At 35.5% G+C, this 57671-nt stretch carries 46 protein-coding genes, 1 pseudogene and 1 CRISPR repeat array (1 of these 48 running past the window's edge); of the genes and pseudogenes, 32 read left to right on the top strand and 15 right to left on the bottom strand.

Annotated elements, in window-relative coordinates; genetic code table 11:
- Together J3T98_RS07285 and J3T98_RS07280 are read right to left on the bottom strand one after the other, a co-directional pair.
- Positions 1-295, bottom strand: the start of a protein-coding gene (locus J3T98_RS07285; RefSeq protein ID WP_267362503.1) for a hypothetical protein. 854 nt of this gene lie to the left of the window's left edge; only the first 295 of its 1149 coding nucleotides appear in the window; its start codon is at positions 293-295; its stop codon lies off the left edge, out of view.
- A 1046-nt stretch (positions 296-1341) separates the two neighbouring features.
- Positions 1342-2652, bottom strand: a complete 1311-nt coding sequence (locus J3T98_RS07280) for a hypothetical protein (protein WP_267362502.1) — start codon at positions 2650-2652, stop codon at positions 1342-1344.
- A gap of 756 nt (positions 2653-3408) precedes the next feature.
- Here J3T98_RS07280 and J3T98_RS07275 point away from each other — a divergent pair.
- Complete coding sequence (locus J3T98_RS07275) at positions 3409-5709, top strand: zinc/cadmium/mercury/lead-transporting ATPase (RefSeq protein ID WP_267362501.1); 2301 nt, start codon at positions 3409-3411, stop codon at positions 5707-5709.
- Positions 5710-5944: 235 nt separating this feature from the next.
- Positions 5945-6461: a CRISPR direct-repeat array (repeat unit 29 nt; unit sequence CGGTTTATCCCTATGCATATAGGGAACAC).
- A gap of 252 nt (positions 6462-6713) precedes the next feature.
- Here the strand turns inward: J3T98_RS07275 and birA are convergent.
- Genes birA through murB form a run of 3 tightly spaced genes read right to left on the bottom strand, consistent with a single transcriptional unit; the run spans position 6714 to position 9847 of the window.
- A complete protein-coding gene (gene birA / locus J3T98_RS07270) occupies positions 6714-7667 on the bottom strand; it encodes a bifunctional biotin--[acetyl-CoA-carboxylase] ligase/biotin operon repressor BirA (protein ID WP_267362500.1) in 954 nt (317 codons plus the stop codon).
- A gap of 7 nt (positions 7668-7674) precedes the next feature.
- Entirely contained in the window at positions 7675-8787 is a 1113-nt protein-coding gene (locus J3T98_RS07265; protein ID WP_065563160.1) for an MFS transporter, read from the bottom strand.
- A 49-nt stretch (positions 8788-8836) separates the two neighbouring features.
- Positions 8837-9847, bottom strand: coding sequence for a UDP-N-acetylmuramate dehydrogenase (gene murB / locus J3T98_RS07260; RefSeq protein WP_267362499.1), 1011 nt, complete (start codon positions 9845-9847; stop codon positions 8837-8839).
- Positions 9848-10329: 482 nt separating this feature from the next.
- Between murB and J3T98_RS07255 the strand changes: the two genes are divergently transcribed.
- The 10 genes from J3T98_RS07255 to J3T98_RS07210 all read left to right on the top strand — a co-directional run bounded on the left by J3T98_RS07255 (position 10330) and on the right by J3T98_RS07210 (position 23241).
- Positions 10330-11559 carry a phosphopentomutase gene (locus J3T98_RS07255; RefSeq protein WP_267362498.1) on the top strand — a complete coding sequence of 410 codons (1230 nt, stop codon included), beginning with the start codon at positions 10330-10332 and terminating at the stop codon, positions 11557-11559.
- Between the two features lie 43 nt (positions 11560-11602).
- The gene (deoD, locus tag J3T98_RS07250; protein ID WP_267357288.1) at positions 11603-12319 is read left to right on the top strand and encodes a purine-nucleoside phosphorylase; all 717 of its coding nucleotides are present in this window, start codon (positions 11603-11605) and stop codon (positions 12317-12319) included.
- A gap of 189 nt (positions 12320-12508) precedes the next feature.
- Entirely contained in the window at positions 12509-13747 is a 1239-nt protein-coding gene (locus tag J3T98_RS07245) for a nucleoside permease (protein ID WP_267357286.1), read from the top strand.
- A 254-nt stretch (positions 13748-14001) separates the two neighbouring features.
- The gene (gene add / locus J3T98_RS07240) at positions 14002-15165 is read left to right on the top strand and encodes an adenosine deaminase (protein ID WP_267362496.1); all 1164 of its coding nucleotides are present in this window, start codon (positions 14002-14004) and stop codon (positions 15163-15165) included.
- 26 nt (positions 15166-15191) lie between these two features.
- Positions 15192-17153, top strand: coding sequence for a bifunctional 2',3'-cyclic-nucleotide 2'-phosphodiesterase/3'-nucleotidase (locus tag J3T98_RS07235; RefSeq protein ID WP_065563166.1), 1962 nt, complete (start codon positions 15192-15194; stop codon positions 17151-17153).
- Between the two features lie 25 nt (positions 17154-17178).
- Positions 17179-17580 carry a cytidine deaminase gene (locus J3T98_RS07230; protein ID WP_176713943.1) on the top strand — a complete coding sequence of 134 codons (402 nt, stop codon included), beginning with the start codon at positions 17179-17181 and terminating at the stop codon, positions 17578-17580.
- Positions 17581-17736: 156 nt separating this feature from the next.
- On the top strand, positions 17737-19038 hold the full coding sequence (locus J3T98_RS07225; protein ID WP_065563168.1) for a pyrimidine-nucleoside phosphorylase: 1302 nt from the start codon (positions 17737-17739) through the stop codon (positions 19036-19038).
- 25 nt (positions 19039-19063) lie between these two features.
- The gene (gene ushA / locus J3T98_RS07220) at positions 19064-20737 is read left to right on the top strand and encodes a bifunctional UDP-sugar hydrolase/5'-nucleotidase UshA (RefSeq protein WP_267362495.1); all 1674 of its coding nucleotides are present in this window, start codon (positions 19064-19066) and stop codon (positions 20735-20737) included.
- 112 nt (positions 20738-20849) lie between these two features.
- Positions 20850-22397, top strand: a complete 1548-nt coding sequence (locus tag J3T98_RS07215) for a YjjI family glycine radical enzyme (RefSeq protein ID WP_416380032.1) — start codon at positions 20850-20852, stop codon at positions 22395-22397.
- On the top strand, positions 22372-23241 hold the full coding sequence (locus J3T98_RS07210; RefSeq protein ID WP_267362494.1) for a YjjW family glycine radical enzyme activase: 870 nt from the start codon (positions 22372-22374) through the stop codon (positions 23239-23241). The genes J3T98_RS07215 and J3T98_RS07210 overlap by 26 nt, the downstream gene beginning before the upstream one ends.
- Positions 23242-23458: 217 nt before the next feature.
- On the opposite strand, the gene J3T98_RS07205 is transcribed toward J3T98_RS07210, so the two are convergent.
- Entirely contained in the window at positions 23459-24910 is a 1452-nt protein-coding gene (locus J3T98_RS07205) for a hypothetical protein (RefSeq protein WP_267362493.1), read from the bottom strand.
- A gap of 755 nt (positions 24911-25665) precedes the next feature.
- Positions 25666-27834, bottom strand: a pseudogene (locus J3T98_RS07200) (Tex family protein); the annotation flags it as partial.
- 44 nt (positions 27835-27878) lie between these two features.
- On the opposite strand from J3T98_RS07200, the gene greB reads away from it, so the two are divergent.
- The 3 genes from greB (at position 27879) to J3T98_RS07185 (ending at position 31618) form a co-directional block, all read left to right on the top strand.
- Positions 27879-28361 carry a transcription elongation factor GreB gene (gene greB / locus J3T98_RS07195; RefSeq protein ID WP_065733801.1) on the top strand — a complete coding sequence of 161 codons (483 nt, stop codon included), beginning with the start codon at positions 27879-27881 and terminating at the stop codon, positions 28359-28361.
- A 428-nt stretch (positions 28362-28789) separates the two neighbouring features.
- The gene (locus tag J3T98_RS07190) at positions 28790-29881 is read left to right on the top strand and encodes a YcbX family protein (RefSeq protein WP_267362491.1); all 1092 of its coding nucleotides are present in this window, start codon (positions 28790-28792) and stop codon (positions 29879-29881) included.
- Positions 29882-29956: 75 nt separating this feature from the next.
- On the top strand, positions 29957-31618 hold the full coding sequence (locus J3T98_RS07185) for a tetratricopeptide repeat protein (protein WP_267362489.1): 1662 nt from the start codon (positions 29957-29959) through the stop codon (positions 31616-31618).
- Between the two features lie 63 nt (positions 31619-31681).
- On the opposite strand, the gene J3T98_RS07180 is transcribed toward J3T98_RS07185, so the two are convergent.
- Positions 31682-32263 (bottom strand): cell division protein ZapC, encoded by a 582-nt coding sequence (locus J3T98_RS07180; protein WP_218058463.1) that lies wholly within the window; start codon positions 32261-32263, stop codon positions 31682-31684.
- A gap of 295 nt (positions 32264-32558) precedes the next feature.
- Entirely contained in the window at positions 32559-34037 is a 1479-nt protein-coding gene (gene ilvC / locus J3T98_RS07175) for a ketol-acid reductoisomerase (RefSeq protein WP_267338967.1), read from the bottom strand.
- Positions 34038-34207: 170 nt separating this feature from the next.
- Here ilvC and J3T98_RS07170 point away from each other — a divergent pair, with 170 nt between their 5' ends.
- The 7 genes from J3T98_RS07170 (at position 34208) to ruvC (ending at position 39687) form a co-directional block, all read left to right on the top strand.
- On the top strand, positions 34208-34435 hold the full coding sequence (locus J3T98_RS07170) for a YhdT family protein (RefSeq protein WP_065563416.1): 228 nt from the start codon (positions 34208-34210) through the stop codon (positions 34433-34435).
- Positions 34436-34445: 10 nt separating this feature from the next.
- Positions 34446-35897 carry a sodium/pantothenate symporter gene (gene panF / locus J3T98_RS07165; RefSeq protein ID WP_267362488.1) on the top strand — a complete coding sequence of 484 codons (1452 nt, stop codon included), beginning with the start codon at positions 34446-34448 and terminating at the stop codon, positions 35895-35897.
- Positions 35872-36738, top strand: a complete 867-nt coding sequence (prmA, locus tag J3T98_RS07160) for a 50S ribosomal protein L11 methyltransferase (RefSeq protein WP_267330665.1) — start codon at positions 35872-35874, stop codon at positions 36736-36738. The genes panF and prmA overlap by 26 nt, the downstream gene beginning before the upstream one ends.
- A 36-nt stretch (positions 36739-36774) precedes the next feature.
- Positions 36775-37773 carry a tRNA dihydrouridine synthase DusB gene (gene dusB / locus J3T98_RS07155; protein WP_065563413.1) on the top strand — a complete coding sequence of 333 codons (999 nt, stop codon included), beginning with the start codon at positions 36775-36777 and terminating at the stop codon, positions 37771-37773.
- 16 nt (positions 37774-37789) lie between these two features.
- Positions 37790-38086, top strand: a complete 297-nt coding sequence (gene fis / locus J3T98_RS07150; protein WP_034883623.1) for a DNA-binding transcriptional regulator Fis — start codon at positions 37790-37792, stop codon at positions 38084-38086.
- A 369-nt stretch (positions 38087-38455) separates the two neighbouring features.
- On the top strand, positions 38456-39199 hold the full coding sequence (locus tag J3T98_RS07145; RefSeq protein ID WP_065563412.1) for a YebC/PmpR family DNA-binding transcriptional regulator: 744 nt from the start codon (positions 38456-38458) through the stop codon (positions 39197-39199).
- Positions 39199-39687: a crossover junction endodeoxyribonuclease RuvC gene (ruvC, locus tag J3T98_RS07140; protein ID WP_065563411.1), complete on the top strand. Its 489-nt coding sequence runs from the start codon at positions 39199-39201 to the stop codon at positions 39685-39687. The genes J3T98_RS07145 and ruvC overlap by 1 nt, the downstream gene beginning before the upstream one ends.
- A gap of 173 nt (positions 39688-39860) precedes the next feature.
- Here ruvC and J3T98_RS07135 read toward each other — a convergent pair whose 3' ends face one another.
- Together J3T98_RS07135 and J3T98_RS07130 are read right to left on the bottom strand one after the other, a co-directional pair.
- Positions 39861-43073, bottom strand: a complete 3213-nt coding sequence (locus J3T98_RS07135; RefSeq protein ID WP_267362487.1) for an efflux RND transporter permease subunit — start codon at positions 43071-43073, stop codon at positions 39861-39863.
- Between the two features lie 13 nt (positions 43074-43086).
- Complete coding sequence (locus J3T98_RS07130; RefSeq protein WP_267362486.1) at positions 43087-44277, bottom strand: efflux RND transporter periplasmic adaptor subunit; 1191 nt, start codon at positions 44275-44277, stop codon at positions 43087-43089.
- Between the two features lie 376 nt (positions 44278-44653).
- Between J3T98_RS07130 and zipA the strand changes: the two genes are divergently transcribed.
- The 4 genes from zipA (at position 44654) to J3T98_RS07110 (ending at position 48581) form a co-directional block, all read left to right on the top strand.
- Entirely contained in the window at positions 44654-45565 is a 912-nt protein-coding gene (gene zipA / locus J3T98_RS07125; protein WP_416380630.1) for a cell division protein ZipA, read from the top strand.
- 168 nt (positions 45566-45733) lie between these two features.
- The gene (gene ligA / locus J3T98_RS07120) at positions 45734-47800 is read left to right on the top strand and encodes an NAD-dependent DNA ligase LigA (protein ID WP_267362484.1); all 2067 of its coding nucleotides are present in this window, start codon (positions 45734-45736) and stop codon (positions 47798-47800) included.
- Between the two features lie 67 nt (positions 47801-47867).
- Positions 47868-48383 carry an S-ribosylhomocysteine lyase gene (gene luxS / locus J3T98_RS07115; protein ID WP_065563407.1) on the top strand — a complete coding sequence of 172 codons (516 nt, stop codon included), beginning with the start codon at positions 47868-47870 and terminating at the stop codon, positions 48381-48383.
- A 9-nt stretch (positions 48384-48392) separates the two neighbouring features.
- A complete protein-coding gene (locus tag J3T98_RS07110) occupies positions 48393-48581 on the top strand; it encodes a 2-hydroxymuconate tautomerase (RefSeq protein WP_091347325.1) in 189 nt (62 codons plus the stop codon).
- A gap of 74 nt (positions 48582-48655) precedes the next feature.
- On the opposite strand, the gene ribA is transcribed toward J3T98_RS07110, so the two are convergent.
- Entirely contained in the window at positions 48656-49255 is a 600-nt protein-coding gene (ribA, locus tag J3T98_RS07105; protein ID WP_220225787.1) for a GTP cyclohydrolase II, read from the bottom strand.
- A 102-nt stretch (positions 49256-49357) separates the two neighbouring features.
- Between ribA and J3T98_RS07100 the strand changes: the two genes are divergently transcribed.
- From J3T98_RS07100 to J3T98_RS07075, 6 genes are all read left to right on the top strand, one after another.
- A complete protein-coding gene (locus J3T98_RS07100; RefSeq protein WP_267362483.1) occupies positions 49358-50071 on the top strand; it encodes a phosphatase PAP2 family protein in 714 nt (237 codons plus the stop codon).
- A gap of 74 nt (positions 50072-50145) precedes the next feature.
- The gene (locus J3T98_RS07095) at positions 50146-50442 is read left to right on the top strand and encodes a LapA family protein (RefSeq protein ID WP_065563404.1); all 297 of its coding nucleotides are present in this window, start codon (positions 50146-50148) and stop codon (positions 50440-50442) included.
- Between the two features lie 6 nt (positions 50443-50448).
- Positions 50449-51627, top strand: a complete 1179-nt coding sequence (gene lapB, locus J3T98_RS07090; protein ID WP_267362482.1) for a lipopolysaccharide assembly protein LapB — start codon at positions 50449-50451, stop codon at positions 51625-51627.
- Between the two features lie 12 nt (positions 51628-51639).
- On the top strand, positions 51640-52422 hold the full coding sequence (locus J3T98_RS07085) for a YchF/TatD family DNA exonuclease (protein ID WP_267331721.1): 783 nt from the start codon (positions 51640-51642) through the stop codon (positions 52420-52422).
- Positions 52415-53527, top strand: a complete 1113-nt coding sequence (locus J3T98_RS07080) for a cupin domain-containing protein (protein WP_267331722.1) — start codon at positions 52415-52417, stop codon at positions 53525-53527. The genes J3T98_RS07085 and J3T98_RS07080 overlap by 8 nt, the downstream gene beginning before the upstream one ends.
- 265 nt (positions 53528-53792) lie before the next feature.
- Positions 53793-55028 carry an MFS transporter gene (locus J3T98_RS07075; RefSeq protein ID WP_065563400.1) on the top strand — a complete coding sequence of 412 codons (1236 nt, stop codon included), beginning with the start codon at positions 53793-53795 and terminating at the stop codon, positions 55026-55028.
- A 54-nt stretch (positions 55029-55082) separates the two neighbouring features.
- On the opposite strand, the gene J3T98_RS07070 is transcribed toward J3T98_RS07075, so the two are convergent.
- From J3T98_RS07070 to J3T98_RS07060, 3 genes are all read right to left on the bottom strand, one after another.
- Positions 55083-55958, bottom strand: coding sequence for an SDR family oxidoreductase (locus tag J3T98_RS07070; RefSeq protein WP_220225784.1), 876 nt, complete (start codon positions 55956-55958; stop codon positions 55083-55085).
- Between the two features lie 296 nt (positions 55959-56254).
- Complete coding sequence (locus J3T98_RS07065; RefSeq protein ID WP_267362481.1) at positions 56255-56761, bottom strand: hypothetical protein; 507 nt, start codon at positions 56759-56761, stop codon at positions 56255-56257.
- A gap of 27 nt (positions 56762-56788) precedes the next feature.
- Complete coding sequence (locus J3T98_RS07060; RefSeq protein WP_065733778.1) at positions 56789-57232, bottom strand: hypothetical protein; 444 nt, start codon at positions 57230-57232, stop codon at positions 56789-56791.
- Between the two features lie 34 nt (positions 57233-57266).
- Between J3T98_RS07060 and J3T98_RS07055 the strand changes: the two genes are divergently transcribed.
- Positions 57267-57509 carry a hypothetical protein gene (locus J3T98_RS07055; RefSeq protein ID WP_267362480.1) on the top strand — a complete coding sequence of 81 codons (243 nt, stop codon included), beginning with the start codon at positions 57267-57269 and terminating at the stop codon, positions 57507-57509.
- Positions 57510-57671: the final 162 nt, after the last annotated feature.

Raw genomic sequence — 57671 nt, 5'->3', positions numbered from 1 at the left:
AACTACGACTCCTTGGAACGCCATAACGAGTACTCAATGTACCGTCAGTGCTGGTTAATTTAACCTGATAAGGCGCCTTACAAATATCTGGAACAGTATGACGTGTGACGGGCTGATTATATTTATCAACGATAGATAAACTTAAACTACCAGTAGCGGTAACGTCAGTATCTCCATCATCATCTCCCCAATAATTATAAGGCGGACCGATTAGAGAATTTAAAGCAACTGAATTAGTATAAGCTGGAACCAACATACCAATATCAGCAAAACTTTGACCTGCAACAGGCAACACGATTGGCGTTGTAAAGGAAGTATTAGTTGAAGGCGTGTATTTAACACCATTAGATAACGTAATCCCAAGCAGAGCATTAGTATCAACAGCACGAGTACGACCACCATCAAAGGTTAAATAAGGCGCGCTACCTTGAATCGGATTTTTTGTAGTCTGTGAAGTTAATGCGAAGCTAGAAAAAGGATGTAAAATAACCGAACCTAAAAAAACCCACCAAGATAATTTAAAAAAATAAGAGGATCGAAAAGCGGATCGCGCGATAATTCGCAGAATTCCACATAATTGCGTGGAAAAATAAATCTCGGTATAAAATGAACGTTGGAAGCTGAAATTAGACGAATTTAAATTAGAGGTTGGCCAAGTTGCCTGTTGCCTGTTGCCTGTTGGAAATTATAAAACATTTTCGACAATCCTGTCAAGTAATTTTCTGATTTATTTGGAATTTTATACTTAATACTCAATTTCTGGTCACTTAACTAAAACCGTGTAAAAAGTATAGTGATTGGAAAAACACGATGCAACACTTTTTTTTCACTCAATTACGTTAATTTTCGTAAAGAGGATCTGAAAAGGATCTAAAAAATAACCGGTTATATGCTGTTTTAATTGAATATATCATCATTACAATTTTTTAAAATTAAGCTTATTGATCCTTGAAAATTTTATTCTAGAGCTTTGAATAAGAAATTTAGTAATTTTGATATTCTAATAATTTTTTTAATAAAATTTAGAACCTCAAAAACCCCGCTCCTCAACTTTTTTTGATGTAAAAACGGTTACTGAAAAACGCCACAGTTTAAAGCGGAATTATTTACTTGAGGCAACATTGCAAAGCAGAATTTAGAACCCCAAAAAACCCTTTTCTTAACTTTTTTTAAGATAAAATACCTAAAAAAATAAACCCGCCGAAGCGGGTAATTGAAGCGTCGCTAAGCCACAAAATCGCTTTTTTATAGCTCAGCAACATTGAGAGTCAGCTTACTTTTAGTAACTTAATATTATCTTTCCCCACCCTACCCTAAGAATTAAGGTCGAAGAAATAAATACTAAGGATAGGCACAAAGCCCGTAGTCGTTGTTGCTCGACCTCGCATCACCGTAGATTGTACGCACGCTAAACTGGTGACCACTATTATACTGGTCGCTAGTCAAGTAATAACCATCGAGGAAGCCAGCACCAGAATACTGGGGCATAGTGCCCCACTCCGTAAAAAAGCCAGAACCTATATGACGCATAATATGATTACCAGGTGAGGAAGGAGTGGCGCCAGGGATAACTACACTAGATGAAAGAGAAGCGTTGGTTAAATCCTTTACCTTAACAAGACGATAACCAATACTATCACACCAAGATAAAATATTAGAATAATTGTCCCTCTTCGCACCACGATGAACAAACCACTGCTTCAAAGTAAAACCATATTTAATAACTGGATTACCATTATTGTCACGACCAACCAACTCGAATGTCTGAGGCAGAGAAGGAGTAGAAACACTGCCAGGACTAGATGAACTATGCTGGGATGTAGTAGCGTAAGGACCAATTAAAGTAACGCGTACGCTTGTAGCAGTAGAATTAGTCATGGTAGCAGTGATACCACCACGAGAAACAAGAGACCAATACAAAGGTTGATTAACACCACCAATGAGTAAATCAAAGTACAGATTGTTAGCACCAGTAGTAGGAAAGTTTCTACCGTAAGAGGATGGGCCAGTTGACTGAGGAATAAAACCATCATAAGGGTCCCACATCGAGGCCGGCCCAGCATAAGGACCTGAAGCGAACACCGTATTAGGTCTGGCAAAACAAACTACAGGTGTAACCTTAGGATTAATGTAATAAGTCACAATACTGGCACTGAAATTACTACGATTAGGAACTCCGTAACGAGTAGATAATGTGCCGTCAGTACTGGATAATGTAACACGATAAGGTGCGTTACAAACTGTTAGCACACTACTACGTGATACAGCTTGATTGTATTTATCAACGATAGATAAACTTAAAGAACCTGTAGCTGTAACACCAGAATCACCATCATCATCCCCCCAATAATTATAAGGAGGACCGATAAGAGAACTTAAAGCGACTGAATTAGTATCAGTGGGAACCAGCATACCAATATCAGCAAAACTCTCACCGGCAGTAGGCAACTCAATTGGTCTTGAAGAAGATGAAGTATTGTTTGAAGGTGCGTATCTTGAGCCATTAGATAAAGTAATCCCAAGCAGATCGTTAGTATTAACCACACGAGTACGACCACCGTCGAAAGTCAAATACGGCGCACTACCCTGTATCGCATTCCTAGTTGTCTGTGAAGTTAATGCGTTACTCGAAAAAGAAAGAAAAATCGCCACGAAAAAAATAATCTGCTGGGATAATTGGGCAAAATGGAAGGATCTAAAAAAGGATCCGGAAAACGATCGCGCGAAAATTCGCAGAATTTCACTTGATTGAGTGGAAAAATAAGTTTCAGTGAAAAATTTAAGTTGGGAGCTGGACTTAGACGAATTTAAATTATAGGTTGGCCATGTTGCCTGTTGCCTGTTGCCTGTTGAAAATTATAATGCATTTTAGACTACCCTGTCAAGTAATTTTTTGATTTATTTGCACTTTTGTACTTTTTTATCAAATTTTAGCTTCTTTGCTAAAATTGTTAAAAAAGTATAGTGATTGGAAAAACACGATGCAACACTTTTTTTCACTCAATTATGTAAACCTACGTAAAGATGATCTAAAAAGGATCTAAGCGTCAAATTATTACATATTGTTTTAATTAAATATATTTAAATTACAAATCTTTAAAAATGTAATTAATGATCCTATTAATTTATTCTGGTTTTTAAAATTAGCGATTTGGATCATTTAATAAAGTTTAAACGTAATTTATAACCTCAAAAACCCCACTCCTCAACTTTTTTTGATGCAAAAAACAGCTACTAAAAAACGCCACAGTTTAAAGCAGAATTATTTATTTGAGAAAAAATTGCAAAGCACAATTTTGAACCCCAAAAACCCCGCTCCTCAACTTTTTTTAGAAAAGTGGGTTAAAAATATTTCTTTTTGTTTTTTTGAGCGTACAATAAAAATCATCCACAAATAGAGGTAACGTTATGTTATATAATAACAAATCTACGCAATCCCATCACGATAATCACGACCATTGTCATGGAGATTGTCATAATATTGCACATAATCATATGCATGATTCTCATAACGAAAGTCCAACAGTATCTTGTGATGGACATAATCATGGACATGGACATGAGATTGAAGATCCTCCCGAAGAGCCTGAGCGGAGTTGTCAAGGCGTTAAATTAACTTGGAAAATTCAAGGTATGGATTGTGCACATTGCGCAAGTAAAATCGAAAACGGTGTTAAGACACTGCCCAATATTAATCAAACCAAAATTATTTTTTCAACCGAAAAGTTAATCGTTTTTGTTCCAAAGCATGATGATGCGGTAATAAAGATGATTGAAGATAAAGTCGTAGAATTGGGTTATACCCCGATTTTTGAGGCATCAGCTAACCAATCCCATCACCACGAACATTCACATAATTTTGATAAAAAAGCATTTATTCCGTTAGCCGTTTTAGGTACTTTAATTGTAGTAAGTTATCTTATTTTGTTGGTGAATCATACAGCTGGCGAATATGCCTTTATTGTGACGGCTATTGTTGGAATTATCCCCATTTTGAAGGAGGCGATTGTTTTAACCCGTAGTGGCACTCCATTTGCAATTGAGTCGTTAATGAGTATATCCGCTCTTGGTGCGCTGTTTATTAGAGCAGCGGAAGAAGCTACCATGGTGATCTTTTTATTTATGATCGGTGAGATGCTCGAGGGCTTTGCAACGAGTAAGGCGAAAAAAGGAATTTCGTCACTAGTAGAATTGATGCCTGATGAAACGGTGATTATTATTGATGGTAAAAGAAAAACAGTTGCCAGCCATACGTTAAAACCTAATGATATTATTGAAATTTCATCTGGTGGACGATTACCTGCTGATGTTATTTTGGTTAGCGAACAAGCCAGCATTGATGAGAGCGCATTAACAGGTGAGTCGATTCCAGTTAATTATTTAAGTGGTGATAAAATTTTAGCTGGGTCATTAGTGGTGGATAATACTATTCAACTCAAGGTAATTTCGGAATCAGGACAAAATGCCGTTGATCGGATTTTGCAATTGATTGAGGATGCCGAAGATCGTAAAGCGCCTATTGAGCGTTTTATCGATAAGTTTAGTCGTTATTATACTCCAGCAATTACGCTATTTGCGTTTTTGGTGGTAATAATTCCACCATTGTTGACGGGTGCCGATTGGTATACTTGGATTTATCGAGGATTGACGTTGTTGTTAATTGGTTGTCCTTGTGCATTAGTGATATCTACCCCCGCTGTTATTACGTCGGCTTTGTCAACCGCAGCCAAACATGGGGTGCTGATTAAGGGCGGTGCAGCACTTGAGCATATTGGCTCAATTAAGATGGTGGCATTTGATAAGACAGGAACATTAACTGAGGGTAAGCCACAGGTAACTGATGTCATTAATCTTCATTGTTCTAGCGAGGAGTTGTTAACAATTGTTGCCTCGATTGAAAGTGGATCACACCATCCTTTAGCTAAGGCTTTAGTTGATTATGTTAAGCAAAAACAGATCCATTTTGAAGAAGCCCAAAATCGTAAGGCGATTGCTGGCGTTGGGATTCAAGGTGAATTAGATCAACAAATTTACTTTATTGTATCTCCTAATAAGATTGAAACCGTATCAACGGCTATAAGTGCTAAAGATGCTGAAACTATCACTCAACTCGAAAATGGTGGTAAGACCGTTGTGGTGGTTACAACCCATCAGCAGTTGTTGGGGATTATTGCTTTGCAAGATGTGCTACGAAGTGATGCTTTAGCTGCTATAACTGAGCTTAAGCAACTTGGTTTACAAACATTGATGTTAACCGGCGACAATCAACGTGCAGCAAAAGCAATTGCAGGACAATTAGGCATAGATTATCGTGCTGAGTTGTTGCCAGCAGATAAGTTAGCAGAAATCGAAAAAATAGGTCAACATACGTCTATTGCGATGATTGGTGATGGAATTAATGATTCCCCTGCTATGAAGGCTGCAACTGTCGGTATTGCTATGGGTAGTGGTACGGATGTTGCACTTGAAACAGCCGATGCCGCTTTAACCAAAAATAGTTTATTAAGCTTACCTAAATTAATACGTTTAACTCGCTTCGCTAATCGTAATATCAAACAAAATATTACAATTGCCTTAGGAATTAAGTTGGTATTTTTAATTACTAGTTTATTTGGTATTACTGGGCTTTGGCTTGCAGTATTAGCTGATTCGGGTACCACAGCGATTGTTACAGCCAATGCTTTAAGATTGCTTAAGGTAAAAAAATAAGGGTGAACAGCTAATTTTAACTGTTTCCTAAAGGATAAGTTTCCGAACTTTTTATAATGGCGTAATCTATCTTTTATTCTTAAACCTATTAAAGAAGGGATGCTGTACGCAATCCCTTCTGGTAAATCCTTATTTAAATGGAACGCTTTGAAGTTAACCACTGCGATTCATATACAAACCGTTTATCGCTACTTATAGAGAATACTCGTCTATTTTTTTACTTGCTCGATCGAGGCGGTTTATCCCTATGCATATAGGGAACACGTGTGTGCGCACTGGTTGATACTCCACCTACTCGGTTTATCCCTATGCATATAGGGAACACCCTCGAACTCATCTATAACGCGTTTTTCTTCACGGTTTATCCCTATGCATATAGGGAACACGCTCTAAATGCTGCCGGTATTAAAACCGATGGCGGTTTATCCCTATGCATATAGGGAACACATTAGCTTTAGCAATCATCAGTTTATATTGTGCGGTTTATCCCTATGCATATAGGGAACACGTTAATTGACCGTCTGGTAATTCAATGCCGCACGGTTTATCCCTATGCATATAGGGAACACTCAGGAAAACACGCAGTGCGATTTCCCCACAGCGGTTTATCCCTATGCATATAGGGAACACGTAAACCGGGGCATTAAAGTGGTTTCGAACACCGGTTTATCCCTATGCATATAGGGAACACGGGTAGATATTTCTAATAATTGGCTGATCAGGCGGTTTATCCCTATGCATATAGGGAACACACTAATTATAACCTATTGTTTATTAATTAAAATACCAAAATGAAAAATTCCACCAATTTTTTGGGTGCTTTTTTAAACAGCTGGTTTAAGACGAGATTATCAATATAATTTGAAATTTATTAAATGGTTAAGTCAAGATAAAAAGGGATTTAGAGCTGCATTATTTTTTGCCGCTTACCTATGTACCGATTTATTTCCGATCATAAGATATACTTTTCAGTAATTCATGTTAATCAATTACCGGTAGATATTTCACTCATCACTGCGTAATGAGATTTCGCCACCAATAAATGCGTTCGTTTTGCCATTTTGTTCTAAGAGTAATGCACCCTGTTCATTGATGCCTTTGGCTACGCCACGGATCACATCGTCACCAATTAATAATTTAACAGGACGCCCTACAAAATTGTCGAGCCGTTGCCAATCGTTAAGAAACGGTGTTAGTCCATGTTGTTCGAAGTCTCGAAGTTTTACTTTTAGATTTTTCGCGACTTTTGCTACTAATAAATTGCGATCAACTTTACCTAAATTAGCCCACTTTTGGTTGACGATAGTTGTATCGGGATTATTCATCATTAGGTTGACTCCAACACCAATAACAACATGTGCACAGTCTCCCGTTTTGCCTGCAAGTTCAACTAATATGCCTGCAAGTTTTTGGTCATTAAGATAGAGGTCATTTGGCCATTTTACTTTAATATCTTGCCCCGAGATTTCTCGTAAAGTATCGGCTATCACAACACCAACGACTAAGCTTAGCCCCATGGCTGCTGCGATGCCCTGTTCAAGTCGCCAATACATTGAGAAATAGAGATTACTGCCAAATGGTGCAAACCATTGTCGCCCACGCCTACCTCGTGCTTTTGATTGAAACTCGGCAACACAGCTGTCGCCAGTTTGTAATTTCTCAATATTATCTAATAAATATTGGTTGGTTGATTCAATAATAGGCAGTACTTCCACATGACTATCAGCACCATAGTCGTTGTCGATTTTAACTTTATCAAGTAGATCTATTGGTGATGCTAAGCAGTAACCTTTACCTTGCACGGATGATAAGGTGATACCCCATTCCCGTAGCACTTTGATATATTTGTTGATGCCAGCTCGCGTTATTCCAAATTGGTTGGCAAGTTCTTCACCAGAGTGAAACTGCCCATCAGCTAATATATTGATTAATTTCAATGGATTTTGGTTACTGCGCATTAAACCCTCACTTTTTAAGTGATAATAAAACAATAAAGTAAAGCGAAATTATAGCAAAACTAATAAATAAATAGGTATTGTTAAATGTGTCCATTATAAAGGCAATTACCGCTGGCGCAACTAGGCTACCAAGTGTATTGGTTAATAGCATAGCTTGATTCATTGATACAATTTCTTGTTTGCGAACACACGAGCAAGCCCACGCCATTGAGATTGGGTAGATAGTGTAAATGGTCGCACCAAGTAAAATGATGGCTAATACGCCATAGAGGTTAAATATCAGTAAACAACAAGCTATCATCATTAAGATTGATTCAACCAACAAAACAATACGACGACCAAACCTATCTGCGCACCAGTTGGCAGGCATTTGTGCGATTACCCCAGAAAGTATTAGTAAAACCATCCAATTTGCGACTTGGTTATCTGTATAACCTAGATGTGAGTAGTATGCTGGCATTAGAGAGTATAGCGATCCAATTAACATACCAGCAATCGCACAACCAATTAAACCAACTCGAGAAGGTTTATACAATATCATGGGGATGATGTTGAAACTGCTTTTTTTCTTTTTAGGTAATTTGTAATGGGTTAGTAATATAAATAAGATGGCTAACCCCATTAGCACTGCTATTACTAGGCCAAAATAGAGTACGTTTTGCGGAAAGTATTGGAGCAATGCTTGCCCTAAAACAGTACCTAAGTAGTAGGTGGTTAGATAAACCGCCAGCATTTTACCGCGAGTACGGACTGTACCCGTAACTAAGATACAGCTTTCAATGACCACCCAAGTAACCGCACAGGCTATTCCAATAAAAAATCGCCATATCGCCCAACTATAGAAATCCATTGAAAAGCTTAATCCAATAGTTGCAATCGCAAAGATAATACAACTATAGGTGTAAGTGAATCTGGCGTTAAATCGGCTAATAAACCAATTTGCCATAATCGTTCCCACTAAGTTACCTGTAAAGTAGCTTGAGCCGACTAAACCTATTTGTCCTAGTGAAAAATGTTCACGCACTAGCCAAAGTGGCACTTGGGTATTAAGTGCTGATAAGGCGATGGTTACAAATAATAAACTTGTTAATAAAATAGGAAATGAATACGAATGTTTCATAATTTTGTTGTATATAAGCTGTTTTATTGTCTAATAAACGTTATTTACGTTATAGAAATTTATCCACGTCAATCTCACCAGTTGCGCCCATAAATCGAATTTCAGGCGAGAGGTGCACCGAGAACTTTTGTAATACTGCATTTATGATATAACGCGCTAACGCAACGACATCTTGCGCTGTCGCATTATCTTTATTGACTAATACAAGAGCTTGTTGTTGATGCACTGCTGCACCACCAATTTGATAGCCTTTTAGACCACACTGATCAATTAACCAGCCAGCAGCTAATTTTATTTGATCATTTGTTTGTTGATATATTGGCATTGTTGGATATTTTTCAAGTAGTTTATCAGCAAATTTTTTGTCTACTACTGGGTTTTTAAAAAAGCTTCCACCATTTCCTAATACATTAGGATCAGGCAGTTTGCTACGACGGATTTCGCACACTTTGTCGAAGATCATTTTTGGGGTGACACTTTCTGGATCAAAATTCCTTAATTCACCATAAGTTAACACCGGGCTCCATTGTTTTGGTAATGTGATGCCAACATATACAACCGCATAACCATTAGCATATTTTTGTTTGAAGATGCTTTCACGATAGCCATATTGGCCGTCAGTTACGCGAATAATTTTACCCGTTGCAAATTCAAGTAATTCGACATAATCGGCTACTTTTTGAAATTCAATGCCATAAGCGCCAATATTTTGAATTGGTGCAGATCCTACACATCCTGGTATTAGAGCTAAGTTTTCAAGACCAGGAATGTTTTGATTAATGGTGTTAGCAACTAGATCATGCCAATATTCACCCGCACCCACTTTTAAATGCCAGTGTGTTGGGGTTTCGGTTATAGTTAATCCTTTAATTCGATTAACAATGATTGTACCAGCAAAATTTTCAGTAAATAGTGTATTACTACCTTGTCCAATAATCATAATTGGTTGACTGTCGGTATTAGTTTTCCAAACTTGCATTAGCTGTTCCACAGTTTCGACTGTTTCTACTTGGTTGGCATAGACATCTAAAGCAAATGTGTTAGGAATTTTTTGGTTCATTAATGACTACCTTTTATTAGAAATACTTTTAAATTCAATTAAATTAGTTTTATTCGGCATTTTTTATGCCTTTTTTTATTTAAAAGTATCAAATCAATGCCTTTATCTATTTTGATAAAGCAATTTATTCTATTGTGTCGATTGTTTATTTATTTGCTATATTATCACAACGCAAAACGATCTTTTATGCATTAAAATTTTTTTTAATGATCTTAACTACTTTTAGCTTGATATATGTGTCAAAAAATTAGACAAATAGTCTACAAATTGGACACTTTCCCTTTTTTGTTTTTTTTTATCATGTATTATAGCTACCCAAACGATCTTATTTATAAATTTAGTTAAAATCTATTTTACTCAACCTTGTGGTAGACGTTATTATTAATGAAATTTAAAAAATAAGTTATCGATCACGGTTTTATATAACTTTATGTTTTAAGATTGTTGCAATATTTAGTGGTAGTTGTGATTTAGAGGAAATTATGAAAAGAGTTTTTATTATGATCCTCGATTCCTTTGGGATCGGCGGTGCTGAAGATGCAAAAAAATATGGTGATGAAGGTTCTGATACCTTAGGCCATATTGCCGAAGCTTGTGCTTCAGGTAATGCAGATCATGGTCGTCAAGGCCCATTAAAATTACCTAATTTAGGAAAGTTAGGTTTGATAGAAGCCGCTTATGAATCAACTGGTTCATACCCTAAAGGAATGGCTACCGAAGGTGAAGTTATTGGTGCTTATGGCTTTGCCAGTGAGATTTCGTCGGGTAAAGATACGCCTTCAGGTCACTGGGAAATCGCGGGTGTTCCTGTTCTGTTTGATTGGGGCTATTTTACCAATACTACCAATAGTTTTCCTAAAGAATTATTAGATAATATTGTTAAACGTGCTAACTTGCCTGGTTATCTTGGTGATTGTCATTCATCAGGTACAGTGATTCTTGATGAGCTTGGGCTTGAGCATATGGCTTCTGGTAAACCTATTTTTTATACCTCTGCTGATTCTGTTTTTCAAATTGCCTGCCATGAAGAGACTTTCGGTCTTGATAAACTTTATGAGGTTTGTGAGATAGCTCGTGATGAGCTTAATAAAGGCGATTATAATATCGGCCGCGTTATTGCTCGTCCATTTTTAGGTAATAAGCCAGGTGAATTTGTGCGTACTGGTAATCGTCATGATTTAGCCGTTGAACCACCAGCTCCGACAATGATTAAAAAGCTAGTTGAAGAAAAACAAGGTACTGTTGTATCAATTGGTAAAATTGCCGATATTTATGCCGAAGTGGGTATCACTAAGAAAGTTAAAGCTACAGGTATTGAGGCTTTATTCAATGCTACGCTAGAAGAAATCAAACAAGCGAAAGATAACACGATTGTGTTTACCAATTTCGTTGATTTTGACTCATCTTATGGTCATCGACGTGATGTTGCAGGCTACGCTGCGGCTTTAGAATATTTTGACCGCCGTTTACCTGAGATGTTAGCCCTTATTGAACCAGACGATCTTTTAATTATTAGTGCCGATCATGGTTGTGATCCAACCTGGCCTGGTACGGATCATACTCGTGAGCATATTCCAGTTTTAGTTTATGGTGATAGTGTTCCAGCTGGATCATTAGGTCATCGTGAAACATTTGCTGATATTGGACAAAGTGTTGCTGATTATTTTGATTTGTCACCAATGGATTATGGCAAGTCATTTATTCGTAAATAGCAATTGTTTAGGACGTTTTTTAGTAATAAATCAGGAGAGTTAAATGCCTACCCCTCATATCAACGCCGCCGATGGTGCTTTTGCTCAAACGGTATTAATGCCCGGCGATCCATTACGAGCTAAGTTTATTGCCGAAACTTTTTTAGATAATGCTAAAGAAGTAACGAATGTCAGAGGAATGCTCGGTTTTACTGGTCTGTACAAAGGTAAACAAGTTTCTGTTATGGGGCATGGAATGGGTATCCCATCTTGTTCTATTTATACAACCGAATTGATTAAGTTTTATGGTGTCAAAAACATTATTCGTATCGGTTCGTGTGGTGCAATTAGCCCAAATGTTAATCTTGGTGATGTTGTTATTGGTATGGGCGCTTGTACGGATTCTAAAGTGAATCGTTTGCGTTTTAAAGATCATGATTTTGCTGCCATCGCTGACTTTGGTCTTGTTTGTAATGCAGTTAATGCAGCTAAAGATTTAAATGTTAATGTGAAGGTTGGTAATATTTTCTCAGCTGATCTGTTTTATAGCGTTGAGCCTGATCTTTTCGATATCATGGAAAAATACAATATTTTAGGTGTCGAAATGGAAGCTGCTGGTATTTATGGTGTGGCGGCTGAATATGGCGCAAAAGCGTTGGCGATTTGTACGGTATCAGATCATATTCGAAAAGGCGAAGCGATGTCTTCCGAAGAACGCCAGCTAGGCTTCAAAGAGATGATTACTGTTGCGTTAGAGTCGGTATTACTTAATTCAGATTAAATTAATGGCAGAATTTCTGCCATTTTTTTTGTTTAAGAAATAAAAGTTTTACATTGACTGTCATTAATTAATTTTATCAGTAAATGTGTTTAACGTTATAACTAACGCATCGATAGTAATAACAATTTTTATTTATTCATTAATTTTATCTAATAGGTTAGAAGAGAACTCATTTAATAAGGAAACGAAATGAATATTAAGTTCAAACTTAAAGTTATATTTTTCTTGCAATTTTTTATCTGGGGTAGCTGGCTTATAACTTTAGGCTCTTACATGATGGAGACCTTGCATTTTACTGGAACAACAGTAGGTACAGTTTATGGTACTATGGGCATAGCATCCTTATTTATGCCTGGTCTGCTTGGTGTTGTTGCAGATAGATGGATTCCTGCTAATCGCTTATTCATGCTTTGCCACTTATTTGGAGCAATAACCCTTTTTATTGCCGCTTCAGTCACAACACCATTTATGATGGTCGTGGTAATTTTAATTCATTGTTTAGCATTTATGCCAACTATCGCGATTTCTAACTCAATTTCTTATTCTTGTTTAGAATCAGAAGGTCTTGATGTTATATCGCAATTCCCTAGTATAAGAATTTTTGGTACTATCGGCTTCATTGTTGCTATGTGGCTTGTTAGTTTCTTAAAAGTTGGATTAAGCAATGTACAGCTCTATATTGCAGCTGGCGGTTCGATTTTACTCAGCCTATATTCATTAACATTGCCATTAATTGTCATTGCTAAAGATGAGTCAAAAAGAAAGTCGCTTGTAAGTTCTTTAGGTTTAGATGCATTTGTATTATTCAAACAACCTAGAATTGCTATCTTTTTTGTCTTTGCTGTCTTCCTTGGTGGTATTTTACAAATTACCAATACTTTTGGTAATCCGTTCTTACTTTCATTTAAAAGTATTCCGGAATATGCTGATAGTTTAGTTGTGCAATATCCGTCAGTATTGCTATCTATTTCACAAATGTCAGAAGTTGTATTTATTTTATTTGTACCATTTTTTATGAAAAGATTTGGTATCAAGTATGTCATGTTAATTAGTATGTTGGCATGGGTTGCTCGGTTTGGATTATTTGCTTTTGGCGATCCATCACCTGTAGGTTTCACGTTACTTCTTCTGTCAATGATTGTTTATGGTTGTGCATTTGATTTCTATAATATTTCGGGTTCTATGTACGTTGATAAAACAGTTTCACCAGATATCCGTAATAGTGCACAAGGTTTATTTATGATTATGACCAATGGTATTGGGGCTTATTTAGGTTCAACTATCAGTGGTGTTGTTGTGGATCTTTACACTGTAAATGGTGTCATTGACTGGCGTACAATTTGGTTAATTTTTGCAGGATATTCTTTATTACTTGCTATTATTTTTGTCTTTATTTTCAAGAATGATACTCTTGATAACAGAAATTAATATCAAACTCAAGGCAAGGTTAATATAGATAAACTAAATTAACCAATTTGGCCACATCAATAAACAGGCAACTCATTTGTTGCCTGTTTATTGTTGCCACTTGATTTCAAAGAAGTTGATAAGTCACACAAAATGTATGGAAAATAATTGTCTTATCAAGGTAGAATAAGATGCTTGTAAAAGTTGTATCAATTTAGTCTGATGAATAATTTACAAGTGCCCTATAAGCATATACTTAAACAGATTAGAACTAGATGAATAAGCAAATAATCCCAAAAGTTATACTTCATGAGCATGTGGAAGGTAGTATTACACCATTTATGGCAAAAAAACTAGCCGATAAGAATCATCTGACTTTTCCTGATTCATTGTGCTATCGACCCGGTGAATATGATGCAAGCGATTATAAAAACGGTCGATATAATTATGATGAATCCGATTTTGTTTCATTTATCCAAACTTATGATACTGTCTCTAATTTTGTTAAACATCCCGACGATTATTACCTAATTACTTACGATTTTTTAAGCAGAAATGCCAAGCAAGGATTAATCTATTGCGAGCTATTTTTGTCTCCCTATCATATTTGTGCCATGGAAAGCGAAGGTAAATTAGTTTGGGATCAAGAAAGATTTAAACAAACGCTTAATCAAATGGATAAAGCGATTATTGATGTTCAAAAAGAACATAATATTACTGTAAGATACCATGTGATTGGCGTGCGCCATCTGGGTGCCGATGTGGTATACGATACACTGCAATTTATTGAGAATAACCCCCACCCATTTATTACCGGATTTAATATCGCAGGTAATGAAAAAGCAGGTCATTTTGATGATTTTGAAAAAGCCCATCAACTTGCTTCTAAATTAAATTTAAAAAAATCTTATCATGCTGGTGAAATTGATTCTGCTGAAAGTATTATCCAAGCGCTTAAACATGGCGCGAATCGTATTGGACATGGTATCGCCGCCATTGAAGATGATAAGTTGATTGAGAATTTAATTGATAACAAGATCACTTTAGAAATAGCGCTTACTAGTAATCGTATTTTAGTCAATAAGTTAAATGGTGATATTCTTAATCACCCAATTCGACAACTTTATGATAGAGGGGTCAGAATAACGCTTAATACCGATGACGCAGGCATATTTGGCACCGATATAGAGAAAGAATATCAGCTCGCTGAGCATTTTTTTCATTTTTCTCGATTGGAACTGTTTGATATTACACTTTGTGGAATTGATGCTGCATTTATTGAACCAACCGAAAAATCACGTTTGTTTAATGACGTTTTAGCCTTTTTTACTAGTAATGATAAGCAATGTCTACAACAGGCAATCAACGTTCAGCAATATCACCCTGCTATTATTGAACGATTTAAGAATTATCTCGTTTTATTATATGTTAATGATTAACAACATCAGAGAAATAGGAGATTGATATGAATAAAACCCGATTAAGCCTACTAACCCTATTAATATCTGGTTCACTTCAAGCAGCAACAGTAGATTTAAGAATTATCGAAACTACCGATTTGCACGGTAATATGATGAATTATGACTATTTCAAAGATCAGTACATTGATACTTTTGGTTTAGCTAAAACAGCTAATTTAATTCATCAAGCACGAAAAGAGGTAAAAAACAGTGTTTTAGTTGATAACGGCGATTTGATTCAAGGCAGTCCAATGGCTGATTATGCTTTGAATAAAGGTCTAAACAAAGGTGAGACTCATCCTGTTTATAAAGCACTTAATACGCTAGATTATGTAGTTGGTAACATCGGTAATCATGAGTTCAATTTTGGTTTAGATTTTTTACAAAAAAGTCTAGCTGGTGCTAATTTTCCTTATGTTAATGCTAATGTTTTTGATGCGAAAACAAATAAACCTTACTTTAGGCAATATATTATTTTAGATAAACCGGTCGTTGATAGAGAAGGTAAACAACACACTATTAAAATCGGTTATATTGGTTTTGTGCCACCACAAATTATGCAGTGGGATAAACTTAATTTGGAAGGTAAGGTAATTGTTAAAGATATCACTGAAACCGCGAAACAATTAGTGCCTGAAATGAAAAAGCAAGGTGCAAATATCATTGTTGCAATTCCGCATTCAGGTGTTTCTGCCGAACCATATAAGGCTTTAGCTGAAAATTCAGTCTATTATTTAAGCCAAGTTGAAGGTATTAATGCTATTATGTTTGGTCATTCTCATGGGGTCTTTCCTAGCGAGGATTTTAAATCATTGCCTAATACTGATATTAGTACCGGAAATATCAATCATGTGCCCGCAGTAATGCCTGGACAATGGGGAAGTCATTTAGGTGTAGTTGATTTAGTTATTGAAGGTGATAAAGCTAATTGGAAAGTCATTTCTGGTAAATCAGAAGCTCGCCCGATCTTTGATATTAAAAATAAAAAAGCATTAGTTGGATCAGATAAAAATATTACGAATGCGTTAAGAGACGACCACGAAGGTACCCGTGAATTTGTTGGTAAACCAATTGGCAAGGTTTCAACCGATATCAATAGTTATTTAGCATTAGTCGAAGATACTTCTGCTTTGCAAATTATTAGTGATGCGCAAATTGATTATGTGAAACAGTTTGTTCAAGGTGATCCAGATCTGGATGGATTACCCATTTTATCGGCAATTGCGCCATTTAAAGCTGGTGGTCGTAAAAACGATCCTTCAGCTTATGTTGATGTTAAAAAAGGTGATTTAACTTTTAGAAATGCAGCTGATATCTATCTTTATCCTAATATTTTATCTGCAGTAAAAATAACGGGTAAAGATGTTAAAGAGTGGTTGGAATGCTCAGCAGGTGTTTATAATCAAATTGATATCAATTCGTCACAACCACAATATTTGATTAATTGGGATAAATTTAGAACTTATAATTTTGATACCATTGATGGTGTGAGTTATCAAATTGATATTACTAAACCTGCACGTTATGATGGTAATTGTCAGTTAATTAATCCTGATTCAGAACGTATCGTAAACTTAACTTATCAACAAAAACCTATTGCTTCCAATCAAGCATTTTTAATTGCCACCAATAACTATCGTGCATATACCGGAACATTCCCTGGTACTGGTGGTAAAAATGTTAAATTTAATTCTCCGGATGATTTAAGGGTCATTCTTTCAGCCTATATTACTAATCACACTAAAAAACAAGGTGAAGTGAATGTGAAGGTTGATAATAACTGGCGAATTGCACCAATTACCAGCAAAATTAATTTGGATATTCGCTTTGAATCTTCCCCAACTGAAGAAGCCAAAGCTTATATTGAAAAACATTCATTGTACCCAATTAAGTTTATTGAAAAAGATAATTTAGGCTTTGGTGTATATCAACTTAATTTACAAGCACCAACAAAATCGCAAAACTAAAAATCTATTGATGATAACAAGGATTATGAATATGAAGATTGAAAAACTAATTGAACTAGCTAAAACAGCACGCTCAAAAGCTTATGTACCCTATTCTAAATTTCAAGTAGGTGCAGTATTAATTACCGAAGATGACGAAGCTATTTTAGGATGCAATATTGAAAATGCCTCATATGGCCTAGCCAACTGTGCTGAACGAACTGCGATTTTTAAGGCGGTATCAGAAGGTAAAACAAAATTTAAAAAATTAGTTGTAATTGGCGATACTGATGGACCAATTTCACCTTGTGGAGCTTGTCGCCAAGTCATTAGTGAATTTTGCGCCAAAGATATGCCAGTTATTTTGACAAATATGCATGGTAAAATCCAAGAAACCACTGTCGGTGAATTGTTGCCTTGGTCTTTTTCACCTAGTGATTTAGATTAGTATTATTTCTGAATAAGAAAATTTTAACTATCAAAAAAATTGATAGAAAATAATAAAAGAGAGTGATGAAGCTAAGATCAGAATTATCATCAATCCATATAATGGATGAAAAAATATAAACCTAATTTGATTTATTGATATTAAGAGAGAAGTGTAATGAGATTTGTAGATATTATTGAAAAAAAACGTGATGGACATGCCTTAACTACCGAAGAAATTCAATTTTTTATTACCAATTATACTAATGGTACGATTCCTGACTACCAAGTAAGTGCTTTACTTATGGCTATTTATTATCAAGGTATGACTTCGAAAGAATGTGCTGATTTAACTAGTGCTATGATGTATTCCGGTGATACTGTTGATCTATCATCAATTAAAGGTATTAAAGTAGATAAACATTCAACCGGAGGTGTGGGTGATACAACCACTTTAGTATTAGCACCATTAGTTGCTGCTTTAGATATTCCTGTTGCCAAGATGTCAGGTCGAGGATTAGGCCATACTGGTGGAACAACCGATAAATTTGAAACTATTCCCGGCTTTAAAATCGAATTAGGTAAGCAAGAGTTTATCGATCAGGTTAACCAAAAAGGTGTTGCGGTTATTGGTCAATCAGGTAACTTAACCCCAGCTGATAAAAAACTTTATTCATTACGTGATGTAACCGGCACGGTTAACTCTATTCCGCTGATTGCCAGTTCAATCATGAGTAAAAAACTGGCTGCGGGTGCTGACGCTATTGTGTTGGATGTCAAAACCGGTGACGGTGCTTTAATGAAAACGATGGAAGACTCTGAGAAATTAGCACATGAAATGGTTAATATTGGTAATCAAATTGGTCGTAGAACCATGGCGATTATCTCAGATATGTCTCAACCTTTAGGTTATGCTATTGGTAATGCCTTAGAAGTTAAAGAAGCCATTGATACATTAAATGGTCATGGTCCTGCTGATTTAACTGAGTTAGTTTTAACGCTTGGTAGTCAAATGGTTGTATTAGCCAATAAAGCTAAGACATTAGAGGAAGCAAGAGAAAAACTTCAAGAAGTCATTAAAAATGGTAAAGCGATAGAGAAATTTAAAACGTTAATTGAAGCTCAAGGTGGAGATAACTCTGTTGTTGATCATCCTGAAAAATTAGCCAACGCCCCTTACCAAATCGATCTACCTGCACAAAAATCAGGTTATGTATCACGCATTATTGCCGACCAAATTGGTATTGCGGCGATGCAATTAGGCGCTGGACGTGCAACTAAAGAAGATGTTATTGATCCAGCTGTTGGTATTGTTTTACATAAAAAAGTGGGTGATAAAGTTGAAGTGGGTGAACCATTATTAACTATTCATTCAAGTAGCGATAAGATTGATGCAATTAAACAAAAATTGTATGACAATATTACTATCAGTGATAGTGCTAAACAACCACAATTGATTTTCAAAGTAATTACGGAATAGCTCTAATAAGGATTTGGGAGATGCCATGTATTGTTTTAAATTTAAACTGTCACTAGTTATTATTTTAGGTCTGTTCTCAGTTAATTCATTCGCAGCAGTTGCAACCAAGCAATCTACTGCACCTACTTGGGAAAAAGATAAGCCCTATTCTTTTACTATTTTGCATACTAATGACCATCATGGCCATTTTTGGCAAAATGACATTGGTGAATATGGTTTAGCTGCTCAAAAAACTGTAGTTGACCAAATTAGAAAAGAAGTATCCGAAAAAGGTGGGAAATTACTTCTGCTATCTGGCGGTGACATTAATACAGGCGTTCCTGAATCCGATGTTTTACAAGCTAAACCCGATTTTATGGGTATGAACAGTATTGGTTATGATGCAATGGCTGTTGGTAACCATGAGTTTGATCATCCTTTAGCAGTTATTCGTGAACAACAAAAATGGGCTCACTTTCCATTTTTATCAGCAAATACTTACTTCAAAAATACTGATAATCGCGTTTTCGATGCTTATAAAATGTTTGATTTAAATGGCATTAGAGTTGCGGTATTTGGTTTAACTACTGATGATACAATTTTCCTTGCTTCACCTAAAAATACTGACGGTGTTGAGTTTCGCAAAACCTTGCCTGAAGCAGAGAAGGTGATAAGTCAAATTAAAAATAATGAGCGCCCAGATATGATTATTGCGGTTACTCATATGGGACATTATGAAAATGGTGAACATGGTTCAATGGCACCGGGTGATGTTGAGTTAGCACGGGGATTGAAACCAGGTGATTTAAATATGATTGTAGGTGGTCACTCTCAAAAACCTGTATGTATGGCTAGCCCTAACAAACGTATTACTGAGTATGTTCCTGGCACGCCATGTGCACCCGATCAACAAAATGGAACTTGGATTGTTCAAGCTCATGAATGGGGTAAATATGTTGGTCGTGCCGACTTTGTCTTTTTAAACGGTAAAATTACACTGGAAAATTATCAGTTAATTCCTATCAACTTGAAAAAAGAAGTCGACAATGGCAACGATACTAAACGTCTTGAATACTACACTAGTGAAATAGAACAAGATAAAAAATTGTTAGAAACACTTAAACCTTATCAAGATCAAGGTAAACAGCAATTACTCACTAAAACAGGTGAATTAATCGGTCGTTTAGAAGGTGATCGTAGTGTAGTAAGATATCAACAAAGCAATATGGGACAGCTGTTACTCAGTGCCTTTATTGAAAAAACGAATGCTGATGTTGGCATTATGGCTGGCGGTATGATTCGTGATTCACTTATTGAAGGAAATATTACTTATCGTGATATTTTGAAAGTTGAGCCTTTTGGTAATACAGTTGTTTACTTTGAGTTAACCGGCCGTGAATTGGTGGAATATCTTAAAGTTGCATTAAGTAAAAAACATGGTTCTGGTGGTTATACTCACTTAAAAAATATCACGCTAGCTAGCAATACGATTAGCGATATTAAAATTAATAATGAGCCAATTGATTTGCAAAAATCTTATCGTATTACCACGTTAGATTATTTAGCGGCTGGTGGAGATGGTTATCCCGTTACCAACACTTCACCAACTTATGTCGATACAGGTTACCGAGACGCGGATGTGATAAGAGAATATATTGAAGCGCACTCACCAATTAATGCGGCAGATTATGAACCGGTTAATTTCATTTTGGAAAAATAACGGCTTTAAAAAAGAAATGTAGAATATAAATGGCACGGGTAAAATTGGTATTATAAATTAGCCATTAAATTTAATTTTTTGCTTTCAACATATAGGTAATATAGAGGTATTTATGAACATGACAGAATTTCAAAAAAATTGTTACGATATTGTGACCGATCCCAATCTGTCACCTAAACAAAAAGCGAACCTTCTCGCTTTAGCAGCGGAAAATAATTTACCTTATGTTGATTTGGATAGTGAAACTAAGCAAGCCTTAGATGAGCGTGTAATTTGTGACATGTACGAAGGTCATGCACCGTATAAACCTCGTTATGTGTTACCAGATTATGCAAAATTCCTTAAACAAGGATCTGAGTATTTAGAGCTTGAGCCTGCAAAAAATTTTGATGATGCCATAAATATGCTGACAATTGCTTATCATCATGTTCCTTCGGTCACTGGTATGCCTGTTTATTTGGGTTGTTTGGATAAAGTGTTACTACCTTATGTTGGCAATTTAACAGAAGAAGAGCTTTATCAGCGATTAAAACGTTTTTGGATTATGCTTGATCGCAATCTTCCTGATGCATTTATGCACGCCAATATTGGTCCAACTGACAATGTGATCTGTCGAGTAATTTTACGTGTTGATCGTGAACTCAAACAAGTTGCGCCTAATTTAACATTTATTTATGATGAAGATATCACCCCAGAATCTTTACTAAATACAGCAATTGAGAATATTTGCCAAACAGCAAAACCACATATCGCTAATAATATGATGATCAAAAAAGATTTTGATGATAAAGGCTATGGTGTTGTGAGTTGTTATAACTCTCTCCCTGTTGCGGGTGGTGGTAGTACTTTATCCAGAATTAATTTAAAAGAAGTCGCATTAAAAAGTAACAGTATTACCGACTTTTTACAAAATACCCTGCCTTATTATTGCCAATTGCAATTGAACTTAATCAAAGCGAGATCGGAATTTCTTTATGAAAAATCGAATTTCTTTCAAAATAGTTTTTTAGTCAAAGAAGGACTAATTGACGCAACTCGATTTGCACCAATGTTTGGTATTTATGCTATGGCTGAAGCGGTTAATATTCTACAAGAAAAATCTAACTTAGCTGGTCGCTATGGTGTTGATGAAGATGCTAATGAACTAGCTACCACCATTTCTGAGCAATTAGCCGACTTTATTGATAATCATAAAATTAAACATGCATGGCAAGGTAAAGCGATGTTACATGCGCAGTCAGGTATCAGTACAGACCGCGGTGCAACACCTGGTTTACGTATCCCTTATGGACATGAACCAGATCCTGTTACCCATATTATGGCATTATTTAAACACCATAAATATTATACATCTGGCATTAGTGATATTTTAACTATTGATGAAACGATTAAAAATAATCCATTAGCCTTAGTACAAATTTGTAAAGCAGCATTTAAATTTGGTTTCCGTGAATTTACGGCTAATATCAGTGGTAATGATCTGGTGCGTGTAACTGGTTATATGGTGAGATTATCAGATATCAAAAAATATAAAGAAGAAGGTTCGCGGATTAATACCACATTTTTAGGTAGTGAAGCAGCCGAAGATACAGTGAACAATAGTTACTTATGCAGGACCCCTAGGGTAATAAGCCATGAACAAGTCATGGGCAATCGTTAATAAAATTTTACCCTTTTCTTGTGTTGATGGACCGGGAAACCGGTTAGTCATCTTTTTACAAGGCTGCAATTTTAAATGTTTAAATTGCCACAATCCTTATACCATTTCACGGTGTAAGGAGTGTGGTGAATGTGTTGCTTCCTGCCCCCATCAAGCATTATCATTTATCAACAACAAAGTCATTTGGCAAAGTTCAACTTGCCAGCAGTGTGATACTTGTATAAACACTTGTAACTATCAGTCAACACCGATGACTTATCGATACAGTATTGAAGATATTTTAAAACTTATCCGAAAATATCTACCTTTTTTAAACGGAATAACCCTAAGCGGTGGTGAGGCAACACTGCAACTGGCGTTTATTGAACAGCTTTTTAGTGCGATTAAACAAGCTCAGGATTTAAAACACCTAAGCTGTTTTGTTGACAGTAATGGATATTTACCTCAATTGGGTTGGCAAAAAATAGTCAACGTAATGGATGGGGCAATGATTGATCTTAAAGCATGGGATAATCAAGTACATGAAGCATTAACCAGCAAGGGAAATTTAAGAGTTAAAAAGTCAATTGAATATCTTGCAAAAATGAATAAATTATATGAAGTCAGATTTCTAATTATTCCTAAGCATACCGATTTACAACAAAACGCTGAACAGTTAGCTAATTTTTTAAAGCAATTTGATGCAAATATAAAAATTAGAATCAATGCATTTCATAATCATGGTGTGAGAGGTGAAGCCAAAACATGGCAGAGCGCCTCAAAACAACATATCGAAAATTTTGCTATGGAATTAAAACAATTTGGTCTGAAAAATATTGTTTTACCAACTGTTTATTTATCATAATAGCGTTTTTTTAATAAGTGTGTGCCTAATTAGCCATTAACAGGCTTATTATAAAAATTCCAAAATAATGGCTTAAATTTTTTACCCCATGAGATTATTGAAATAAAAATGAGCAGGTTGAAAACCTGCTCATTTGATTAACAGCAAAATCAAAGATTAATATAAATCATTAATATCTGTTAAGATTTTTTAAAAAATAGCTAATTGTATATCAACGTTAATATTTAACACATAAGGTATATGCTACATCTGGTTCAACAATAATATTACCTTCTACCATCCCTACACTGTAATATCGATAATTACCTAATGCATCTTTTACCGATGATGGTTCACTGGTAAAATAGAAATCATAATTGATTAAACTTCTTAAATTTGGCGCACCAGACATCATATCTCGCCCAATATAATCAAGTGGCGAATAAAAGTAGACTTTACCCCATTCTGGCAATAATCCTTCACCTATTGCTCTTCTATATCCATTATTTTTTACATAATAGAAATCATTATTTGTTGAAACGGTAGCAAAAGGAGAATTGGATAACTCAGCTCGTATTGGTAATCTATCATTATTATTTTGACAATATGTATTTGCGCTTTGCCAATTGCCAGCCAAGTTATTTGTAAAATATAACCAATGTTTTATAGAGAAAGTGTAATAAAACTGTGCTAACGTTCGATTATTGGTAACTAATATTACAAATTTATCATCTTGAGCTGGTACATTTTCGGTAAATTTAAATTCACTTTTAGAATCAGCGCTTGAATCACGAGAAGCACTAATTAGTGAATTATTCGGATTTTTAACCAAGGTATAACTATAATCTGAAATTGGATTTACCGGCACAATTCTAAAACGTGCATCCGGGAAACCATATGTTGGGAAGTAATTGCCGTTTTGATCTTTAGCGGAGGCCTTAAAACCTTTATGCATAGTAAATTGGTCTACGTTATAAGGAACATCAAGATCTATCGTATCAGCACCATAAGGAGCATAGTTATCCCCTTCATCCCATCCATTGTGCATAATCAGAGCCAATACACCAGGCCTAATATAACAGATACCATCATCAGCACTGACTTGAAATGTTTTAGAGACTTCTCTTGGTTCTGACTGATCAGGAGCACCGTACTGGGTTTTAGCAACAAATTGAATCGTTACTTTTACTGATGATTTTGCATTAGCCGTCGATGAATTACACACATCACTACCAAGTTGGGAAGTAGAATCAGAAGGAATTATGTTATTGTTTGAGTCCCGCCATTCAGTATTAATAGACTGAATGATAAAACTGCCGGTAGTAGCCACTTTGTCACCATCTACATCATTTATATCACTATCATTCAAACTTGAAGTATCTACCCCAAATGAATAAATACTTGGTGAAGTGTTGTAAGCAACAGAAATCTTATTATCAGTACCAGGCAAAACAATCACAGGATCAATACCATCAATATTTAATTTAAATTGAATTCCATTTAAGATTTTTGTATCAGCAGATTCTAGAATTTCAGGCGGATTACCGTGAATATATTGCGTAGTGGTTGCAGCAAATGATAATGCTGCTAGAGATGTATGGCAAAAAAGGCAAAAAAAAGAAATAGCTGTAATATTAAATATTAATTGCATCAAATAAAATTTTGGGGAAACAAACATTTTACTATTCATGCTAATTCCTCTACTCATAAACTTTCCTGCAAATTAGAATAAAGTTATTGATTTAAAGTTTTAATAAACTACAGAATTATCAAATGATTGATAAAAATTGTTACCTATTTCAAATTTTAAAAACGCGTATAAGCAATAAAAACCATTAGAAAGTTATTAAATTGCATCCATGTAACGGTATATTTTTATTTAATATCTAGAGCAAAAACGACTATGTCGCTATCGAAAAAGTGTAATATTCAAATGTTGTTAATAAACTAATTTAAGAATATCAAAATAAGAAATGCTATTAAAAAGATCAGCGCAAAGTAGTTTAACTTTACTAACAGGCTGATTAAATCAGATAATTAATTGTATATGTTAAAAATAATCTACACAATTGTGCATAGTATATAATAATATATACAATATGGAATAGCGAAATATCAATTTATTGATATTTAATGGTTCTCAAATGAATATTTATTAAAATAATAATTCTAAATAAAGTGATTGAGCTCCTGATTTGATTTTTAATCACTGGATTTATCATCAATAATTTTATTAAAATATTTTGAAATTAGCGTTAAATAAAAAGGAGGCATTAACCTCCCTTTACAAATAAAATATAACTGAATTTATTTTCCTTTTTTAAAAGCTGCAGCAAAAGCATTACCCATTGCACTATTTGTAATAGGCGCTGACTGTCCACTTTTAGAAGTGCCGGTTGATTTATTCGTTCGAGCTTTGGCCCCTTCTACTTTTGGCGTTGTTGGATCATCAAGTCGCATCGATAAAGCAATACGTTTGCGGGCAATATCCACTTCAATCACTTTAACTTTCACAATATCACCAGCTTTAACAACCGTTCGTGGATCTTCAACAAATTTATCAGATAATGCTGATATATGAACTAAACCATCTTGATGTACACCAATATCAACAAAAGCACCAAAATTGGTAACATTGGTTACCGCACCCTCCATAATCATACCTATTTTTAAATCTTCCATTGTTTCGATGTTATCAGCAAACTGGGCAGTTTTAAATTCAGGCCTTGGATCTCGTCCGGGTTTATCAAGTTCTTTAATAATATCAGTGACAGTTGGAACACCAAAATGGTCATCAACGTAATCAACCGCTTTTAATGATTTCAGATAATGAGTATCACCTAAAATTTCTTTTAAAGATTTATGATTTTTCTCTAAAATTCGTTCGACAACCGGATAGGCTTCAGGGTGAACAGCCGATGCATCAAGTGGATTTTTACCCTCCATTATGCGTAAAAAACCAGCACATTGTTCAAACGCTTTCGGGCCTAAACGACTAACTTTCAACAACTGTTTGCGATCGGTAAATTGACCATTTTCATTACGCCAATCTACAATATTTTGAGCAATAACTTTATTCAATCCTGCGATACGGGCAAGTAACATCATTGATGCAGTGTTTAAATTTACCCCTACCGCATTTACTCCATCTTCAACCACCGCATCAAGTTTTTTAGCTAATTGGGTCTGACTAACATCATGCTGATATTGCCCCACCCCAATGGATTTTGGATCGATTTTTACTAGCTCAGCTAAAGGATCTTGTAAACGACGAGCAATGGAGACCGCACCACGAATTGATACATCCAGATTAGGGAACTCTTGAGCAGCAAGCTCTGATGCAGAATAAACAGAAGCCCCAGCTTCGCTGACAATAACTTTTTGCCCTTTTACTTCCGGATACTTTTTCTGAACATCAAGATAGAAACGTTCAGTTTCACGAGATGCTGTGCCATTACCAATTGCAACTAATTCCACTTGATGTTTGATGCAAAGTGCAGCAACAATCATTGCTGCTTTATCAGCTTGTCCTGTATGAGGATAAATCGTTTCGGTCGCAATAAGTTTACCTGTAGAATCCACAACAGCAATTTTTACACCTGTTCGTAAGCCTGGATCCATTCCCATGGTGACTTTCATACCTGCAGGTGCAGCCATCAACATATCGTGTAAATTTGCTGCAAATACGTTAATTGCTTCCTCTTCAGCACGTTCACGCAAAGTGGTCATAAGCTCGGTTTCCATGTGCATTAAAATCTTAATTCGCCATGTCCAATTAATAACTGCTTTACGCCATTTATCTGCAGGTTGATCATTAAAATGAATCCCTAAATGCTCTGTAATAATTTGCTCGCAATAGCTCTCTTTTGGCGTTTCTTCAAATTGCGGATCGGCATTGAGTGAAAGTTGTAAAAAGCCTTCATTTCGTCCTCTAAACATCGCTAAAGCACGATGAGAAGGCACTTTTGAAATAAGTTCACTTTGTGCAAAGTAGTCTCTAAATTTAGCACCGTCTTCCTCTTTACCAGTAATAACTTGAGATACAAGATGCGCGTTATTCCAAAGATAATGACGAACTTTAGCAAGTAAAGCGGCATCTTCAGCAAAACGCTCCATTAAAATATAACGGGCACCATCTAAGGCAGATTTAGTATCAGCAATGCCTTTATCTGCATTGATATATTTTTCAGCTTCAGTTTCTGGATTGAGATCGGGATTTTGCCATAAATCGTCAGCGAGAGATTCAAGCCCCGCCTCGATTGCTATTTGACCGCGGGTACGACGTTTTGGCTTATAAGGAAGATAAAGATCTTCTAATTCCGTTTTACTAAGCGTATCAGTAATTTTTTGGCTTAATTCTGGGGTTAATTTACCCTGTTCCTCAATTGATTTTAAAATTGTTTGTTTACGATCTTCTAGTTCTCGCAAATAACTTAAACGGCTATCTAAGGTACGTAATTGGGTATCATCCAGACCTCCGGTCACCTCTTTACGATATCGAGCAATAAAGGGAACGGTACTACCATCATCTAATAACTGAATGGCAGCTAAAACTTGTTCTGGTTTTACGGTTAATTCACCCGCTATAATATGGCTAATTTGATTATTTATCATGATATCTCTGTATATCTCGTCGATTAACGGAATTTATATTCATTATGCAAAAAGCTAATTATATAACAAGAGAGGGCTACTTGGCACTCGATCGTGAATTGAAATATTTATGGAAAGAAGAACGGCCTCGTGTTACTCAAGCTGTTTCGGATGCTGCAGCCCTTGGCGACCGTAGTGAAAATGCGGAATATATTTATGGAAAAAGACGTCTTCGCGAGATTGACAGACGTGTTCGCTTTTTAACCAAACGTTTAGAAATATTAACGATTGTCGATCCTGACCCAAGACAAGAAGGAAAAGTATTTTTTGGGGCTTGGGTCAAATTGGAAGATGATTCAGGAAAATTACATATCTACCGTATTGTTGGCAGTGATGAATTCGACCCCAAAAGAAATTGGATATCGATTAATAGCCCTGTTGCCAGAGCTTTAATTGGTCATAAAATTGATGATGAAATAGCAGTCATCACACCAAACGGTAAAACGTTTTATTATATTATTGATATCAGTTACCAAGAATTTGTTTAGATATTTTTACTTAAATAATAGATTCTCAAATTCAATTGTATGTTCAAGCTAACTAAACTAATTTATCCTTCATTAGGCAACCAGTCTGCTTGAATAAAAATGAGGAGTAACATAGCAACTAAACAATTAAAATATATCAATACAAATCTAATAGCAAAAAATCTTATCTAGTGATGAAAAAATAGAGAATTCATTAAATATATAGCTTAGAACATTGCCCGACTAAAACTTGAGGAAGTCACATATCTTGAAGATGATACCCCATGCGAACATAATACCTCTTTTATAAAAGCAGAATATCATCCTATACAAAATATCATTGAACGACGATTGTAAGATAGCTTAGGAATGAATTTATGGCACTTAAATATATAAATCCCTAATAATTAAATATATAATTTGATCAAAATAATTAAATATTTGCCGATATGATTGCCGTTAAACAACTCTTTATCTATCCGATTAAATCAATGCAAGGTATTGCATTGACGCGTGCCAAGAGTATTGATGGTGGCTTTGAATATGACCGTATCTTAATGATAAGTGAACCAGATGGAACATTTATAACTGCCAGACAATATCCAGAGCTGTTAAAACTTAAAACGGTAATAATTGACAACCAAGTGCAGGTGTCATTACCAACTAACGAATCAATCGTGATTAATCTCGATGAGTTTTCACTAAGTAATGAAGCAACCGAAGTTTGGGGAAATCACTTTACATCACATATTGCGCCAATTAAAGTTAATCAATTTTTTAGCCAATTTCTTCAAAAAGATGTGCAATTGCGTTGGATCGGCAAAAAATTGAGTCGAAGAACTAAACGTTATCCAGATGTGCCAGTTAGTTTTGCTGATGGTTATCCTTATTTGTTGTTAAATCTTGCATCATTTAACTATCTTGAACAACAGTGTCCTGAAAAATTAGATATTCGCCAATTTCGTGGCAATATTATTATTGATGGCACACTCCCTTTTGCAGAGGATGGATGGAAAACCATTAAAATTGGTGAGTTAATATTTGATATCATCAAACCTTGTACTCGTTGTGTATTAACCACGTTCAATGTCAATTCAGCCAAAGCTTTACCTAATAATGAACCGTTAAAAACTTTAAGTTATTTTAGAACTAATTTGGATGGTAAAATTGATTTTGGTATGAATATGATTGCTCGAAATCATGGTACTGTATCGATTGGTGATAAAATTGAGGTACTTGAACGCCAACCAGCTAAAAGCTATATTAAAAACTTTCCTACAGAATCAATAAAAGACTATCAACCTTGTACAATTACTTTCCAAGATAAAAAAATTAAAGGTAATAATCAGCAAACAATTTTAGAACAACTTGAACAACATCATATTACAATTCCTAACTCTTGTCGGGCTGGTGTATGTGGTCGTTGCTCAGTATTATTAACAAAAGGGAATGTAAAACCTTTAACTCAGTCAGCGATTAAACAAAATAAACATATTCTAGCCTGTAGTTGTGTTCCAAAAGGTGATATCACTATAGAATAGAAAAATAATAATTTTTATTATAAGACAAAGAATTTAATTTATTAAAATAATGGAATAAATATTAGGCTACAGTGGATGTTAAAAAAATTATTTTTATTTACGCTTCTCGGTTCCCTTTCTACATCTGTATTTTCTTTAGATCATTATAAAATGGTTTTCGACGATATAAAGGAAAAAAAGGAACATAAAGTACTTAAAGAATTAGAAGAAGGCAATACAACAAATCTAACTTATCTTACTCAGCTAGGGATGAGTTATATTGAATTGGCTAATACAATTCACAACAAAAGTTGCAGTAAAATCTATAACATTCATGATTTAGTATCTACTTGGAAAAATCAATTTATTTTGACTAATGATATCTATTATGGTGAGTATGATGAAGAGGATGATCGTGATAATTACTTGCCTTATAGATGTAAAAAACTAGAAATTGACAAAATAAATGGTTTCATAAAACCTAAATTAATAGATAAAGGATTATCATTAATACGAATTGCAATAATGAATGGTGATTTAAACGCCATTAAATTAGTAATGACTTTAGAAGATAGTAGAAAAAACCCAATTTACTATTATTTTTATGATTTTATTGGATATATGGAAAAAGAAAATAATCAAAAAGTAAATGGTTATGTATCTTTTTTAATTGGTCAAGCACATCTTACTGGTAGATCTATTGATAGAGCTCCTAATAGAGCGCTTTGGAAATTTTCTGAAGCTAGAGATATTGGTGAACCATCTTTACCCTATTTTATTGCTCTTGCTAAAATTGAAGATCGAATTGATACTTTATTGAATTATGAATATCTGTTTGATGAACAAATTTATAAAAAAAGAAACACAGAGGTTGATAAAAGTATCTTGAATGGTATGCAAGATAACGCATTTCGAGGGGATATTCCTTCCTTACTTTATTTGAGTGGCTACTATTTAAATGAAGTTAAAATGAACAAAGCTTTAATGTATTTTAAAAAGGCTTGCACATTGTCTTCTTCTTCAGCATGTGAAATGTATAAGAACAATCTCAAATATTCATACCATAAAGAACTCTATCCGTTATTGGAAAAGTTCGACAAGGATAAACCTGATCCTAAAACCGCCACGAAAATCGCTGAATGGTTTGAAAAGCGTCATAAATATTTAACCGCCATTTATTTTTACACTTATGCTGCGGATAATGATCCTAAATTATTTCTTCACATAGCTGACTTATATTATAAGACTAGACTTACTGATGATGAGCAAGATCAAAAAATCGTGGAAAATTATACTAAATATGTGAATTACGTTAAAGATCCTGAAATCATGCGGAAACTTCATTATAAGAATAGGGATAAGGATAAAAAAATTTATTGGATAAAAGAATCTGCAAAGTATGGATCGCTATTTTCCCAAGAAGAATTAGCTAGAATGTATATGGTCGGTTATCTTTTGCCTCAGGATTTTCATAAAGCAATTTATTGGTACAATAGATATTGCTTTGATATCGAGAGAGAATATCTATCGTCAACTTGTTCAACCTTAGATGAATTAAGAAAAAATCCACAATTACAACGTGATTTAGAAAATAATGATATGAATGCTCAATCCAGAGTCGGTTGGATGTTTACTCGACATTTAGACTTATGGGAAGCTGGAAGGGATTATTTACAAAAAGCAGCAGATCAAGGTCTTTTTGAAGCAGAAATAGGTTTACAGCTAACGTCGGATAAAAATCCTTTTACCATGTATTAAACAATAAAAGATAAGTTTTAAACGGTAAATGGGTAGTAAACTACCCATTTTAAACTATGTTAATTAAGAAATCGCTTTTAATTCTAACTGCTCATTATCCAAAGCTGTGGCGTTTTCTGTTTTTATGAACGACTGAGCTAAAGCTAATCTATCATTCATCACTTTAATCGCTTCTGAAAAATAGAAAGTTTTGTTCATAGCGATGAACGTAGGTTGTGCAATAATACAAAGCGATGCGTTTTCACCAGCTTCAACAACCAATAAACATACTCGTTGACCTGATTCTTGCAAGTTTACCTCCACAATATCAGCAACTTTTGGATTATACAGCATAGGTTGCTGAGAAAAATACCAACTCTTAGGCATTTGTGGTTTTAAAAAATTTGAAGCTACGATTGCATTGATTGATAATTCAATTTTTTGAGAGTCACTTAAAGCTAAAGATTGGCAACTATCATAAAAGAGATAATAAGCCGTCGCGTCATCAACAGAAAACGAAAACTCATCAAATACATCTGGTATTAATATTTTGCTTGCATAATTACAACGAAATAACATTTCTGATGAAATTTCAAGCATTAAGCTGTCGTATTCTTTATCAAAATACCAACGCCAGCTATCAGTTGGTCGAAAAGCCATTTTCATTGATATTTTATCCTTACAAATTGAACTAAATTTGAACAAAATATACCATAACTAATATAAAAAATAAATAAAAAGTTAAAATAAAAAATTTTTAATTATTTAATTTTTAAAAGTTTTATGAAAATTTTAGAAGGATCCGAATGATCTAAGTCGGATCCTTTTTTTGATCCTTGATCCTTTGTGATCAAATCGTAATTTTACAAAATATTAAATGCAGTTAAAGCTTGATGTTAAGATACTTTAGACATAAAAAAAGGTGCTTATTAGCACCTTTTTCATAACTGATTAAGATCAATTAACTTGCTACATTGATCCTTTTCATATCTGTCATATAGCTACGAAGTTTACGCCCAACGATCTCGATTGGATGGTGACGAATAGCTTCATTAACATCACGTAATTGTGCATTGTCAACACTGCCTTCAGGTATAGCTTTACCTAAGTCACCTGCTTGTAACATTGGCATGAATTTCTCTTTTAATAATGGAACAGCTGCATTAGCAAATAAATAGTTACCATATTCAGCGGTATCAGAAATAACCACATTCATTTCATACAAACGTTTACGAGCTATTGTATTTGCAATAAGTGGTAACTCATGTAGTGATTCATAATAAGCTGATTCAGGTAAAATACCAGATTCAAGCATAGTTTCAAATGCAAGTTCAACCCCTGCTTTAACCATTGCTACCATAACAACACCTTGATCAAAATAAGCTTGTTCGTCAATCTTACCTTGATATTCGGCAGCTTTTTCGAATGCAGTTTCACCCGTTTCTTTACGCCATTTCAATAAGTTAACATCATCGTTAGCCCAATCTTTCATCATCGTTGATGAGAATTCGCCTGAAATAATATCATCCATATGTTTACGGTAAAGATCAGTCATGATCACTTTTAATTCTTTAGCTAATGCATTCGCACGTAATTTAGCAGGATTAGATAAACGATCCATCATTAACGTAATACCACCTTGTTTTAATGCTTCAGTGATCGTTTCCCAACCAAATTGTAATAATTTACAAGCATATGCAGGATCAACGCCATCTGCGACAAGTTTGTCAAAGCAAAGTAATGATCCAGTTTGCAACATACCACATAAGATCGTTTGTTCACCCATAAGATCAGATTTAACTTCAGCAACAAAAGAAGACTGTAAAACACCCGCTCTATGACCACCTGTTGCAGCAGCCCATGCTTTAGCAATTGCTAAACCTTCGCCTTTAGGATCATTTTCAGGATGGACAGCGATCAGAGTTGGTACACCAAATCCACGTTTATACTCTTCACGAACTTCTGTTCCAGGACATTTTGGCGCAACCATCACTACTGTGATATCTGGACGAATTTTTTCGCCAACTTCAACGATGTTAAAACCGTGTGAATAACCTAATGCTGCACCCTTTTTCATCAATGGTTGAACAGCTTGTACTACAGCTGAATGTTGCTTATCTGGAGTTAAGTTGATAACTAAATCAGCGGTAGGAATTAATTCCTCATAAGTTCCAACTTTAAAGCCATTTTCTGTTGCTTTTTTCCATGATGCTCTTTTTTCTGTAATAGCTTCTTTACGTAAAGCGTAAGAAATATCTAAACCAGAATCGCGCATATTTAGCCCTTGGTTAAGACCTTGAGCACCACAACCAACGATCACAATCTTTTTGCCTTTTAAAAAATTAGCTTCTGATGCAAATTCATCACGAGCCATAAAACGGCACTGACCTAGTTGTTCTAATTTTTCGCGTAAATTTAATGTATTAAAATAGTTAGACATTATTCTCTCCATGAGTTGAATTATTTTTAATCAGAGCACTATAGCGTAAAATCATAATTGCGAAAATTGATATATTTAGAACACTATATTGCATAAATTGCAATAAACTTGCCAAGTTAAATACTTTCTTTTACTCTAAGTCCCCCAAATTAATTAACCATTTATTTAATATGGATACTCGTTACAAGCAGGCTAATAAAGAAGCAAAGCTTTCATTGTTACTTACTCTTATCTATTTCGCTGCATGGGTAATTAGCGCTTATAGTTTAAAAGATCAAAAAGGTTTCATAGGTTTACCATTATGGTTTGAGCTGTCATGTATAATGGTACCATTCGGTTTTATCTTGTTATGTTATATTGTGGTAAAAAAACAATTCAAAAATATTCCATTAGAATAGGCCATTAAGCGTGCAATTAGATATTATTCTTCCTCTTATTATTTACCTTATATTTGTATTTGCGTTATCAATTTACGCTTATATAAAAAGAAAGAAAGTAAACCAATTTACTGACTATTTTATTGGTAATCGCACCATGGGCGGTTTTTTACTGGCGATGACCTTGGCTGCAACTTATATTAGTGCTAGTTCATTCATCGGTGGGCCAGGGGCTGCTTATAAATATGGACTTGGCTGGGTGCTTTTATCAATGATCCAAGTCCCTACTGTATTACTTTCACTGGGCATTTTAGGTAAAAAGTTTGCTATTTTAGCCCGTAAATACAATGCAATAACGCTTAGTGATATGCTCTATTCTCATTATAAAAGTAAAATGATTGTATGGTTTGCAAGTATCGCTTTAATTACTGCTTTTGTTGGTGCGATGACAGTACAATTTGTAGGAGGAGCACGTTTATTAGAATCATCTGTCGGTATTCCTTATGACAATGGATTAATTATTTTTGGATTCGGCACAGTAATATATACGGCTTTTGGTGGTTTTAGAGCCAGCATTTTAAATGATGCTTTCCAAGGCTTAGTTATGATAATCGGTGCCATTTTACTTTTAGTCGCAATTATTTACGCTGGTGGTGGGATTACAAATATTATTGACCGTTTATATACAATCGATCCGGCTTTATTAACACCACAAGGACCAAATAATTTTATGGACTTCCCTTTTATGGCTTCTTTTTGGGTTTTAGTCTGCTTTGGTGTTGTTGGTTTACCACATACTGCTGTTCGTTGCATGGCCTATAAAGATAGTAAAGCGGTACACCAAGGTATTATTATTGGCACTATAGTTGTAACAATTATCATGTTAACTATGCATTTATCTGGAGCACTAGGTCATGCGATAGTGAGTGATTTAACGATTCCGGATCAAATTGTACCCACATTAATTATAAAAGTTATGCCTCCTTTGGCTGCAGGAATCTTTTTGGCTGCACCACTTTCAGCTATAATGTCCACAATTAATGCCCAACTACTACAAGTATCATCGGTTATTATTAAAGATCTATTCCTAACGATAAGACCAAATACCAAATTTAGTGATAAAATGCTAACTCGATTATCAGTTACCATTACCTATTTCTTTGGTGGATTATTGATATTAGCCGCATGGAAACCACCCGAAATGATCATCTGGCTTAATTTACTAGCATTTGGTGGGCTTGAAGCAGTATTTTTATGGCCATTAGTACTCGGATTATACTGGAAAAAAGCGAATGCAACAGGGGCACTTTGCTCAATGTTAGCTGGTGCAATAAGCTATACTCTTCTCGCTGTTTATAACATTAAGATTTATGCTTTCCATCCAATCATACCATCGTTACTGATCGGATTAGTTGTATTTATTATTGCCAACCTATTTGGCCAAACAGGAAAAAACTATGCCTTGGATTCAACTCAGAATTAACACTACTAATGAATTAGCTGAACAAATCAGCGAGCAACTAGAAGAATCAGGTGCTGTATCAGTCACTTTTCAAGATACTTATGATAACCCTGTTTTTGAACCGTTACCTGGTGAAACGAAACTTTGGGGAAACACCGACGTAGTTGGACTTTATGACGCTCAAATAGATATTGATGAATTAAAAGCGATACTAAATCTAGACCAATATTCCTATAAAATTGAACAGCTAGAAGATAAAGATTGGGAAAGAGAGTGGATGGATAACTTTCATCCAATGCAATTTGGTAAAAGATTATGGATATGCCCTAGCTGGCGAGACATTCCTGATCCTAATGCAGTCAACGTAATGTTAGATCCTGGTCTAGCATTTGGAACGGGGACCCACCCGACAACAGCATTATGTTTAACTTGGTTAGATAGTCTAGATCTAAACAACAAGATAGTGATTGATTATGGTTGCGGTTCAGGTATTTTAGCCATTGCTGCATTAAAATTAGGCGCTAAGCGAGTCATTGGAGTAGATATTGATCCTCAAGCGATCCAAGCAAGTCGTGACAATGCTGAGCGAAATAATGTTAGTGAAAAAATTGAACTATATTTAGCAAAAGATCTTCCTAATAATTTACAAGCAGATGTTGTTGTCGCAAACATATTAGCTGGCCCTTTAAAAGAACTTGAACCACAGATCAATAACCTTGTAAAAACTAATGGAAAACTAGGATTATCAGGTATTTTAGCCACTCAATCTCAAAGTGTATATGAAGCATATCAGACTCATTTTGAACTTGATCCTATTATTGAGCAAGAAGAGTGGTGCCGAATTACTGGTAAAAAAAAGTAAAAATGTGACATTACCCCCTTTTAACTTAGAGGAAAAATGCGTAATATAGCCGACCTTAATTTGCTTAGCATTGGCAAGGTCACATTAAAAAACAATTTAATTGCGGCCCCTATGGCAGGAATAAGCGATAAACCATTTAGAAATTTATGTCATCGCTTTGGTGCAGGAATGACTATTTCTGAAATGTTTTTAGCTAATTCAGATGTTTGGCATACTGACAAATCAGCATTAAGAATGATTTCAACTGATGATGTAGGTATACGTGCAGTCCAAATTGTTGGCTCAGATCCAGATGAAATGGCTAGAGCTGCTGAATTTAATGTCAAACATGGTGCTCAATTAATTGATATTAATATGGGATGCCCTGCTAAAAAAGTAAATAAAAAATTAGCTGGTTCTGCATTAATGCAGCATCCAGATCTAATAAAAAATATTTTGCAAAAAGTTGTTGGCTCAGTTGATGTGCCAGTAACACTAAAAACTCGGACTGGATGGGATAAAAATAATAGAAATTGCATTGAAATCGCACAAATTGCGCAGGATTGTGGCATAAAGGCTATTACTATTCATGGGCGAAGTCGTGCATGCTTATTCAATGGAGAAGTCGAATATGACTCCATAAAAGCAGTGAAAGAAAAGGTAACGATTCCGGTAATTGCAAATGGTGATATTTGTACACCAGAACAAGCAAAAGATGTTTTCAAATATACGCAAGCTGATGGTATAATGATCGGCCGAGCGGCACAGGGGCGACCTTGGATATTTGAAGAAATTGCATTCTATTTAGCACACGGACAGTTAAAAAAAAATAAAACAATTGATGAAGTCGAACAAATTGTATTAACACACCTTGAAGATCTTTATCAATTTTATGGAGAATACAAAGGATTAAGGATTGCCAGAAAGCATGTAAATTGGTATACCAAGAGTTATGCTGATAGTGATCAATTCAGGCGCTTATTTAGTGTACTTAGCAATACAAGTGAGCAAGTAAAAACACTAAAAGCATTTTTTAGTCAAATTAGAAACAAATAAAAGAGTTAAAAATACTATGTCAGAACAACGCGTTACAGCTGCAGCACTTAAATTTACAACTGTAAACTCTCAAGACCAAATAACACAAAAGCCTTTACGAGATTCGGTAAAACAAGCTTTAAAAAACTATTTATCACAATTAAATGGTGAAGATCCTACTGATCTATACGAATTAGTGTTAGCTGAAGTTGAACACCCATTCCTTGATATGGTTATGCAATATACTCGTGGCAATCAAACTCGAGCAGCAAATATGCTTGGTATCAACCGTGGTACTTTACGCAAAAAATTAAAACAATATGGAATGAGTTAGTAAAAATTTTAAACCATATTATTTAATAGATTAAAAGCGCTGCTTGATAGGGCGCTTTTTTTATTTTTTACTAACTAAAAATTTATTCAAGCCTAAGAGCACTAAACAAGTGTTGTACAAAGCTTATATAGCGATTTTTTAATTATCAATACAATTTAACGTTATATACCTATAAGTACTATTCTTTTCAAACTTTCAGCAATAAATAAGACCAATGTTGTATATCCACATACTCAACTTTTATTGAAATGACTCTAATAAAAACTTTATTATTAACAGCAGAAAAGGAATAAAGAGATTGATAATGAACTTTAGCTAAAAGTTTGTTAAAATAGCTCGATTTTTAAATTATTTAATCTGGAGAATTTTATGGCAGGTCATAGTAAATGGGCCAATACCAAACATCGCAAAGCAGCTCAAGATGCTAAGCGCGGTAAAATCTTTACCAAAATTATTCGCGAACTTGTAACAGCAGCAAAACTTGGTGGTGGCGATCCAGCGTCTAACCCTCGTCTACGAGCTGCTATGGACAAAGCATTATCTAACAACATGACTCGAGATACCATGAACAGAGCAATTGCTCGTGGTGTTGGTGGTGAAGATGATACTAATATGGAAACTATCATCTATGAAGGTTATGGACCAGCAGGTACGGCAGTAATGGTAGAATGCTTAAGTGATAATCGTAACCGCACGGTATCAGAAGTTCGTCATGCTTTTACTAAAACTGGTGGAAACCTAGGTACTGATGGTTCTGTATCTTACTTATTCACCAAAAAAGGCGTTATCTCATATCCAACTGGAACTGACGAAGATCAAGTCATGGATGCTGCGCTTGAAGCTGGTGCTGATGATGTTGTGACATATGACGATGGTGCTATTGATGTATTTACAACACCTGAATCATTCGGTGAAGTTAAAGATGCACTAGATGCAGCAGGCTTAGTCGCTGAATCCGCTGAAGTTTCAATGATTCCAGCCACTAAAGTTGATTTGGATATAGAGTCTGCACCAAAACTACTACGTCTTATTGACATGCTTGAAGATTGTGATGATGTTCAAGAAGTTTATCATAACGGAGAAGTGTCAGACGAAGTTGCAGCAGCGCTCTAATGACTATCATTCTGGGGATTGACCCTGGTTCTCGTTTGACGGGTTACGGTGTAATTCGCCAAACGGGACGACAACTAACCTATCTTGGCAGTGGTTGTATCCGTACTGCAGTTGATGACTTACCAACGCGTTTAAAACGTGTCTACGCCGGAGTAAGCGAAATCATCCTCCAATTTCAACCAGACATGTTTGCTATTGAACAAGTGTTTATGGCTCATAATGCCGATTCCGCACTAAAATTAGGTCAAGCACGAGGTTCTGCCATTGTTGCAGCGGTTAATAATGATTTACCCGTTTTTGAATATGCCGCACGATTAGTTAAGCAAAGCGTAGTTGGAACAGGAGCAGCGGATAAAAAGCAAGTACAGCACATGGTTAAGTTATTACTTAAACTACCTGCAAGCCCTCAAGCAGATGCCGCTGATGCGCTCGCAATCGCGATTACCCATGCGCATATGACCCAACACTTAGTTAAATCACATCGATAAAGTCCAATCTTTAAAAAAATCACCTCAATATCTGTTTTATATCACTCAAAAACCCCGCTCCTCAACGCAAAATTTAACTGAATACAAACTTAATTATCGTTTAAAAGATTAATCCAAAAAGCACATAAAAAAAGCACCAAGACTATTGGTGCTTTTTAAATCTAACCTATTGGTTATTTATTTTCAGTGTTGCCTGTAAAGTTAGTTGGCAATACGACTTTATTCTTATGTTTAGTAAATAATTTAGTTACAAATAAGAAGAATAGCGGAACATAGAATATCGCCAAGAATGTTGCTGTCAACATACCGCCGATTACTCCTGTACCTACCGCATTCTGGCTTACAGAACCAGCACCACTACTTGTTGCTAATGGATACACACCAAGAATGAAAGCAAACGAAGTCATTAAGATTGGACGTAAACGTAGACGACAAGCTTCTAACGTTGCATCGATTAATGATTTACCTTCTTTTTCAAGTGCATCTTTAGCAAATTCCACAATCAAAATAGCATTCTTAGCCGATAAGCCCATCGTAGTTAAAAGACCAACAATAAAGTAAATATCGTTATCAAGACCTCTAAACATCGTCGCATATACGGTACCGATAATACCTAGTGGGATCACAAATAGGATCGAAATAGGTACTGTCCAGCTTTCATATAAAGCTGCTAACGACAAGAACACCACAATGATTGAAATATAATAAAGTGTTGTAGTTTGAGAGCCTGTTTGACGTTCTTGATAAGAAATATCTGTCCAGTCAAACGAGAAGCCCTTAGGTAAGTTTTTAGATAATTCTTCCATAGTCGCCATAGCCTGACCAGAACTCAACCCAGGGGCTGCCGAACCACTAATACCCATTGCCGCTACACCATCATAACGAACAAGTGATGGTGAACCATAACTTTTCGTTGTGGTTGCAAAAGCATCATAAGGTACCATTTCACCTTTTTGATTTTTTACATGCCAGAAACTAAAATCATCAGGAAGCATTCGATAAGCCGCATCAGATTGTAAATAAACCTTTTTAACACGGTTATTATAAACAAAGTCATCAATATAAGCTGAACCTAATGCAGTTGAAAGCACGGTATTAACACTACTTACCGCAACACCAAGCGCTTGAGCCGTTTCGAAATCCACATTAATTTTATACTGTGGAACATCTAACATACTACCAGGACGAACTTGTTGTAAGTTAGGATTTTGAGAAGCTTGTCTCAATAGTTGGAAAAATGCGCCCATCAATGCATCATGTCCAAGGCCAGAGGTATCTTTTAACATATATGAGAAACCATTAGCCATACCAAGTGACGGTACTGCTGGTACATTGGTAATAATGACACGACCTTCAGTTATTGTTGAAGCAAACCCCCAACCACTACCAACTAAGGCATCAACTTTTTGGTCTGGGCGAGTACGCTCATCCCAATCTTTTAATCGAATAAAGCCAAGCCCCATATTTTGACCACGACCAACCATACTAAAACCAGCAACGGTAAAGATTTCCTTCACTGAGTCAGCCTTTTTCTCCATATAGAAATTAGAGGTTTTATTCAACACACCCATGGTTTGTTCTAATGTAGAACCGGGTGGTAATTCAACCATGACAATTAATACCCCCTGATCTTCATTTGGTAAGAAGCCAGTTGGTAAGCGATTAAATCCAAATATTAAAGCAACAACAATCAACCCATAGCAAATAAATGAAACGAGAGGATATCGAATAAATTTAATTACACCTTTTTCATAGGCATGTAAACTTTTGTTATATATATTATTAAATTTACTGAAGAACCATTTAGTTCCAATTGAAAGCCAGCTAAATGGCGGCACACTTTCTAATTTTTCACCAACCGTAGCTTTCTTAATTTTGCTTTTTGACGGCGCTTTTAAAATTTGAGCACAAAGTGCTGGTGTTAACACAATTGCCATCACCACTGATAATGACATTGACGTTACAATAGTGATTGAAAATTGACGATAAATCCCCCCTGCTGCACCACCATAAAATGCCATTGGTACGAATACTGCTGAAAGTACCACAGCAATACCAACTAAAGCAGAAGTAATTTGTTCCATCGATTTAACGGTTGCATCATAAGGTGAAAGCCCTTCATCATGCATAATACGTTCAACGTTCTCAATAACCACAATGGCATCATCGACCAGAAGACCGATGGCCAGTACCATAGCAAACATGGATAACGTATTAATGGTAAATCCACAGATATATAGAACCGCAAACGTACCTAACAATACTACCGGTACGGTGATGGTTGGAATAAGTGTAGAACGCAGATTTTGTAAAAACACATACATAACGATAACAACCAAAATGATTGCTTCGATTAAGGTATGTACTACGTTGTTGATCGATAATTTAACAAATGGTGTTGTATCATAAGGATACGCAAATTTAATATCCTCAGGAAAAATATGAGATAACTCTTCAATTTTTTTGTCAACTTTCTCAGATGTATCAAGTTGGTTAGCACCTGTTGCTAAATAAATACCTAAACCAGCTGATGGTTTACCATCATAACGAGAAAGGAAATTATAATCAGCTGCACCAATTTCAACTTTAGCTACATCTTTTAATAAAACATTTGAACCATCTGTATTAACACGAAGTAAAATATTTTGAAATTGCTCCGGTGTTTTTAAACGTGATTGAGCAGTAATGGTGGCATTAAGTTCTTGCCCTTCAGTGGCTGGTAAAGCACCTAATTGCCCTGCAGTAACCTGAGCATTTTGCGCTTGGATAGCACTAATAATTTCTTCAATCGACAGATTAAAATAATTAAGTTTATTTGGATCTAACCAAATACGCATTGCATATTCAGAACCAAATAACTGTGTATCACCTACCCCTTGTACACGACGAATCTGATCTTGTACAGTTGAATAAATAAAGTCAGCTATATCTGCTTGTGTTTTTTGAGGATTGGTTGAGTAGAAGCCGATAACTTTTAAGAAGTTAGTGTTATTTTTAGCAACCGAAACCCCATTTTTTTGAACACTTTCTGGTAGACGAGATTTAATACTTTCTACTTTGTTTAATACCTGTACCTGAGCAAAATCAGGGCTAGTACCTGGTGCAAAAGTTAACGTAGTTTGTACCACACCTTGAGCACTACTGGTTGATTTCATATAAATCAAATTATCCAAACCAGTTAAGTTTTGCTCAATTAACTGCGTAACTGTATTTTCAATTGTTTGTGCATCAGCACCTGGATAAACCGCTGAAACCGTAACAGCAGGTGGTGCAATATCAGGATACTGTTCAACAGCAAGTAACTTAATACACAAAGCACCGCCCAGCATCATCATGATAGCAATTACCCATGCAAAAACAGGTCTATCAATAAAAAACTTAGCCATAATTAAATCTACCTTATTTCACGCTGTTTTTGATGAGACTATCTAACTGCTCTTGAGTCAGTTCAGCAGGCTTACCAACTGCAACCGCATTCATAGCTGTTCCTGTTTCAACTCCAGTTAAATTAAGTAGGCCTGTTGTAATAACTTCTTCACCGATATTAATTCCACTAGTTACCACCCAATAACCACCTATACCGGTATAAATTTTAATATCTTGGCGATATTCAACTGCACCATCTGATTTTAAAATCTTAGCTGTATATTGGCCTTTTTGGTTACTAGTAATACCTTGTTGAGGCACTAACACTGCATTTTTAATAGTACCTAATGTCATTTGTGGTTTAACAAACATACCTGGTAAAATTTTACCTTCACTATTTGAAAATTGTGAACGCAACGTAACAGTACCTGTAGTCTCATTAACTGTCATATCTGAAAATTTAATGCTACCTGATAATGCGTATTTAGAACCATCATTAAAGAACAGATCAACGTTATTGCCTTTAGCGGGTTCATAAACAATATTTTCATCTTGAAGATATTTATTATAGCGAGTCGCCGCTTCAGTCATATCAACATAAATTGGATCAAGTTGTTGAACTAGTGCAAGTGGAGCAGCTTGTCCAGCAGAAACTAGCGCACCTTCAGTCACACTTGATTTACCAATATAACCATCAATTGGCGAATAAACTTTAGTATAATCTAAATTAACTTTAGCAGCGTGTTCTGCTGCTTGAGCAACTAAAACACTTGCTTCAGCTTGTTTAGCATCAGCAGCAGCTTTATCATATTCTTGTTGGCTGATGGATTTAGTATTTAATAGCCCTGCATAACGTTTTAAAGTAAGTTGCGCAATATTAGCATTAGCTTTTGCACTTTCTACACTTGCCACCGCACTATCATAATTAGCTTGATAAATAGCAGGATCGATCTGATAAAGTGATTGCCCAGCTTTAACATTCGAACTTTCTTCAAATTCACGATTTAACACAATTCCGCTAACTTGTGGGCGAATTTCAGCTATTTGCGATGCAACAACTCGTCCAGGTAAACTAATTTTAAGGGTATAATCTAAAGGTTGGACTTTAAAAACAGTTACCTTGGGTAATTGGCCATTAGCTGATTGGGATTGATTATTATCACAACCAGTTAATAACAATAGACCAGATAATGCCAGCGTAAGTAATAGCTTATTAAATCTCATATAAAAAAGACCTCGGTAACTTAATAATTATTTTTTAATAAAAAACAATGAAATCATTCAAAAGTGATCGGTGATTTTACAAAAAATATGCATTGATTGTAAGTATCTTAACACCTTAATAGCACAGAGTTCTAAAAATTTACTAAATTTAACCATAACGAAACAATAATAATAAAAAAATTATGATTGATATTATGATTATTTGGAGAAATAAAGTAATATATGCGAATTGATTTTTAGTGCTGTAATAAGTGAGTATGGATTTAGCTTACGAATAAAAAGTAAAAAAATTTAATTGTGGTATTTTTTAATCCTTTTTTTTCAATTATATTATTGAATAATTTAAATCTATATTTAATTTAATTCTGAGATGGGTATTATGGATAATTTACGTACTGTTCTAATTGTTATTGCGTCCTTAGTCATTATTGCATTATTGATTCATGGGCTCTGGATCAATAAAAAAGAACGTTCTTCTTTATTTAAGTCAGGCAAAAAAGATAAATTCACACCAAATACTCAACAATTTGAAGACATCTACGGCGAAGAAGACGATGTAATATTACTCACACCTAAAAATAAACAGGATGAAAGTAATAACCCAGTTGAGTCAGTAGTAGTTGAAGAAGAGAACGTTAAAGAAAACGTGAAAGAAGAAGAGGAAGAACATTTACCTCTTCAAGAAGATCTATTTTCAAATAATAATGACGAAGAAATTGACGATAAGGCTGATAACGAGCCTACAATCAACTTTCAACAAGAAATTTTTGCTGAAGAACCTGAAACACCAAAGGTTAAAGAAGTCCAAAAAACGGCTCAATCAGTATCTGAAGAACAAAGCAATCAAAAACTAGATGTGGGTGAAGACAACCAAACTGAAATTATTGTCTTAAACGTAACCGGTATAAATGGCAAATCATTACAAGGTGATGTACTGTTAGCTAGCATAATGCAATCAGGATTCCAATTTGGTGATATGCAAATTTTCCATCGCCATGTTGACCCTGCCGGCAATGGCCCAATTTTATTTAGTTTAGCTAACATGATTAGCCCAGGTTATTTAGATCCTGAAACCATGCACGAATTTACCACACCGGGTGTATCAATATTTATGGTTGCGCCAACTCATGGTAACAATCAACAAAACTTCAAACTTATGTTACAAACTGCGCAACGTATCGCTGACGATGTCAATGGTGTAGTACTTGATGATGAACATCACATGATGACACCACAAAAGATTGATAGTTATAAAGAACGCATTAAAAAAGCTTGTAACGAAATTTAATCATCAGAACTCTTTTTTTAAAACTATTCCACTTATGAAAATTAGTGGAATAGCTAGTTTATGTTGGTTTACAAACTATATTTATCAACACCTATTGTACTAAATTTAGTTACGTACTATTTTATTGCTAATTCTAAAACTTTAGTTTTAATTTAAGAGTTAAAAATCATGCCAAATATAACTGAAAATTCAGTAAATGATTCTGAATCTCTACACGAGGTAACAGAACGGATAACTGCTTTACGCAATCTGATAAGACATCATGAATATTGTTATTATGTGCTTGATGCACCAGAAATTCCCGACGTAGAATATGATAAATTAATAAAACAACTCCAAAATCTAGAACACAATCACCCTGAACTCATCACATCCGACTCACCAACACAACGTGTAGGAGGCACACCTCTGTCACAATTTGACTCGGTAAAACATGAACTACCGATGCTATCACTTGATAATGTATTTGATGAATTAAGTTTTAACGCCTTTAATAAAAGGGTAAAAGATCGCTTACATCTCACTAGTAGCCAATCAGTTGAATACTGCTGTGAGTTAAAACTTGACGGGTTAGCGGTAAGTTTATTATACGAAAATGGACGATTCGTTCGAGCAGCAACGCGTGGCGATGGCACTACTGGTGAAGATATAACTTCAAATGTAAAAACCATAAGAACTATTCCACTGGTATTAAAAGGTGAAAACATACCTACTCGATTAGAGGTACGTGGCGAAGTCTTTATGACACACAAAGGTTTTGCCAAATTAAATGCAGATGCGGAAAAACGCAAGGAAAGAACATTCGCAAATCCTCGGAATGCCGCCGCAGGTTCATTAAGGCAATTAGATCCTAAAATCACCGCCAAAAGACCGCTCTCTTTTTTCTGTTATGGTGTTGGCATTAATGAGGGCGCAACTCTACCTGATAACCACTATGACCGTCTAATGCAATTTAAAGCTTGGGGTTTACCTGTTAGCGACAAAGTCCAGATTCGCCAAGGTGTCCAAGAAGCACTTGCCTACTTTCATGAAATTGGTGAGGAAAGAATGTCACTTGATTTTGATATTGACGGTGTAGTTATCAAAGTCAACAGTATTGCACAACAACAAGAGCTTGGTTTTGTTGCCCGTGCACCTCGTTGGGCCACAGCATTCAAATTTCCAGCGCAAGAAGAAGTAACACAGCTTAAAAAAGTCGACTTCCAAGTTGGTCGTACCGGTGCCATAACACCAGTAGCAAGACTAGAGCCGGTATCGGTAGCAGGGGTTATCGTCAGTAATGCAACACTCCACAACAGTGATGAAATTGAACGTTTAGGTATTCGAGAAGGTGATTATGTCACTGTACGCCGTGCAGGTGATGTGATTCCACAAATTGTTTCAGTCATCCAAGATCGGCGACCAGCTGACACCAAAGAAATCATCTTCCCAACCCACTGCCCTATTTGTGGCTCCCTTATTGTTCGCGATGAAGGTGAAGCAATCTCTCGTTGTGCCGGTGGATTGATTTGCCCAGCACAGCGCAAAGAAGCCCTAAAACACTTCGTATCTCGCCGGGCAATGAACGTTGATGGACTCGGGGATAGAATAATCGAACAATTAGTAGACAAAGATTATGTCAAAACACCGGCTGATCTTTACAAGCTAACCTTACCAATTTTATGTTCATTAGACAAAGTCGGGCAAAAATTAGCCAGCAACCTAATTAACGCATTAAATCAATCTAAAGACACGACCTTAAATCGATTTATATTCGCCTTGGGCATACCAAATGTTGGTGAAGTCACAGCTGAAAATTTAGTTAACCAATTTGGTAACTTAACGGCGATCGAAAACGCTTCATTAGAGCAACTACAAACTGTAAGTGATGTTGGTGAAGTGATCGCTGAAAGTATTATCGACTTTTTTCAAGAACCCCATAATCGTGATGTCATTGACCAACTAACCAGTCCGGAAATCGGTATACATTGGCCTGATGTCGAAGTAGAACCATTAACAATTGACTCACCATTCTCGGGCAAAACCATTGTATTAACCGGAACATTATCACAATTAACCCGTGACGAAGCAAAAGACAAACTAAAAAAACTCGGTGCTAAAGTTACTGGAAGCGTTTCTAAAAAAACTGACTTAGTGATTGCGGGTGAATCAGCCGGTTCAAAGCTAACCAAAGCAGAAGAGCTAGGAATAAAAGTCATTGATGAACAAGAAATGTTAGATTTATTAAATCAATGAATAAAAAAGGTGGAATAAATCGAGCTAATTAATCAAAATAGCTTGATTATAAACTAAGGAGAACATTATGCCTTTATTAGACAGTTTTAAAGTCGATCATACTAAAATGAAAGCACCTTTTGTGCGAATAGCTAAAACCATGGCAACCCCTAAAGGTGATGACATAACTGTATTTGATCTTCGCTTTACCATTCCTAATAAAGCACTATTACCTGAAAAAGGGATTCATACATTAGAACACCTATTTGCTGGCTTTATGCGCGACCATTTAAACAGTGATAATGTCGAAATTATTGACATATCCCCAATGGGATGCCGTACTGGTTTTTATATGAGCTTAATTGGTAAACCTAACGAATCGTTGGTAGTTGATGCTTGGTTAAAATCCATGCATGATGTGCTAAATGTAAAATCACAATCAGAAATTCCAGAATTAAACGAATATCAATGTGGAACCTACACAATGCACTCATTAGAGGAAGCAAAAGCGATTGCTGAAAAAATCATACAATCCGGTATTGGTATTTGCCATAATCAAGACATCGCATTAACTGATGCACAACTTGCCACAATTAATCATTAGGAGATATTTATGCCGAATGTCGTTATCGACTTCTTAGAAGGACGCACCATCGAACAAAAACGTGAAATGGCTAAACGAGTAACAAATGCAATTGTCGAAACACTCAACTGCAAACCTGAAGCAGTACAAATTATCATGCACGAAATCTCTAAAGACCAAATTGCCAACGGTGGAGTGCTTCGTTGCGATAAAGATTAATTAAACGATTAATCGCCCCAAAAAATCAACCTCAATATTAAATATTGAGGTTAAACAATTTAAAATATTAAAAACTAATGACGATGTAAATGCAACAAATGCCCTAACTTATTGGCTTTGGTTGCTAAATAATGCTCATTATTCGGGTTCTCCCCTACTTCTAAAGGAACGCGCTCGGTAACCTGAATTCCTGCTTGTTCAAGCACTTTAATCTTTTCAGGATTATTGGTTAACAGACGAATTTTTGACACCCCTAACAGCGTCAACATATCGGCACATAAAGTAAAATCACGCTCATCTGCCGCAAACCCTAATTGCTCATTTGCTTCAACCGTGTCTAAACCTTGATCTTGAAGGGCATAGGCTCTGATCTTATTTAATAACCCAATATTACGCCCTTCTTGGCGATGATAAATTAAAATCCCTTTACCTTCTTTAGCGATTTGTTTTAACGCGGCTTCTAACTGAAAACCACAATCACAACGCAAACTAAATAACGCATCACCGGTTAAACACTCTGAATGAACACGCGTCAAAATTGACGTTTCATCATTGATATCACCAAACACTAATGCTACATGATCCTTACCTGTTGCAATCTCTTCAAAACCAACAATGGTAAAACATCCCCATGGTGTTGGCAGTTTGGCTTGTGCAACATGTTTTAATTGCATTATTATCTCCAAATTTAGTAAACACATAGATAAGATTTTTTAAAAACAAATCGTGCTTCCATGTTAAAATAAATCAAATTTTATGCTTAATTGAGTTTTTAAATGGGGTTAGTAATAAAAAAAACAATAGCGGCATTATTCTTATTTCTAATTATACCGTTATCTGTAATAGTCGTAAATTGGCATTGGCAACCGTCAGCACTTAATAATTCATCTGAATATTTTTTTTGGATAACCGAAACAGCAAGTTATCCTTGGGCAATAATCACATCAGGACTATTTTTTCTACTGTTCTGTCTACTATTGGCCAATAAAAAAAATATCTTAGTTATATTGTTAATTTTAGTCAGTGCAATGTTGGGTGGACAAATCATTAAAAGTTTAATCAAACAACAAACAGCTGAATCAAGACCATATGTTCTATGGTTAGCTAAAGAGTATCATTTTAGCGACAAACAATTTTATTCCCAAACAAGAGCTGAACGAAAAGCCAACATAGAACAGCTACTGACTAATACAACTACAATACCATCTTGGTTGTCAAAACATTGGCAACAAGAAACAGGCTATGCTTTTCCATCTGGACATACATTATTTGCAGCAACATGGGCTTTTTTAGCAATAACATTACTTAGTTTTAGACGACATTTTATAATTGTGACCGCCATCGTAGTCTGGTCAACACTGATTGAAACAAGTCGGCTATTATTGGGTATGCATTCGGCTTATGACCTTATATTAGGCGTTGTTCTTGCTTGGTTAATTGCATTAATAAGCTGTTTTTATGCTAGAAAATGGAATATAGTAGTCAGATGATTTTATAAACAACAAATTTTACAAAAAAATTTTAGTTATTTAGAGATTTTTAATAAAATAAAAAGGTTAAAATTATGAAATTAGTGATATCAATTTTATTGATAATTCTTATTTTCGCCATATCGATAACAATAGGTTCAGCTAATAACCAATTAGTCACCTTCAACTATTTAATTGCTAAAACAGAAGTTAGGTTATCGGTATTACTTGCTATTTTATTTGGTTCAGGCTTTTTAGTTGGTTGGATATTAACTGGAATTTACTTCCTAAAATCAAAATTCCAACACTCATCAACAAAACGTAAACTAAATAAATTACAGAAAAAATATGATGAAAATACGCATCAAAATTTAACCAAATTAGAAAAATAGGTAATTATGTTTGAATTGTTATTTCTATTACTCCCCATAGCAGCCGGATACGGCTGGTACATGGGAGATAGAAATGCCAAACAAAAATATTTAAATGAATCTAACCGACTATCTCGAGAATATGTAGATGGTCTAAACTTTCTTTTGTCAAACCAAAAAGATAAGGCTGTTGACCTCTTCCTTGACATGTTAAAAGAAGATGAAGGCACACTTGAAGCCCATCTTACCTTAGGTAACTTATTCCGTTCACGAGGCGAAGTAGACCGCGCAATACGTATTCACCAAGCATTAATGGAAAGCGCCTCATTAACCTTTGAACAAAGACTATTAGCTATTCAACAGCTTGGCCGAGATTACATGGTGGCAGGTTTTTACGATCGCGCAGAAGAGATGTTTTTACAGCTAATCGACGAAGAAGACTTTCAACAACATGCCTTACAACAACTGCTAGTCATATATCAATCAACTAGCGAATGGAATAATGCAATTAACGCTGCCACCAGACTGGTCAAACTTGGTAATGTAAAATACAAAACCGAAATAGCCCAATTTTATTGTGAGCTTGCTGCCATCGCTATTGCTAATAATGATTTGGATCAAGCTTACACTTTACTAAAAAAATCAGCGGCTGCGGACGCTAATTGTGCACGAACATCATTAATGCTTGGGCGAGTATTTATGGCGCAAGATAAAGCTGAACAAGCAATCGAGTCTTTCCAACAAATATTAAATCAAGATAAAGCATTAATCGGTGAAGCGTTAACATTATTAAAAGCATGTTACGCAAAACTTAATCAACCTCAGTTATTTAAACAATTCCTCGAAATTTGTGTCAAACAAGATACTGGCAATGTTGCCGAATTGATGCTAGCCGACATTGTTGAAAAAGACAATGGACTCGATGCAGCGCAATATTACCTTTATCGTGAATTATTAAAACACCCAAATCTAAAAGGATTCTATCGCTTAATGGATTACCATGTTGCCGATGCTGAACAAGGAAAAGCTAAAGAGAGCTTATTACTACTTCGAAACATGGTTGGTGAACAAATAAAATCAGTTCCCAATTACCGTTGCCAAAAATGTGGATTTACGGTTAACACCCTCTATTGGCTATGTCCGAGCTGTCGCTCATGGTCAACCATAAAACCAGTTCGAGATTTCGAACATCATTCAGATAATTAAAAAGAGTAAAATATGTTTCTAATTGATTCGCACTGTCATCTAGACAGTTTGGACTATACAAACAAATCGATTGATAGCGTATTGCAAGAAGCACAAAACAACGAGGTGAAACATTGCCTAAGCGTGGCAACCACACTTTCAGGCTATGAATCGATGAAAACAATGCTCATGCCATACCAAAAACAGTGCTCATTTTCATGTGGAATTCACCCACTCAATTTGGATGATGAGCCCTACGATGCCGAACGTTTTGCTCGCCTTGCTCAAGAAGACAATGTTATCGCTTTAGGTGAAACAGGTTTGGATTATTACTACCAACAAGATAATATTGAATTGCAACAAGCCAACTTTATTGAACATATAAAATTAGGCAAGCAACTAAAAAAACCGATTATTGTTCACACTCGGAATGCCAAGCAAGACACCCTAAAACTCCTAAAAGAAGAGCAAGTTTATTCCGGTGTACTACATTGCTTTACTGAAGATATTGATACGGCCAAAGCCTTATTAGATATTGGCTTTTATATCTCATTTTCTGGCATCATTACCTTTAAAAATGCCGAACCGTTACGAGAAGTAGCAAGATATGTTCCATTAGATCGCATATTGATTGAAACTGATTCGCCTTATTTAGCCCCCGTTCCTTATCGCGGGAAAGAAAACCAACCCGCTTATGTTCGGGAAGTGGCTAATTACTTGGCGGCATTAAAAGGCGTATCTCTAGAAAAAATTGCAAAACAAACAACCACTAACTTTTGTCAATTATTTAATTTACAAGGGGCATTCAATGAGTAACAAATTAACTATCGATTGGGATGATTTTTTAACCAATTATTGGCAAAAAAAGCCGGTCATCTTGCGTGATGCTTTTAGCCACTTTATCGATCCAATCACCCCAGAAGAACTAGCTGGCCTTGCCATGGAAGAAGAAATTGAAAGCCGAATCGTTACTAACAAAAACGGCATATGGGACGCCGCCTACGGTCCATTTATCGATTATAGTCACCTAGGTCAAGACCATTGGAGCCTCCTTGTACAAGCAGTTGACCATTGGCATGAACAAGCAGCCACATTAGTTGAACCATTCAAATGTATTCCTCAATGGCAATTTGAAGACCTAATGATCTCCTATGCCACACAAGGTGCAGGCGTTGGACCTCATATTGATAATTATGATGTCTTTATTATCCAAGGCAAAGGTTGCCGTCGTTGGCAGGTTGGTGATCGTAATCCTAATTACAAACAGTTCAGTGCTCACAAAGCGCTACTGCATGTAGAAGATTATGAGCCAATTATTGATGAAGAAATCACTGCGGGTGATATTTTATATATTCCAATTGGCTTTCCACATAATGGGGTATCAATTGGAGAATCGCTCAGCTACTCCGTAGGATTTAGAACTCAAACATCACAAGAACTACTCAGTGGTTTTGCTGATTATGTGATTGATAACTTACCCAATGGCATCTTCTATCAAGACCCAGACTTAAAATTACCAAATGATCCTTATCGAATCCAACCATATGAATTAGAAAAACTACAAGGACAAATGATCGACCTTATCAAAAACCCAGACTTATTCAATGACTGGTTTGGTAAACACATCACTATTCCTATGCATGATCTCAACATCATCCCAGTTGATCCCTCATATGAGCTAGATGAATTTGAAGAAATCCTAAAATCTGGCGCTGAACTCTATCGTGTACCAAGTATACGTATTGTAAAAATAGAGGATACGGCTTATATCAACGGTAAAAAAATACCACTCCCCATGGAAACCATCGACCTATTATGTGAAACCGATGTACTTTACTACGAACAATTACAAGATGAACAAACCCTAAATGTCATGTTGAAATTTGTTAATCTTGGTTACTGGTATTTTGACGAAGAATAAATTTCGCTCAAAAACTATTGACTAAAAAAGTCATCGAAAAAACCACAAAATGGTGAAATTATCGGCTAATTTGTCTCAAAAATTAGATATTTATCAGAATTAGTCGAATAATTTCGCCAAAATAGAAATAAACAGAATAAAACCCACGAATTTCGGCTTTTCATTTGGATTTTTATCATTTTTAAGTATATACTTGCCCCCGTTTTGAATTCCCGCCTTCATTTAATAATAAATGCTTATCCATTATAAATAACTTGAGGTAAACATGAACACTAACGTAAACCAGGCCGAGCACGCTGAAAGTGAACAAACTACCCCCTATCAAAAACGAACCCTATTTGCATCAACAGTAGGTTATGCATTAGATGGCTTAGATATGATGATTTTAGGTGTATGTTTTAGCCTAATTGCCGTCACCTTCAACCTAACTAATGCTGACCTTGGCACCTTGACGTCAGGCACATTATTAGGGGCCGTATTAGGCGGAATCTTTTTTGGAATTCTTGCTGATAAATATGGACGAGTCAGAGTATTTTCATGGACAATCCTAATCTTCTCATTATTCACCGGTCTTTGTGCTATCTCACCTAATTATGAATGCTTCCTCATTTTTCGTTTTCTAAGTGGACTGGGTCTAGGTGGTGAATTTGGTATCGGCATGACGCTAGTTTCGGAAAGCTGGCCAAAGCACAAGCGCTCAAGGGCAACCTCAATTGTCGCACTAGGCTTCCAAGCCGGTATCATCCTTGCAACACTAACTGTCAATTTTATTGGTGAAGCACACGGATGGCGCTGGGCATTTGCGATGGGAGTATTACCAGCGCTATTTGTTGCTTGGACGCGTAAAGGCCTTAAAGAGCCTGAAATCTGGCAAAATCTAAAAGACCAAAATAAAAACAAAATTGCCATAGGCAAACTATTTAAAAACCCGAGAATCACCGCAACAACTATCGGATTAACCATTGCCTGCGCAGTACAAAATTTTGGCTTTTATGGCATAATGGTTTGGATGCCAAACATGATCGCTTCTGAATATCACTTACCTTTCAAAAACACCATGTTTTGGACTATCTCAACAACTATCGGCATGTCATTAGGGATCTTAATTTTTGGTTGGTTATGTGACAAATTTGGACGCCGACCTTCATATATCGTATTTTTATTGATTTCCGCCGTATCAATCTGGTTCTACTTCCAACAAAAAGAGGTTGCCATTTTAATTTTATTTGGCTCAGTGATTGGCTTTTTTGTGAACGGCATGATGGGTGGATATGGTGCATTACTAGCTGAACACTACACGACTGATGCGCGCTCAAGTGCTGAAAACATTATTTTTAACGTCGGTCGTGGGATTGCTGGCGTATCGCAAGTACTGATTGCTTACTTAGCAACCATCTACTCAATCAGTTATGCATTAGCACTACTATCAGGCGCTTACTTATTATCCGCTGCCGCCTTTATATTCTTAATACCAGAAACCAAAGGCAAAGCATTAGAATAGCGATATATAAAAAAAGGGCTTAAAAAGCCCTTTCTAAATCATGTTTACCTCAAATTAATTGATATGCATACCGCCAGTAACACCATAAACTTCACCAGTGGTATAGCTTGACTCTTCCGATGCCAAATGCACATAAACACCCGCAAGTTCAACCGGTTGTCCTGCACGTTGTAATGGAGTCTGTTTACCAAACTCAGGAATCGCCTCGCTTGGCTGACCACCACAAATTTGTAACGGTGTCCAAACCGGACCTGGCGCCACACTATTTACCCGAATACCTTTACTACCTAATTGAGCAGATAAGCCACGAGTAAATGCAATAATCGCTGTCTTGGTTGAAGCATAATCCAACAAATTGCCACTTGGCTGATAAGCTTGCACAGAAGAAGTGGTAATAATCGTCGAGCCAGATTTTAAATAACCTAATGCCGCTTTGGTTACCCAAAATAGTGAAAACACATTAATTTCAAACGTTTTTTTGATTTGCTCAGTAGACAAATGCATAATATCTTCTACCGCAGTTTGCTTACCAGCCACCAAGGTTAAATTATCAAGTCCACCTAATTTTTTATGCGCTTCTTCAACTAATTTTTTACAAAATGACTCATCGCTTAAATCACCAGGGATAAGCACAGCCTTTCGACCCGCAGACTCAATGATTTTAGCCACATCTTCGGCATCTTTTTGTTCTGCTGGTAAATAATTAATTGCAACATCAGCACCTTCTCTTGCATACGCAATAGCTGCTGCGCGTCCAATACCTGAATCACCACCGGTCACCAACATTTTTAGACCTTCTAAACGTTGATGACCTTGATAACTTTCCTCACCACAATCTGGAACTGGTTTCATCTCATATTGCAAACCAGGAGGATTTTGTTTTTGTTTAGGAAATTTATCATGAAAATATTTTGGATTATGCTTACTCATATAATATTCTCCTAAGTTAAACATGCATTTAAATTCAAATTTAACATAATAGAATCAATTAATAATCACAAAATCCTATTGTCGAGTATATTTTATATCTTTAAAATACTTAATTAATTCAATTAATTATACTGTGAAAAATAAAAATCATTGATAACGAGAAAAATAACTTACTTGGATGGTTTAGCGAGGACAAAAACAACAAATGCTAAAACCATTATGGGTGAAAAATTAAACACCAAACACAGTGTAACAAATAAATATACATTAAGCTAGTAATGCAGAATTAATGATAGCTATTTTTTGAAAGAACAATCAGTCGTAACATCCACAATAAGAATTCTTTTACCATCAATGTAATACGTATATTTAGCCCCCTCATTAAAATATTTCTTCAATTTACGTATTTGAGGTGAATCGGAACAATAAGATTCAACAATAGCCTTTGTAACCAATTCCCTAATATCGGGTAAAAGAAATTCGTCTGGAGTGATCCCATTAATTTCATATTTATAAACGACAACATTACCTTCAGCGTTAACATCGGATAAAGTTGTGTATTCATCTAAAGTGATGGGTAAGATTTTTTTAACTACGCTGATGGCAGCCTCTCTATAATAATCTGACTCATCAGTCTTATTATCGTAATCTAGGTGCTTTTTATCAGGATATTCATCGATGAGTTGTACTAATCTCTGGGTTTTTTCAGTACCAATAGTGTCCACAAGCTTATCAATCCCTTTATCGCTATACTGTGAATACTCAAAACTTAATTGCAGCAATAAAAAAATAATTGTTATCATTCTTCACTCATCCATAATCAATAGAAGCTATTGCCGACTACCTTTTGTCTGACAATCAGCTGGCGTTAATTCAACCACAACAATCTCTTTATTATCAATAAAATAATGATAGTATGCCCCATCCGGGAACGCCGTTTTCAATTGTTGCATATCCTCCGTATTTTCACAATAAGCAGTAAAAAGTGCTTGGCGAATCGTATCGAGCGTACTGGGTAACAACATCGTATGCTCTGGCGTATTTTTAACATCATATTGATAATTGATGATATTACGATCCTTATCCTTCTCAACGCCAACCAAAGTCGTTAACTCATCAACCTCAATGGGTAAGGCTTTTTTCATAGGCTCAATCATCGAATTTTGTATTGCTGCAAGGGAATCATTTTCAACTGGGGTATTTTTTTTAGCATTATCACAACTTAACAGCAAAAAACTCACTACAAAAAAAGCTAGCAATTTAAATATTTTCATAATGATATCTCACATAACGTAATAAATAGTAATTATGAATAAAGAGTTAAAAAATGCTCAAAACAATTTAGGGAAGATGAAGAATAGTTATACACCAACCTTCATTAAAAAGCCAAAACAATCCTATTTAAATCATCAAAAACCCCGCTCCTCAACTTTTTTTAACGAACATATAAATGAATTGATGATGCTTTTTAAAAAAACAACAAAAAAATTGTTGCACTTTTTTTTAAAACGAGTATTTTGGATAAATATTTTTAAAAAATTAACGAAATAATTACAAATGAACTTTTCACTCATCGTCGTCCTCATTAACATTAGCGTGGTCATTATTCCAACGCGGGGGCGTCTTTTGAGTTAAATATATGGTCGTCATATTTCAAAACCCCCGCCACAAAAAAGCGGGGGTTTTTTTTTGAACAAATGGCTAAGCAAAAAG

The organism is Gilliamella sp. B2772, assembly GCF_026536985.1.
Taxonomy (GTDB): domain Bacteria; phylum Pseudomonadota; class Gammaproteobacteria; order Enterobacterales; family Orbaceae; genus Gilliamella; species Gilliamella apicola_E.
The sequence above is the reverse complement of the archived record's forward strand: the minus strand, read 5'-3'. Positions and strand labels throughout refer to the sequence as shown.

What these genes read in the sequence shown, in the direction of transcription:
- ushA (WP_267362495.1), top strand. Translation starts at nt 19,064, where the DNA reads ATGTATTGTTTTAAATTTAAACTGTCACTAGTTATTATTTTAGGTCTG.
- J3T98_RS07245 (WP_267357286.1), top strand. Translation starts at nt 12,509, where the DNA reads ATGAATATTAAGTTCAAACTTAAAGTTATATTTTTCTTGCAATTTTTT.
- J3T98_RS07065 (WP_267362481.1), bottom strand. Translation starts at nt 56,761, where the DNA reads ATGATAACAATTATTTTTTTATTGCTGCAATTAAGTTTTGAGTATTCA.
- J3T98_RS07215 (WP_416380032.1), top strand. Translation starts at nt 20,850, where the DNA reads ATGAACATGACAGAATTTCAAAAAAATTGTTACGATATTGTGACCGAT.
- J3T98_RS07095 (WP_065563404.1), top strand. Translation starts at nt 50,146, where the DNA reads ATGAAATTAGTGATATCAATTTTATTGATAATTCTTATTTTCGCCATA.
- J3T98_RS07265 (WP_065563160.1), bottom strand. Translation starts at nt 8,787, where the DNA reads ATGAAACATTCGTATTCATTTCCTATTTTATTAACAAGTTTATTATTT.
- murB (WP_267362499.1), bottom strand. Translation starts at nt 9,847, where the DNA reads ATGAACCAAAAAATTCCTAACACATTTGCTTTAGATGTCTATGCCAAC.
- J3T98_RS07185 (WP_267362489.1), top strand. Translation starts at nt 29,957, where the DNA reads ATGTTAAAAAAATTATTTTTATTTACGCTTCTCGGTTCCCTTTCTACA.
- ilvC (WP_267338967.1), bottom strand. Translation starts at nt 34,037, where the DNA reads ATGTCTAACTATTTTAATACATTAAATTTACGCGAAAAATTAGAACAA.
- J3T98_RS07170 (WP_065563416.1), top strand. Translation starts at nt 34,208, where the DNA reads ATGGATACTCGTTACAAGCAGGCTAATAAAGAAGCAAAGCTTTCATTG.
- J3T98_RS07255 (WP_267362498.1), top strand. Translation starts at nt 10,330, where the DNA reads ATGAAAAGAGTTTTTATTATGATCCTCGATTCCTTTGGGATCGGCGGT.
- J3T98_RS07145 (WP_065563412.1), top strand. Translation starts at nt 38,456, where the DNA reads ATGGCAGGTCATAGTAAATGGGCCAATACCAAACATCGCAAAGCAGCT.
- greB (WP_065733801.1), top strand. Translation starts at nt 27,879, where the DNA reads ATGCAAAAAGCTAATTATATAACAAGAGAGGGCTACTTGGCACTCGAT.
- J3T98_RS07130 (WP_267362486.1), bottom strand. Translation starts at nt 44,277, where the DNA reads ATGAGATTTAATAAGCTATTACTTACGCTGGCATTATCTGGTCTATTG.
- J3T98_RS07070 (WP_220225784.1), bottom strand. Translation starts at nt 55,958, where the DNA reads ATGAGTAAGCATAATCCAAAATATTTTCATGATAAATTTCCTAAACAA.
- J3T98_RS07085 (WP_267331721.1), top strand. Translation starts at nt 51,640, where the DNA reads ATGTTTCTAATTGATTCGCACTGTCATCTAGACAGTTTGGACTATACA.
- J3T98_RS07275 (WP_267362501.1), top strand. Translation starts at nt 3,409, where the DNA reads ATGTTATATAATAACAAATCTACGCAATCCCATCACGATAATCACGAC.
- ruvC (WP_065563411.1), top strand. Translation starts at nt 39,199, where the DNA reads ATGACTATCATTCTGGGGATTGACCCTGGTTCTCGTTTGACGGGTTAC.
- J3T98_RS07230 (WP_176713943.1), top strand. Translation starts at nt 17,179, where the DNA reads ATGAATATGAAGATTGAAAAACTAATTGAACTAGCTAAAACAGCACGC.
- deoD (WP_267357288.1), top strand. Translation starts at nt 11,603, where the DNA reads ATGCCTACCCCTCATATCAACGCCGCCGATGGTGCTTTTGCTCAAACG.
- lapB (WP_267362482.1), top strand. Translation starts at nt 50,449, where the DNA reads ATGTTTGAATTGTTATTTCTATTACTCCCCATAGCAGCCGGATACGGC.
- birA (WP_267362500.1), bottom strand. Translation starts at nt 7,667, where the DNA reads ATGCGCAGTAACCAAAATCCATTGAAATTAATCAATATATTAGCTGAT.
- J3T98_RS07225 (WP_065563168.1), top strand. Translation starts at nt 17,737, where the DNA reads ATGAGATTTGTAGATATTATTGAAAAAAAACGTGATGGACATGCCTTA.
- J3T98_RS07055 (WP_267362480.1), top strand. Translation starts at nt 57,267, where the DNA reads ATGAATAAAGAGTTAAAAAATGCTCAAAACAATTTAGGGAAGATGAAG.
- add (WP_267362496.1), top strand. Translation starts at nt 14,002, where the DNA reads ATGAATAAGCAAATAATCCCAAAAGTTATACTTCATGAGCATGTGGAA.
- fis (WP_034883623.1), top strand. Translation starts at nt 37,790, where the DNA reads ATGTCAGAACAACGCGTTACAGCTGCAGCACTTAAATTTACAACTGTA.
- J3T98_RS07235 (WP_065563166.1), top strand. Translation starts at nt 15,192, where the DNA reads ATGAATAAAACCCGATTAAGCCTACTAACCCTATTAATATCTGGTTCA.
- J3T98_RS07180 (WP_218058463.1), bottom strand. Translation starts at nt 32,263, where the DNA reads ATGAAAATGGCTTTTCGACCAACTGATAGCTGGCGTTGGTATTTTGAT.
- J3T98_RS07075 (WP_065563400.1), top strand. Translation starts at nt 53,793, where the DNA reads ATGAACACTAACGTAAACCAGGCCGAGCACGCTGAAAGTGAACAAACT.
- J3T98_RS07110 (WP_091347325.1), top strand. Translation starts at nt 48,393, where the DNA reads ATGCCGAATGTCGTTATCGACTTCTTAGAAGGACGCACCATCGAACAA.
- ribA (WP_220225787.1), bottom strand. Translation starts at nt 49,255, where the DNA reads ATGCAATTAAAACATGTTGCACAAGCCAAACTGCCAACACCATGGGGA.
- ligA (WP_267362484.1), top strand. Translation starts at nt 45,734, where the DNA reads ATGCCAAATATAACTGAAAATTCAGTAAATGATTCTGAATCTCTACAC.
- J3T98_RS07135 (WP_267362487.1), bottom strand. Translation starts at nt 43,073, where the DNA reads ATGGCTAAGTTTTTTATTGATAGACCTGTTTTTGCATGGGTAATTGCT.
- J3T98_RS07060 (WP_065733778.1), bottom strand. Translation starts at nt 57,232, where the DNA reads ATGAAAATATTTAAATTGCTAGCTTTTTTTGTAGTGAGTTTTTTGCTG.
- luxS (WP_065563407.1), top strand. Translation starts at nt 47,868, where the DNA reads ATGCCTTTATTAGACAGTTTTAAAGTCGATCATACTAAAATGAAAGCA.
- prmA (WP_267330665.1), top strand. Translation starts at nt 35,872, where the DNA reads ATGCCTTGGATTCAACTCAGAATTAACACTACTAATGAATTAGCTGAA.
- J3T98_RS07100 (WP_267362483.1), top strand. Translation starts at nt 49,358, where the DNA reads ATGGGGTTAGTAATAAAAAAAACAATAGCGGCATTATTCTTATTTCTA.
- J3T98_RS07210 (WP_267362494.1), top strand. Translation starts at nt 22,372, where the DNA reads ATGAACAAGTCATGGGCAATCGTTAATAAAATTTTACCCTTTTCTTGT.
- dusB (WP_065563413.1), top strand. Translation starts at nt 36,775, where the DNA reads ATGCGTAATATAGCCGACCTTAATTTGCTTAGCATTGGCAAGGTCACA.
- J3T98_RS07205 (WP_267362493.1), bottom strand. Translation starts at nt 24,910, where the DNA reads ATGAATAGTAAAATGTTTGTTTCCCCAAAATTTTATTTGATGCAATTA.
- J3T98_RS07190 (WP_267362491.1), top strand. Translation starts at nt 28,790, where the DNA reads ATGATTGCCGTTAAACAACTCTTTATCTATCCGATTAAATCAATGCAA.
- J3T98_RS07080 (WP_267331722.1), top strand. Translation starts at nt 52,415, where the DNA reads ATGAGTAACAAATTAACTATCGATTGGGATGATTTTTTAACCAATTAT.